Below are 55556 nucleotides of genomic sequence, written 5' to 3' on the forward strand. Positions count from 1 at the left end.
CGACATGCTCTAACTTATTGGTTTTGCATGTTCGAGAAGCTCAAAACCGGTTCCCACTTTTGAGCAACATGCTCTAAGTGCCTACAGCTTGGCGCAAGCTATCCTACGGTAATGCTGGCACTGTCTTCATAGACAGAGCCGTCATCATCCACCCATGTGAACGCAAATTCGCCCGTTTCAGGCACACGCGCTTCAAATTCAATGAACGGATTTGCCGACAGGCTGGGTTCGATTTCCATATCGATCACCGTTTCACCGTTAAAGGTGCAGGTGAACCGGTTGATGATATGGCGCGGGACAGTGGTCCCGTCGGTGTCCACACGGTGGCCGTTTTCCATAGGGTGGTTGATCAATGTGCGCACCAGCACCACCTCATCAACAGATGCGGTGCGCGGCACACGAACGCGGGGGCGGGCATCAAAACCGGACATAGGCTATACTCCTTGTTCTTGGCGACGGTCCGGCATTGCGGACGCTGTCATTCATTTGCGCAGGCGGGCTGGACCAAACGCCCTAGCCGCCGCAGCCGCCAATGGTAACCCGAACATTCGCGGCGGCCTGAACGAAGGTTCCGTCCGACATTTCCGCCAGCGCGATCACATCCATTGTTTCTGCCATACGAATGCGCGTTGTCGCCGAATGGCGACCGGCAAGCGGGCCGAAATGCACTGTGCACACTTCAGGGTTCGGGTTTGCAGGGGCCAGAATACGGATCGATTTCGCATCAGGGCATGTCACTGTGACCGGAACAGCATTGCCATTCTCGGCAATTTCAGGCGCTGATATGCTTAGCGGGCCATCAACGATATCCGCCCCGCCCGTAAACGCCTGGATCAACCCTGCCGCATCGGCCGATACGCGGACTGGAACCACTGTCACGAAAAGCCCGCCAAGGCCCATCGCAAGAGTGTGCCGCCGTGAATATTCCATTTACCTCACTCCCGTTCCTGTTCCTGGATCAGCTTGCGCGCGCCTGCTCCGCACTCGCAATGTGCGCATTCTCAGCGCTGTGGCGTCACCTGCGGTCAAACAGCGGCGGCCTGATCCACTCCTCCTGAATCACCCTAACCTGATAGGACATATTGTCGCAACATAAAATTACATTTTCTGAATGTATTTTTTGTGATGACCTTAACATATTGTTTTTTAAATAAAATAAATAACTATACACAATCCTGCGCCATAGGCCGCAACCAACCAGAAGGTATTCGGCGTGTTTGCATCATGGCGCCACCCGCAAATGCATCTGCCTATCCGGCGGGTCTATCCGGCCCTCTGCGACGCTGCGCGAAACGCCTGCGTCAGGACCGGCGCAACACATATATGTCCATAATCCACCCATGCGTGGCGCGCAGCGCGGCGCGCAGATGCGTGATCTGCGGCGCGACATCCGGCAACGGTCCGGCCAGCAAGGCCTGCTGCGGCATCCCCAGATACGCCCCCCACCAGATATGTAGCCCCGCCGGGTCCAGCACCTCGAATGCGTTGCCGGCATCCAGCATCACCGCCACAGTGTCGGCCCCCGCTGGCCAGCCTGCGTCGCGCAACCGCCTGCCGGTTGTAATGATCACCGGCGCACCCAGCGTGTTCAACGCAATCCCGTGTTCGGCAGTCAGCACCTGCAGGCTGGTTATTCCCGGCACCACCGACACCCGAAGCGGCATGCCTGCGGCCCCCAATCGCGCAGCAATGCGCAGGCTGCTGTCATACAGGGACGGATCGCCCCACACCATCAGGGCAACGCGCCCGCCACGGGGCAAATGCGCCGCAATCTGCGCGGCCCAGACCTGCGCGATCGCCTCATGCCAGTCCAGCACCCCGCCGATATAGGCACCCTGACTGTCACGCACAGGCAGGTCGAACTCCGCCAGCACAACCGGCCCTGTCAGCACATCGGCGCATATCATCCGCCGCAAATCCAGCAGCTCCGCCTTGTCAGCGCCCTTGCGCGGCAGCAAGATCACATCCGCCGCATTCAGCGCGCGGATCGCGGCACGGGTCAGATGGTCGGGATTGCCTGTGCCAATCCCCACAAGGCTTAACTCGATCATATGCCCTCGTCCTCACATATCGGGCCGTAGAGTATAAGCGCCGGCCCGTCGCGCGACGCCTCGGCTTGCAAATCACGCGCAAGCTGCCCCACTGTGGACCGCGTCAAACGCTGGTCGGGATGGCTGACATTCTCGGCCAGCAGCGCGGGCGTGTGCGACGGCAAGCCCGCCCCGATCAGCGCCTCTGCCAATTCCGGAAATGTGCGCTTGGGCATGAACACCACCGTCATCGCCAGCGGATCGGCCAGAGCGGCCATGTGCAGCCCCTCCGGCAAGGCGCCGCGCACATCATGCCCTGTCACGAATTGCACCCGCCGCGCATTCAACCGGCGGGTCAACGGAATGCCCGCCGCCGCCGCCGCCGCACTGGCCGAGGTGACACCCGGAATGACCTCAAACCCTATGTTCGCGGCACGACATGCAGTGATTTCCTCCTCCAACCGGCCAAAGACCCCCGGATCGCCGGATTTCAGCCGCACGACCCGCGCGCCCCCCAAGGCATAATCCACCAGCAACCGGCTCACATGGTCCTGCTTTGGCGACGGGCGGCCCGCACGCTTGCCCACCGCCACCAGTTCAGCGCCCTGTCGCGCATATCCCAGGACCGGACCTGATGACAGGTCGTCAAACAAGACAGCATCGGCCTGCTTCAACCGCGCCACCGCTTTCAGCGTCAGCAGTTCCGGATCCCCCGGACCGGACCCGACAAATGACACAAACCCGCGCATCTCTGCCCCTTCATTCTGGTCTAAATATCCTCGGGGGTGAGGGCCGCAGGCCCGAGGGGGCGCGAGCGCCCCCTTCCCCGAAGACAGGTCAAAAAGATATCCGTCAATGCTGCGGATATCATAGGTTGTCGCGCCGGTCCTCGGCAATCAGATGGAAGAACGTGCCACTGACATGGCCATTGCGCGATCCCGTTTCGGCTACAACATCGCCTTGCGCATCACGCACTTCGGCCAGTGGCGCGTCAGGCTGCGCAACAATCGTGGAATAATGGAACTCATGCCCGCGCAGCGCGGCCCCGGGTGCAAATCCCGGCATGCCCTGCACCAACTCCGCCCGCCGGTATCCCAGATGCATCTTGCGCTGCGCATAGGATGTCACCAGCCCCAGCAGGCCCGCCATCTGGTGGCGCGTGCCCTCCTTGTCGATCAAGGCCGCACCAAGGGCCATATACCCGCCGCATTCGCCATGAACAGGGCGCGTGCGGGCATGCACGCGCAACGCGTCGCGAAACCGCCCCGCTGCCGCAAGCCTGCCTGCATGCAATTCCGGATATCCCCCAGGCAACCACACCAGATCGGCGCTTGGGTCGGGCGGCTCATCTGCCAGCGGCGAGAAGGGCAAGACTTCTGCCCCCGCGCGCCGCCACCCTTCCAGCAAATGCGGATAGGTAAATGAAAACGCCGCATCGCGCGCCAGCGCAATCCGCTGGGCGGGGGGATGCGGCAACACGCCTTGATGCAACGCCCGCCCCGAACCTGCATATTGCGCCAGTGCGTCCACATCCACATGGTCGCGCAGAAAGGCCGCATAACCGGAAATCGCGCGTTCAAGATCGGGGTGTTCGACTGCCTGCACAAGCCCCAGATGCCGCTCCGGCAGAACCAGATCGCCGCGCCGTGGCAACGCGCCCAGCACACGCAATCCCGCCGCCTCCATGCCCAGCCGGACAAGCCGTTCATGGCGCGGGCTTGCCACACGGTTCAGGATAACCCCCGCGAAGGGCAGGTCGGGCCAGTAGCGCGCAAAGCCCAGTGCCACGGCGGCGGCAGATTGCGCCTGCCCCGACACATCCACAACCAGAACCACAGGCCAGCCCATGCGCTGCGCCAGCTCGGCACTGCTGCCATGCCCTGCCGCGCCCGGTTTCGCGACCCCGTCAAACAGGCCCATCGACCCTTCAGCCAGCACCAGATCCGCATCACCTGCATGGGCGGCAATCGCATCCATCAGATCGGGGGTCATGGCCCAGCTGTCCAGATTATACGCCTCGCGCCCGCTGGCGGCGCGGTGAAATGCCGGATCAATGTAATCCGGCCCGCTTTTGAAAGGTTGCACGCGAACGCCTGCGTCGCGCAAGGCACGCAACAGGCCTAGCATCACTGTGGTCTTGCCAGTGCCGGATGCAGGGGCGGAAATCATCAATCCCTGTGTCATTCGATACTGTCCTTATAGACCGAATCCGCGCTTTGGGGCCGGAACCTGCGGTCATACTCGGGCGCGTAAAGCGCACTTTCGGAAAACCCTTCGGCTGCCAGTGCGGGGCCGACCAGAATAAGGGCTGTGCGCTCCATACTGCCCGCAACCGCGTCCACAATCCCGCCCAAGGTCGCACGGATGATGCGCTGGTCCGGCCAGCTTGCACGCCAAACCACTGCGACCGGACAATCCTGTCCGTAATGGGGGGCCAGATCCGCCACCACCTGTGCAAGGTTCTGGATCGACAGGTGAATTGCCAGTGTCGCGCCGGTTTGCGCAAAATTCGTCAATGTCTCGCGCGCGGGCATCGTGCTGGCCCGCCCCGGTGTGCGGGTCAACACCAGTGATTGCGCGACTTCCGGCAGGGTCAGTTCCACCTGCAACGCAGCGGCAGCAGCGGCGAAGGCAGGCACGCCCGGTGTCACTGTATAGGCGATGTTCGCAGCGCGCAGGCGGCGCAGCTGTTCCGCCATGGCCGACCAGACCGACACATCGCCCGAATGCAGCCGCGCCACATCCTGCCCCTTTGCCTCTGCGGCGGTGATCTCGGACATAATTTCATCCAGCGACAGCGGGGCGGTATTGACGATCCGCGCGCCTTTCGGGCAATGCTCCAGCATGGCGGCAGGCACCAGCGATCCCGCATACAGGCATACTGGGCTTCGCGCGATCAGGTCGCGCCCGCGCAAGGTCAGCAAGTCCGCTGCCCCCGGCCCCGCACCGATAAAATGCACCGTCATGTCCCGCCTCCTCGTGCAACGGCCCCTGTCGCCTGTCCGTCCTGTGATATAAGCCGCGCAACGGCAATTACCGCTGCGGCGCGCCTGTCATCTTCCTTGTGCAGGCTGCCCGCGGCCACGACCAGCGCACAGGCTTCCGCCACACTGCCTGTGCCAAATGCCGCCTGAATGCGCGCCGATTGCGTGGGCGTTGCAATGCCCTGAATCTGGGCGGGCTTCAAGGTTATCAGCGGCAGACCCACCTGCCGCGCGAAGGGCACAAGCCAGGCCGCGCGCCCGTCCAGACAGGCAAGCGCATCCGGTTTCGCAACACAAGCCATGCGCACGAAAACATCGTGCAAACTGGCTGTGGCCGCCTGTGACGAACAGCCAAACCCCGCCACGATCATCGCACCACCCGCCATTGCACAATGGGGTAAGCGGCACGCCACCCCCGCTTCGTCCCCAGCGGTGCGGCCTGCGACACCTCCAGCCGCATCAAGTCGCCACCCGCCCGCGCATGCCATTGCATCAGCAGCGCCTCGCTTTCCAGCGTCACGGCATTTGCCACTACACGCACCCCGTGCGGCAGCATCTCCCACAACCGCGCCAGCACCGCGTCCGTGACACCCCCGCCAATAAAGACCGCATCCGGCAGGGGCTGGCCCTGCAACACATCCGGCACGCGCCCCTCAATCACCGCCAGCCGGTCCACGCCAAGGGCATGCGCATTCTCTCTCGCGCGCGCGGCGCGAACAGGGTCCATTTCGAAACCGATGGCCCGCATCCTGGGATGCGCCAGCAACCATTCGATCCCCACCGACCCCGACCCCGCGCCTATATCCCACAACAACTCCCCCGCGCGCGGGGCAAGTGCCGACAGGCTCAGGGTCCGCACAGCACGTTTTGTGATCTGGCCGTCATGGGCGAACATCTCGTCCGGCAGTCCGGACGCAACCGGCACTGCCGCGCCCTGCCCCGCAACCTCCAGTCCGACAATCACCGGATGCATCACATCCTCAAGGGCATATTCCGCGGCAATGACCGCACGCACCCGCGCCCGCGGACCGCCCAGCGCCTCCATGACATGCAAACGCGTCGCACCAAAGCCAAGACCTGCAAGATAGGCCGCAAGATCGCCCGCCGCAGCCCCGTCGCGCAGCAAAACCAGCGCACGCGTCCCCACCGCAAGATGCGGGCGCAAACGCGACAACGGGGCCGCATGTAACCCCAGACAGGCCAGCGTTTCCAGCGGCCATCCCAACTCGGCCGCCGCCAGCGCGAAAGTCGACGGGCCAGGCAGCGCCACCCATTCCCAACGCGCCAGATGACGCGCCACGCTGCTGCCAGCCCCGAACCAGAACGGATTGCCCGACGCCAGCAAAACCACCCGCCGGCCACGTTGCGCCAGAAGCAGCGCAATTCCATCCGCAAACGGTACCGGCCATTCCAGCACCTCGCAGGACAGTTCGGGCAGGATCGCAAGATGACGCGCCGCCCCCATCACCAGCTCGGCCCCCAGAAGTGCATCACGGCTTGCATCCGACAACCCGTTCAGGCCATCTTCCCCAAGACCCACAATCGTCAACCAGGGGGCGTTTTCATCCATGCCGAATATCCTCGTTCTTGGCGGCACGATCGAGGCAACGCGCCTTGTCGCAGCGCTTGCCGCCGCAGGGCTGCCTGCCACGCTCAGCTATGCAGGGCGCGTCGAACGCCCCAAACCCCAGCCGGTGCCGGTGCGCGTAGGGGGTTTTGGCGGCGCGCAGGGGCTTGCAGCCTATCTGCGCGACACCAAGATCACCCATCTTGTCGACGCAACCCACCCCTTCGCCGCAACGATCAGCGCAAATGCCGTTCAGGCGGCGCGGCGCGCACAAACGCCCTTGCTGGCGTTGACGCGGCCGCCATGGACCGCACGGGACGGCGATCAATGGACGCGGGTGCCAGATATTCCCGCCACCGTGGCCGCGCTGGACAGGCCGCGCGAAAACATCATGCTCGCACTGGGACGCATGCATCTGGCTGCCTTTGGCCGCCATCCGCAGCACCGCTACCTTCTGCGCCTCGTCGATCCGCCACAGACCCCGCCCCCCCTGCCCGACCATCACATCATCCTTGACCGCGGCCCGTTTGATGCGGACGCGGACGCAGCCCTGATGCAGGCCCATGACATCAGCCTTGTCGTCGCCAAGAATGCCGGCGGAACAGGGGCCGAGGCGAAACTTGTCGCAGCGCGCCGGTTGCGAATTCCGGTCATCATGATCGACCGCCCCCCAATTCCGGACCGCGCACAGGTTCATGACATTGCGGCCGTGCTCGACTGGGTCACGACCTAGCCCGCGCGGGAACAAAACACCCCGCCTGCCCTGTTCATTCTGGCAAAAATATCCTCTAGGGGGGAATTGGGCCGTCAGGCCCAAGGGGGGGGCGGAAAGCCCCCCCTTCCTTGCCGCAGAACCAGAACCCGCCGCGCCGGTCATGCCGATCTCGGGGTGTATAATACCGGCCCGCGCGGGGTGTCGATCACCCGCGTCAGGCTTGATCCAATAATCACCATCGTGCGCATATCCGCCATTTCGGGCTGTGCGTCCGTCAGGGGGACAATGCGCAACTCCTGCTGCGGGGTGCTGACGGCGCGGGCAAACAGAACGGGGCGTGCATCGGCGCATGCTTCGCGCAACACCTCAAGGGCGCGGGCAAATCCCTCGGGGCGCGACTTTGACCGCGGGTTGTAGAATGCCATTGCGAAATCACCTTCGGCCGCCAGTCGCAGGCGTTTTTCGATCAACGCCCAGGGTTTCAGGTTATCGCTCAGGTTGATGGCGCAGAAATCATGGCCCAATGGCGCGCCAGCCTTTGCGGCGGCCGCCAGCATCGCAGTAATCCCCGGCAAGACGCGGATATCAAGCGCACGCCAGTGCTGCGGTCCGGCCTCCAGCGCCTCGAACACGGCGGATGCCATGGCAAACACGCCCGGATCACCCGACGACACCACCACCACGCGCTGCCCGTCCGCCGCCATCGCCAACGCATGGGCCGCGCGCTCCAACTCCACGCGGTTGTCGCTGGAATGCAAGGTCAGCCCGTCACGCGGGGCCACACGCGCCACATAGGGAATGTAGCCCACCACATCCGTGGCGGCCTCCAGCGCCGCGCGCACTTCCGGCGTGACCAGCGCCTCATCCCCCGGCCCCAGCCCGGCAATAACGACCCAGCCGCTCATGGTCTGCGCCCCTGTCCGTGGATCAGCACGATCGAGAAATAGGGCGTCACTTCGCTGGCATCAACCAGCCGTTGCACATGCTGGCGCGGCATCTGGGCATATTCCACGATCCACGCATCCTGCAGCCGCCCTGCCCGATCAAGCGCGCGTTTCAGCTTGGGCAGGTTGCGCCCGATCTTCATCACCACCAGCGCATCCGTGGCCGCGATCTTTTCGGCCAGCACGTCTTCGGGCAAGGTGGCCATCAGCACGGTCAGCACGTCATCACCCCATGTGATGGGCTGCCCTGTGGCGGTCCATGCCCCTGACATGCCGGTGATGGCGGGCACCACATCTACCGGCACTGCGTCTTTCAGCCGTGTGTAGATGTGCATGAATGAGCCGTAGAAAAACGGGTCCCCCTCGCACAGGACAACCACATCCGCGCCCCCTGCGGCCAGTGCCCGCAAATGGTCGGTACATTCCGTATAGAAGGCCGAAAGCAGCGCGTTATAGCGGGGATCGGCCACGGGTATTTCCGTGGTGACAGGGTATTCCATGGGAAATTCGACCGCATCCGCGTGCAGCATCCCCTCGACAATCGCGCGCGCCTGTCCCTTGCGCCCTGCCTTGCGGAAAAAGGCCACATGCCGCGCATTGCGCACCAGACGGTCCGCGCGTACGCTCATCAGATCCTGCGCGCCGGGGCCAAGGCCCACGCCGTAAATGGTGCCCACACTCATTCCTTGCGGCTCGCGATGGCGTTGATGGCGGCAACCGTGATCGCGCTGCCGCCCAGACGGCCCTTGACGATGCAATTTGGCACGGGCTGCGCGGCCCAAAGCGCGTCCTTGGATTCCATTGCGCCCACAAACCCCACGGGGCAGCCGATAATCGCGGCAGGGCGCGGGCAATCCGGATCTTCCAGCATGTTCAGCAAGTGGAACAACGCCGTTGGCGCATTGCCAATGGCCACAAGCGCCCCGTCCAGATGGGGCCGCCACAATTCCAGCGCGGCGGCAGAGCGTGTATTGCCCATCTCGCGCGCCATTTGCGGCACGCGCGGGTCGCGCAGGGTGCATATGACTTCGTTCTCGGCAGGCAGACGCGGGCGGGTCACCCCTTCGGACACCATATAGGCATCGCACAGGATGGGCGCGCCTGCTTCAAGCGCCGCACGGGCCGCAGTGGCGAAACCGGGCGAGAAGTGAATAAACTCCTCCAGCCCGACCATACCGGCGGCATGGATCATGCGCACGGCAATGGGTTCTTCATCTGCTGTGAAGCGGTCCAGATCAGCCTCGGCCCGGATGGTGGCAAAGGATTGCAGGTAGATTGCGGCACCATCAGTCTCGTAGGTATAGGGCATTATGATCTCTCAAATCGGGTCAGTATCTGGTCTGTCGTCAGCCCTGTTGCATCACTCCGCCCCTGCAAGACCAGATCAAAGCGACCATCACGACCGATCAGGGTGATATCCGCAGCACGCGCCCTTGCGCAACCCTTCGCACAGCCCGACACATGCAAACTGCCGCCGACCAGCGGCGCAAGTTCCAGCGCAAGCGCGCGGGTTTCAACACTGGCCTGCGGACACAGTGGCGCGCCCGCGCAGGCGTCCACGCGCAAGGCGGCATGGTCAGGCGTCGCAATCAGGCTGTCAGGCAGCGCGGGCGCGCCAGTCAGCCCCTCCAGCACAAGGCAGCGCCACGGGGTCACGCGAATGGCGGGCACGTCTGTCGCGACAAGGGCCTGTGCCAGATCCTGCGCCATGATCTGGCCGAAAGCGGCACCGACGACCAATCCCGCAGGCGTCAAACCGGCCCTGAATGGCGCGCGCGCGGGCACAGGCGCGGCGTCCCATATGCCCCAATCCGGCAGCGCGGCATCATGGCGGGCCATTCGGCCCGATTGCGCGCCACCCGTGTCCACAAACCAGCGGCACAGCCGTATCAGGCTGTCAATTTCACGCCCGTGCTGCAACGCCATGCCAAACGCGCGGCCCTCGGCGCGCAGGATCAGCCCGCCCTGCCCGCGTTCTATGCGAAAGTCAGCCGGATCACCCGCCAGCACAGGTGCAGGGCCTGCATCCATGGCAAAGCCCATCTTGGGCGGCAGCTGCGGCAATTCTGCCAACCGTTCGGCCAATTCGGTCCACAGACGCGCACTGTCATCGCCACATGCCCAATCCGGCGCAATCAGGATATTGCGGCGGGATTCCAGATCAGGGTCGCTGTCCAGCAGGTTCAATTCTGCCAAGGCATCTTGCAACGGACCAAGCGCAGCATCGCCGACGCCACGAATTTGCAGATTGGCGCGGTTGGTCAGGTCGATCAGCCCCGCGCCATAGGTCTGCGCCGCGTCGCACAGCCCCGATGCCTGCGCGCGCGTCAACCGTGCCAAACGCGGGCGCACACGCACCACCCAGCCATCGCCCGATTGCATGGGCCGCAATGCGCCGGGGCACCAGCCTTTCACGTCAAATTCAGTCATGCGCCAACCCCGCAAGAATGGAATTCCTGCGTGTCACCCACAGGCCCGCGTCATGCAATGCGGCAAACCGCGCCTGCATCGCTGCAAGGGCGGCGGGGTTCTCGCGTTCCAGAAACGCGCAGACGGCATCATCGCCCAGTGTCGCATCATGATACAGGTCAATCAGTTGCGGCGGAACAGCTGCGGCCAGATGGGCAAAAGCCGCCAGATGGTCCAGCGTGGCGGCAATTTCCGCGCCCCCCCGAAACCCGTGTTTCATCATGCCCGCAATCCATTTCGGGTTTGCGGCACGGGCCCGCACCACACGCGCGATTTCTTCGGTCAGGGTGCGCGCGCGCGGGTCATCGGGGCGCGTTGCGTCTATATGATACAGCGCAGCCTGCCCGCCGGTCAGCGCCTGCGCAGCCGCAAATCCTGCTTCATGGGCGGCGTAATCCTGCGCCAGCAACACATCGGTTTCGGGCAGGTCCTGCAAATGCACGAAGGCATCCGCCTGTGCCACGCGTGCAGCGATCCCGTCGGGATCATGCTGTCCGGTATCAAGCGCATGCGATGACGCCGCCAGCCATGCGCGCCCTGCCTGTTCGCGGGCGGCGGCGCTATACTCATCAAGCGCGGCCCCCATGCCAAGCCCGTAACTGCCCGGTGCGGGGCCATAGACACGCGCGCCCCCCTGCCCCACAAAGGGGTTCCAGTCCGGCGCCTCATCGCGCGCGGCCAGCGCGGCAACGGCCTGCCCGAACAAGGTGGACAGTTGCGGAAACACATCGCGGAACAGGCCCGACACACGCAAGGTCACGTCCAGTCGCGGGCGGTCCAGTTCCGCAATGGGCAGGATTTCCACACCGGACACGCGCGATGATCCTTCGTCCCAGACCGGCCGCGCACCCAGCAGGTGCAACGCCATGGCAAATTCCTCGCCTGCCGTGCGCATGGTGGCGCTGCCCCACAGGTCCACGACCAGCGCGCGCGGCCAGTCGCCGTGGTCCTGCAAATGGCGGCGCACAAGTTCATCGGCCAGCTTCACGCCCTGCGCATGGGCCGCGCGCGAAGGAACCGCGCGCGGGTCGGTGGTGAACATATTGCGCCCTGTGGGCAGCACATCGGACCGCCCGCGATGGGGCGAACCGGATGGGCCCGGGGCCACAAACCGGCCCGAAAGCGCGGCCTGAAGCCCTGCGCGTTCGCCCGCGCCCTGATCGCCGCGCCCGAAAACATGCAGCCCGTCGCCAAACTGGCTTTCCTTCACATCACACACGAAACGGTCAATGCGGGTGATCGCCTCGGCCAGACACTCCGCGCCATCAAGCCCCAATTCAAGGCCCAGCCCCAGCGCCTCGGCCTCCACTCGGATATCGGTTTGCAGCCGGTCGCGGCGCGCAGGGTCCAGCCCGTCGGCGTTTGAAAATTCATCCAGCAGCGCTTCCAACTGCGCCAGACCCGCGCCCGATTGCGCCGCCACCATCGGCGGGGGCACATGGCCCAATGTCACGGCACCGATGCGGCGCTTGGCCTGCGCGGCCTCGCCCGGGTCATTGACGATGAAGGGATAGATCACCGGCAATTCGCGGACCAGCGCTTCGGGCCAGCAGTCATCTGACAGCGCCACGGACTTGCCCGGCAGCCATTCCAGCGTGCCATGTGCGCCGATATGGACCAGCGCATCCGCTTGCGCGCGAAGCCACAGGTAAAACGCCACATAGGCATGGCGCGGCGTGCGCCCGAGGTCGTGATATTCATCATCGCGCAACGCAGGCGTGCCGCGTTCAGGCTGGAGTGCCACAAGCATCCGGTCAAGCTGGATCGCGGCAAAGTCAAAGGCCCCATTCGTGCAGGCGGGGTCATCTTCGGGCGCGCCCCATGCCGCAAACAGATCGTCGCGCAGCGCGTCAGGCAAGGCCGCCAGCGCCGCCAGATAGGACGCAACGGGCCAGTGCACCCGCTGCGTATCCAGCGCATCGGCCAGCGCGCGGGCGTCTTGCGCGGGCGCACCGATGTCGTGCAAGATCGCGCTGGCACTTTCCAGCGCGTCCAGCCCCACCGCATGCGCCATGTTCCAGCCCTTGCCCGGATATGTCGACAGCACAAGGGCCGTGCGGCGTTGTGAAGGCGGCAGGTCTTGCAGGCGGACCCATGCGGTGACGCGGCTGGCAATCGCGTCAATGCGGGCGGGGTCGGCGCGATGCTCGGCGCGGGCGAATTGAAGGTCGGGATCAGGGGAGGTGAATTCCTTGAAACTTGCCACACCGGCAAACAGGCGCCCGTCCACTTCGGGCAGGACCACATGCATGGCCAGATCGGCAGGCGACAGCCCGCGTGCCGCGTCCTGCCAGCGCTGCCGGTCATTGGTGGCAAGCGCCACCTGAAACACCGGCACGCCGGCGGTTTCCAGCACGGCCCCGTCATCGCCCAGCGCGGAGAAGGCGGTGGCGTTCAGCACGGCCTTCGGGGCCAGTTCCCTGACCCAGCCGGTCAGCCATGCGCGCGCCTGCGGTTCCTTCAGGGACGGCACAAACAACGCCAGCGTGTCGAAACCGCGCGCGTCCATCGCCTGCATCAGCGCGCGGACGGGGTCCAGATCCGCCGCCGCAAGATAAGACCGGTAGAATACCACCAGAATGCGCGGGCGTTCAGACGCGAAGCGGAACGCGGCCGGACAGGTGATGCCGTCCTGCGCCCAGCCCCCCACCTGCGCAACCGAACGCACCCCGCGCACCGGCGGCGCATACAGGCCCGACGCCAGCGCAAGCTGCTGCAATGCCGCCCGCGCCGCCCCCTCGCCGCCCGTATCGCACAGGTGCTGCAAACGCCGCAACGTGCTGACCGGCAGGGTTGAATGCGCGTCCAGCGCGGAATCAGGCCGCCCGTCAGCGGGCAGCACGGCCAGCGCGATCCCCTTTTGCCGCGCAAGGGCCTGCACCTGTTGCAGCCCGTAGCCCCAATAGGGCGCGCCGCCGATCAGCCGGATCAGAATGCCCTTCGCGCCCTCCAGCGTGTTTTCGAGGTAGGTATCCACCGATAGCGGGTGTTTCAGCGCCGCCAGATTGGCCAGACGCAGCGTTGGCAAACTGCCCCCCGCCGCGCGCCACCCTGCCGCGAAAGCGCCCAGATCACTGTCGGAAAACGACAGCACCACCAGATCAGCCGGACTTTGGCCCAGATCAGTGGGGGTGTCGGCTTCATCCAGCCCGTGGCTTTCGCGGAAGATGACATGCATTGCAGATCAGGCCCCCAATGCGGCGCGGATTGCGGCTTCGTTCACATGATCATGTTCAGCGATCACGACAAGGCGGGTCAGGCGGGCCTCATCCGGTTGCCATGGCCGGTCAAACTGGTGACGGACACGCGCGCCCACGGCCTGCACCAACAGGCGCATGGGTTTACCGGCCACCGCGGCATAGCCCTTGACGCGCAGGATATTCTGGCTTTCGGCCAAATGCGCGATGCGCGCGGCCAGATCGGCGGGATCAGCGATTTCACCCATCGTCACCATGATCGTGTCAAAATCATCATGTTCATGGTCATGATGCCCGTCGTGATGGCTGGGGCGCGCGTCCAGATCATCCTCGGCCCCCGCTTCCAGCCCCAGAAGCACGGCTGCGTCGATCACACCTTCGGCAACCTCGACCACCGGCAGGGCGCGCGGGGCTTCTGCGGCGATCACTTCGCGGGCTTTCGCCACGCCCGCTGGTCCGGCAAGGTCCGGCTTGGTCAACAGCACCAGATCGGCGCAGGCGATCTGGTCCTCGAACACCTCGGACAGGGGTGTTTCATGGTCGATACTGTCATCAGCCTCTCGTTGTGCATCGACAGCGGCCACATCGGGCGCAAAACGCCCTGCCGCCACCGCCTCGGCATCGGCCAGGGCGATGACACCGTCCACAGTAATGCGCGACCGGATGGCAGGCCAGTCAAACGCTTTCAGCAGCGGCTTGGGCAGGGCCAGCCCCGATGTCTCGATCAGGATATGGTCGGGCTTCGGGTCCAGCTTCAACAGCGCCTCAACTGTCGGAATGAAATCATCGGCGACGGTGCAGCAAATGCAGCCATTCGACAGCTCGACAATATTTTCGGCCGGACAATCAGGGATCGCACAGGATTTCAGCATTTCACCATCGACACCGACTGTGCCGAATTCATTGACCACGACTGCCAGCCGCCGCCCGCCCGCATTGCGGATCAGGTGGCTGATAAGTGTGGTTTTACCCGCGCCCAGAAAGCCGGTGACGATGGTAACAGGGGTTTTTGACAGATCAGACATTCGGGGCCTCCAATGGCGGGATACGGGCGATGCAATTCTTGCGGAAATGTTCGGGGCGTTCGCGCCACGGCACAAGGCCGTTTTCCGCATCACGGTATTTCTGCGCGCCCTCGAGAATGGTTGTCACATGCAGTTCCGGCGTCAGGTTGCCATAAACATAGGTCCATGCTCCGGACTTGCGCAATGCAATCGTGCAGCCGCGCGAACAGTTGGACAGGCAGTCCACTGAAATGATGCGCACCCCTTCGGGCGCGGCATCATGTAAAGCCCGCACAAGCTGCGCACCGGGGCGCGTGTCGGGGTCCGGCATGGCCAGCGGATTGGCGGGGCTGGCGCTGCGGCATGTGGCGCAGACCAGAAGATCGACAGTGTCTTGGGGCATGAAAAGCTCCGGTTCAGGGACGGGCCGGCGCAACCGCCGGCCCCTTGTGGCACATATCAGCCAAGGATCATGTGCTCGACGGTTTCAAACATGAAGGCAAGCCCCACCCCCATACAGACAGCCGCAGCCAGACGGGCCTGAAGCGCGCCCTGCCCCTGTTGCAACATCCGGCCCGCCAGCAGCGCGACCCCCGCAGCAATCGCAAACTGGACGACTCCGAAACCCAGCAGATAGGCAAAGACAGGCATCGGCGTGGACCCGATCACGGCCTCGCCATAGGCCCAGCCATGGAACAACCCCGCAACGGCGAACCCTGCCAGCGCGACCGGCCCCGCAACCTGCCGCCCCATGACCAGCGCTGCGCCCAGCCCGACAACCGATGCGGTGATAACCAGTTCCGCCAGCGGCAGCATGACACCGGCCAGATGCACAGCCGTGCCCGCAAGCGTGGCTGCTATAAAGGCGAAAGGCCCTGCCAGCGACCGGCCCGCAAGGGCGGCGGCCAGGCCAACCAGCACCACAAAAGCCAGATGGTCCAGCCCGATCACAGGATGGGCAAGGCCGGAAATCAGCCCGTGAAACACTGTCTGCGGGGCCTCGCCCCCCAAAGGGTGGTGCGCGACGGCGGGACTGGCGAGAAGCAGGGCGGGTGCGATGAAAAAACGAGTCATGTGCAAGGTTCCTTTGGATATATCATCGTTGACGAAAATCGGCGTGGCAGGCGACGCAGTAATAGCGCAGGTCGTGCAGGCCATTGACCATATCCCCCCCGTCGCGGACGGTCTGCGCGAAGCGTTCGGCCTCGGTGCTGAAGGCGGATGTGTATCGGGCAAAATTATCCGGCTGCGCCCAGATGGCCGCCAGGGCGCCCTTCTCCCCCTCCGGCGCTGGAGAGGCTATGTCGAACAACGTGTCGATCCGACCGCCAAGCGCCGCAAGCGCGTCGGCATGTATCCCGATCATATCCTCGCCCCCCGCATCCGACAGCAAGGTCGCGGAAACCGCGCGGAAATGGCCCGAAAGCGCGCTCATGGCGCGGCGACGCCGTTCTGTCAGGCCATCTGCGGGGGATGCAAAACTTGCGGCTTGCGGATGCCGGTCGCCATGCGCGCCAAACGGCCCTGTCAACTGTTCGGCCTGTTCTGCGCTGACATGGGAATGGCCATGATCATGGCTGTGGCTGTGGCCCTGCCCCTGACCCATGCTGTCCGCGCGCGAGATCTGCACCTCGGCGCCCGGCACTGCAAAGGCAACAATCCCCGCCGCAAGCACATATGTGCCCGCAGCCAAACCCAGACCCGCCATTAACCTGCGAGAGTTCTTCATTCGTCCACTTTCCCGCGCGACCACCCGCCACGCGACACAAAGGGGCGGGGAACACACGGGCAGTGAAGGCGGCCACGGGGCCGGTCCCGACACAAGCCCAACCAGACACCCCGCCGGTTGATATGCCCCGATGGGGCGGCCTAAACGCTGGCAGGTCTCCCGGCTTGCGGATGTCAGGTTTCCCCTATGGGATCACCTGTCGGTCGGCCCGCCTTCCCGTCCGTCAGGGACAGTGGCATCGGGCAACCTCTCCGGTCACGGTCGCGGGGGCGGCTGTGCTTGGGGCTTGATCTTGTGATCCGGCCTTGTCACATTCCCTTTTCACCTGTCATGAACAGGCACCAGCCCCTTCCTCTTGCGCGTCCGCGCGCGGTGAGTCAAGCAAGGAAACGACACGATGACCGACAGGACCGACCCCGCCCGCCACCGCGACAAGATGCAAAAGATCAAGGCCGCCCGCGACCGGATGATGGAAAGCAAGACCGGCGAGAAGGGCCTGATCATCGTCCATACAGGCGCGGGCAAAGGCAAATCCTCATCCGGCTTCGGCATGATCATGCGCTGTATCGCCCATGGCATGCCCTGCGCTGTGGTGCAGTTCATCAAAGGCAACTGGAGCACCGGAGAACGCGATTTCCTGCGCACGCGCTTCGCGGGTGAGTGCACATTCATCGTCTCGGGCGAAGGGTTCACATGGGAAACGCAAGATCGCGACCGAGACATCGCCGCCGCACGCGCTGGCTGGGATCAGGCCAAGGCGCTGATCCGCAACCCCGATATCCGGTTTGTCCTGCTGGATGAAATCAATATCGCGCTGCGCTATGACTACCTGCCCCTGCAAGAGGTGCTTGAATTCCTGCGCACCGAGAAACCGCCAATGACCCATGTTGTGCTGACCGGACGCAATGCCAAACCCGAGCTGATCGAGATGGCCGATCTGGTCACCGAGATGACCTTGATAAAGCACCCTTTCCGCGACGGCATCAAGGCCCAGAAAGGTGTCGAGTTCTGAATGCTGCGCCCCCTGCCCAAACGGCAACGGGGGCCAGCCCCCAACGCGCTGCGCGCGTTTCCCCCGGGATATTTGGACCAGAATGAAATCAGGACATTCAGGTGACGGGCGCCGCGTTTCGGGCTGCAGGAACAGGGGAAACGCGGCGCTTTCACTCTGGGCGGTCATCGGGATCCCTCCCTGTACCGCAGGTTCATCATCGTCGAAACAGGTTAACAAATGGTATATTTCATTCTGGTCCAAATATCCCCGCCGGAGGCGCAGGTCTGCGTCAGGAAACGCGGTTTGAGGAAATTGCGCGCATGACCCTGCGCCGCATCAGGGTGAATGGCCATTTCGGCGAATGGTTGCAAGGCAGGCTTGGTCCGCAGGGTCCCGTCGTGCTGATCACCATGCCATGCCCCTGCACCGGTGTGGATGTATTTCTTGACCCGCAATGCGCGCAGACACACGCGGGCGACGCGCCGGTCGTTGCGCATTATCCGCCACATGCTGTCAAAGCGCTGCTATCGGCATTGCGCCTTCGCACAGCGGGGCAGTTCAGGATTGTGCCGCGGGTTGCGGCAGGCTTGGGCACTGGCGTATCGACTGCCGGATTGATGGGCATTGCCGCCCTTGCGGGCTGGCAGGGCCCGCCGGAGCAACTTGCAAAAGCCTGCATCGCCGCCGAGGGTGCATCGGACCCGCTGATGTTTCCTGACGCAGGCAGCCTGCTGTGGGGATCACGCGACGGGATTATCCATGCGCGCGTCCTCCCCCCGCCGCGCCACGAGATACTTGGCGCGCTCTGGGGCGGGCCACGCCCGACAGATCCCGCCGATGATGACTTCCCCGATATTTCCGATCTGGTGCAGGCGTGGCAGATGGCACGCCGGTTGCCGGACTTTACCGCGCTGGCCAGTGAGAGTGCGCGGCGCTGCCTTGCCCGCAGGGGCCCGCAAACCGACCCGACAGACAGTCTTGCTGCATCCCTTGGCGCATTGGGCTGGAACATGGCCCATACAGGGGCTGCGCGCGGCTTTATTTTCGCGCAGGGCACTGTTCCACCCCATGCGCCCGCGGTTTTGCGTGATGCCGGATATCACGGGATACTGCGCTTCGAAGGGGGGGGGTCATGAATTATGCCGCGATCATGCTGATTGCGATCGCCATGGATATGGCGTTTGGCTGGCCGGACCGCCTGTATCGCCGCATCGGGCATCCGGTGACATGGATCGGGGCCTTGATCCGCTGGCTGGATACGCGCTGGAACCGCCAAGACCACAGTTTCGGGATGCGCAAGGCAAGCGGGGCGCTGGCAGCATTGCTGGTCATTGCCTTGTGCGGCGCTGTTGCCTGGCTGGTGCAGGCGGCGTTGCCCCCGGGCTGGGCGGGGATTATGTTAGGCGGGGTTCTGGTCTGGCCGTTTATCGCATTGCGTTCAATGCATGATCATGTCGCAGCGATCATCCCCCCCTTGCAGGCCGGTGATCTGCCGCGCGCGCGCCGTGAAGTGTCGATGATCGTCGGGCGCGACCCGTCGCAACTGGACTGCGCGGGCGTGGCGCGCGCCGCGACCGAGAGTCTGGCCGAGAATACATCCGATGGTATTGTCGCCCCGATTTTCTGGGGCCTTGTCGGGGGATTGCCCGGAATTGTGGCCTACAAGGCCATCAACACCCTCGATTCGATGATCGGGTATCGCACCCCGCGGCATATGGCCTTTGGCTGGGCTGCGGCGCGGATTGACGATCTGGCCAATCTGGTTCCTGCGCGGCTGACGGGGGTATTGTTCGCGCTGGTATCGGCACGCCCGCGCGCGGCACTGGCCGCGATGTGGCGCGATGCCCGCCTGCACCGTTCGCCCAACGCAGGCTGGCCCGAGGCTGCGATGGCAGGGGCGCTTGGCGTGCGGCTGTCGGGTCCGCGCATCTATGACGGCACGACAACGGATGATCCTTGGGTCAACGGTGCCTGCCCTGACCCAAGGGCCGGGGATTTAGGCAAGGGGCTGGCACTTTACCGGCGCGCGATGGCGGCCTTGACAATTTGTGTGGCCATACTTGCGGCGTTGTGGATCTGACAGATGACAGGCCCGTCACGGGCCTGTCTGCGCGATGACTTGTGCCCCTGATACAATCGGCGTGCAAAACGGGTTTTCCCTGCCCCGAATCCGCGCTAGCCTGCGCGCGTCTGGTGCCCGTCCTGTGCAGCCTTGTGCCCGCAGCAGGGGGAGAATCGGGAATGCGGTGCAAATCCGCAACGTGCCCAACGCTGTAAGGTGGATGGCGCTGCAAGATGCCACTGGCCTGCCGGGTCGGGAAGGCGCAGTTGCCGGTGAAACCAAGTCAGAAGACCGGCCAGACGCAACCGGACCGCCCGCTGGTCAACGGGGGGTCGTGACTGTGACAGGGGATAGTGTCATGCAGCCACCCGAAACGCCCGCGCCAGCGGGTCCATTCTCGCCATACGAACGTGACGCGGTCTATCGCGCCATATTCACCCGCCGCGATGTGCGCAGCCAGTTCACCGACCGGCCCGTCGCGGATGATATGCTGATGCGGCTGCTGGGCGCTGCACATCACGCACCATCAGTGGGGTTCATGCAGCCGTGGAATTTCATCGTGATCCGCAGCGCGTCCGTCAAGGCGCAGGTTCAGTCTGCCTTCGCGCGCGCCAATACTGAGGCCGCCGCCATGTTCCCAAAGGAACGGCGCGCAGAGTATTCGGCACTGAAGCTGGAGGGCATATCCGCAGCGCCGGTGAACCTGTGTATCACATGCGACCGCGCGCGCGGCGGGGATGTTGTTCTGGGGCGGACCCATAACCGCGACATGGACCTGTATTCAACCGTTTGCGCGGTCCAGAACCTGTGGCTGGCCGCACGCGCCGAAGGTCTTGGCGTGGGCTGGGTCAGTATCTTCCAGGAGGCGGATCTGCGCGAAATTCTGCAACTGCCGGAACAGGTGGTCCCTGTGGCCTATCTGTGTATCGGCCATGTCGATCACCTGTATGAAACGCCGGAATTGCAGGTGAAGGGCTGGCAGGCACGCCTGTCGCTGGATGATCTGGTCTTTGCCGAACACTGGGGGCATTCCGCCGCTGCAGCAGACATTCCGCCGCGTGGGGCCTGAACACGACAGGCTGACCGCATTTGCAGTCGCGCGCGCTTTCGCCTTTTATGGCCGCGCGATTTCCACACGAAACGGCCCCCGTTTCCTGCAACCCGCATAAGACAGAAAAAAGGCGTTTGACCCGCAGCGCGCTGTTGCGGCAAATGGGCGGGTGCCGGTCCGGCCTGTCAGACAATACTGGAAACAAGATGCGCGATCATGGTGGAAACTTGGACGCGGCGATTGCGCGCCATGGCGGCAGCGACTGGATTGACCTGTCAACAGGGGTCAACCGCCGCCCCTACCCTGTGCCGCCGCTGCCGCAGGAAACATGGCACGGGTTGCCAACGGCACAGGCGCAAAACGCGCTGGTGCGGGCGGCGGCACTGGCATGGGGGGCCGCGCCCGAAACCGCAGGGCTGGCACTTGGCGGGGCGCAGTCAGCCATCCAGCTTGTGCCCTATCTGCTGCCGCAAAAAGGGCGGGCCTGCGTACTGGCGCCCAGTTACAACGAACATGGCGCGTGTTTGCGGGCTGCCGGATGGCAGGTTCACGACACCCGCTTGCCCGCAGACATGGCGGGCGCGGATCTTGCGGTTCTGGTCAACCCGAACAACCCTGACGGCAGGCACTGGTCCGCGCAAGACATGCTGGACCTTGCACGAAAGGTGGGGGTGCTGGTCGTGGACGAGAGTTTTGCAGATGTCACACCGGAATTGTCCTTGCTGCCGCAGTCCGGCGCGGCGGAAAACGTGATGATTCTGCGGTCGTTTGGAAAATTCTACGGATTGGCGGGCCTGCGATTGGGATTCGCATTCGGATCAAGCGCCATGATCGGGCGGTTGGCCGAACTGGCTGGCCCATGGCCCGTATCGGGCGCGGCAATATCCATCGGGTGTCACGCCCTTGCAGACAAGGGCTGGGCCGATGCCATGCGTGGCCAACTGCGCCTTGATGCAGAACGCGCAGATACAATGATCACGCGCGCGGGGTGGACCTGCCTTGGCGGGACGCATCTGTTCCGGCTGTATGACACGCCCGATGCGCAAGCCGCGCAAGACCATCTGGCCCGTCATCACATATGGTCGCGGATTTTCCCCTACTCCCGCCGCTGGCTTAGACTTGGCCTGCCGGGGCCGGAACACGAATGGCACAGGCTGGAACGGGCACTCGGCAACTTGCACGGCACCTGACACAGGCCCTGCGCGCCAGATCAGCGGTATCTGACGGGAAATGTGGCAGAAAACCACGTCAAACCCTGCAAGAATTCCTGTCACGCCACAAACAATCCACAGGAAAATCCCGCGCGTGATGCGATTTTACTTTACTAAATGCCCGTTTAGGCACACCATATATAGTAATAAAAAGTAAAAAACTGCGGAATTGTAGCGTTATACACCTTGTTTGGTAGCCGCCTTGCGGACACGAACAAGTCATCAGATCGAGGCGGGCATGTCAGCAACGGAATTCTACCTAACGAATGACCCTGTCCATCCGATCGACATTGTCGAAACGCTGGCTGCGGACCATGACTGGGACTTTGACCGCATGGGCGAGGACCAGATTGCCATGGTGGTCGAGGGGCAATGGCGCAGCTATGCGCTGACGCTGGCGCTGTCGCCCGAAGAAGACATGCTGCGCCTGATCTGCACGTTCGAGATGGACCCGCCCGAAGCTGCCCTGCCGTCATTGTATGAAACAGTCAGCCGCGCCAATGACATGGTCTGGTCCGGCGCATTCAGTTTCTGGAGCGAGCAACGCCTGATGGTCTGGCGCTATGGCCTGCTGCTGGGGGCCGACCAGACTGCCGAAGTTGACCAGATTGACCGCATGATCCGCAGTGCGCTGGTCGCTGCAGAGCGGTTCTATCCCGCGTTCCAGCTGGTGTCCTGGGCCGAGCATAGCCCGCAAGCGGCGCTGGATCTGGCATTGGCGGAAGCCGTGGGGCACGCCTGACCGGAACTGCGCCAATACTGGCCGAATAAACTGTCCCCCCCTTGACGCAGGCCCAAGGCGGCGCAACAACTGCGTCAAAACAGCAAGGGGACGCCACCATGACACTCGACCGGATTAATGAACGCGGTATGGTATTGCTGGGCTGCGGCAAGATGGGGTCGGCATTGCTGGCGGGCTGGCTGGCGCAGGGGGTTCAGCCGGATTGCGTGCATGTTGTCGAACCACACCCAAGTGACTGGTTGCGCGGAAGCGGGGTTGCCCTGAACGCCGATATGCCCGATTCGCCCGCTGTGGTCGTTCTGGCGGTCAAACCGCAGATGATGGGCAATGCCCTGCCAGCGCTGCAATCGCTGGGGGGCGGGAAAACGCTGTTCATCTCCATCGCGGCGGGCACGCAGCTGGCGCGGATCAGTGACATGCTGGGCGCGCGCACACCTGTCATTCGCGCCATGCCCAACACCCCTGCCGCAGTCGCACAAGGCATTTCCGCGCTGATTGGCAATGAAACCGTGTCAGAGGAAGACCTGCAACTGGCCGAGAACCTGCTGGCCGCCGTGGGCCAGACCCTGCGACTGGAGAGCGAGACACAGATGGATGCAGTGACCGCCCTTTCAGGGTCGGGGCCGGCCTATGTCTTTCACATGATCGAAGCGATGGCGCGCGCAGGGCAGGCACAGGGACTTTCGCCGGATATGGCGATGCAACTTGCCCGCGCCACAGTGACAGGGGCCGCAGCCCTTGCGCGTGAAACGCCCGACAGCGCCGCGCAACTGCGCATCAATGTTACCAGCCCCGGCGGCACCACCGCAGCCGCCCTTGCTGTCTTGATGGATGAAACACACGGCCTGCCCCCCTTGATGGAACGCGCCATTGCGGCGGCAGCCGCGCGGTCGCAGGAGCTGGCACAATGAGCGATCAGATCAGTTTCGATGACTTTTTGAAGGTCGATATCCGCGCTGGCCGGATAACGCGCGCCGAACCCTTTCCCGAAGCGCGCAAACCGGCGATCAAGCTGTGGATCGATTTCGGGCCGGAGCTGGGCGAGAAGAAATCCTCGGCGCAGATTACGACGCTGTATACCCCCGACGCCTTGATCGGCCGGCAGGTTATGGCCGTGGTCAATTTCCCCCCGCGCCAGATCGGGCCATTCATGTCGGAAGTTCTGGTATTGGGCGCATCCGACGCGGAAGGGCGCATTTCGCTGCTGGCCCCTGACCATGACGTGCCCGCTGGCGCGCGCATGCATTGAAAGGGATAACATGCCGGAACTGTATATCACCCGCCCCCTGCCAGATCGCGTACTGGAACGCGCGGAACAGCATTTCAACGTGACCCTGCGCGCCCAGACAACCCCACTGAAAAAGGGCGAGATGCGCGCGGCACTGGTCTTGTATGATGTGATCATCCCGACCCTTGGGGACATGTTCACCGCTGATGTGTTCGACAGCATGGAAACGGCGCGCTGCCGGCTCCTGGCGAATTTCGGCGTAGGCTATAATCATATTGATGTGGCTGCGGCCAGTCAGGTGGGCATCTCGGTCACGAACACCCCCGGCGCGGTGACTGACGCAACTGCCGATATCGCGCTGATGCTGGTGTTGATGTCTGCGCGCCGCGCTGGCGAGGGCGAGCGGATGGTGCGGGCGGGCAAATGGCAGGGCTGGCACCCCACGCAGATGCTGGGTCTGCATCTGGGCGGCAAGACCTGCGGCATTATCGGAATGGGCCGTATTGGTCAGGCAATCGCGCGGCGGGTGCATTTCGGGCTGGGGATGGATGTGGTCTATCATAACCGGTCCCCGCGCGCGGTTGATCTGCCCGCACGCCAGCTTGACACGATCGCCGAGGTTCTGGCGGCGTCCGATGTTGTTGTGCTGGCGGTGCCCGGCGGTGCGCAGACACATCATCTGATTGGCGCGCAAGAACTGGCCAGCATGCGTGCACATGCGCATCTGGTCAATATCTCGCGCGGGGATGTGGTGGATGAATCCGCCCTGATTGCGGCATTGCAGCAAGGCCGGATCGCGGGTGCGGGGCTGGATGTTTATGAATTTGAACCCGACGTGCCAGAAGCCCTGCGCGGAATGGAAAACGTGACCTTGCTGCCGCATCTGGGCACAGCGGCGCAGGATGTGCGCGAAGAAATGGGGATGATGGCGCTGGACAACGCCATTGCGCATGCATCGGGGCAGGTGTTGCGAAATCCGGTCTGAGGGCTGGGGGTGCAGGTCGGAACCCGTGCGAGATTTTTGGCCCGAAGCTGCCCCTTGCACCTGGATTAAGCACGCGCCATCGGCGGGCCGGGGTTTGCCGATCCGGCGTGATAGAAGTTCACTTTATACTGGCGGCATATTCCGACTTACAAGGCTGGGCCTGCCATCAACGAAATCGGCAGGCCGCACCATCGGCGCGCCGATGGTGCGGCGGCCTGCGGCCTTGTCCCGCACCTTGGGTGGCAGTTTCAGGCCAGAAAACCCGCACGGGTGCGTTCCGGCCTGACCCGCCGACCTTTCGCGCCTATTCCATCGCCTCCAACTCATCAATGAAGCCCGCAATCATCTGCAAGCCCTTGTCCCAGAAGGCAGGGTCGCTGGCATCCAGACCGAACGGGGCCAACAATTCCTTGTGGTGTTTGGACCCGCCTGCGGCCAGCATGTCAAAATACTTCTCCTCAAACCCTTCGGGCGCGTCGCGATAGGCGGCATAAAGCGCGTTCACCAGCCCGTCGCCAAAGGCATAGGCATAGACATAAAACGGTGAATGCACGAAATGCGGGATATAGGCCCAAAAGGTTTCATACCCGTCCATGAACTCGAATACCGGCCCAAGGCTTTCGGCCTGCACACTCATCCACAGCGCATTGATGTCGTCGGGCGTCAGTTCCCCCTCTCGGCGTGCGGCATGCAGCTTGCATTCGAAATCATAGAACGCGATCTGGCGCACCACTGTGTTGATCATATCCTCGACCTTGCCGGCCAGCAGGATCTTGCGCTCGGACTGTGTTTTCGCCTGTGCCAGCATTTTCTGGAAGGTCAGCATCTCGCCGAAAACCGACGCGGTTTCCGCAAGTGTCAGCGGCGTGGAGGACAGCAATTCCCCCTGCCCAGCGGCCAGACGCTGGTGCACACCATGGCCCAGTTCATGGGCCAGCGTCATCACATCGCGCGGCTTGCCCAAGTAATTCAGCATCACGAACGGGTGCGCATCTGTCACTGTGGGGTGGGCAAAGGCCCCCGGTGCCTTGCCGGGCTTCACGGCCGCATCAATCCAGCCTTGTGAAAAGAACGGCTCGGCCAGATCGGCCAGTTTCGGCGAAAAGCCCGCATAGGCATCCAGCACGGTCTGGCGCGCATCATCCCAGTTGAACACGCGCGGCGCCTCCAGCGGCAGGGGGGCGTTGCGGTCCCAGATTTCCAGCTTGTCCAGCCCCATCCAGCGCGCCTTGAGCGCGTAATACCTATGGCTCAGGTCCGGATAGGCCGCGACCACCGCATCGCGCAGCGCCTGCACCACTTCGGGTTCGACATGGTTGGACAGGTGCCGCGCATGCTGCGCGGATGGCATTTTGCGCCAACGGTCTTCGATTTCCTTTTCCTTGGCCAGTGTGTTGTGAACCCGTGCAAACAGCTTCAACTGGCCCGAAAAGACAAAAGCCAGCGCCTGCGCCGCCGCCTGCCTGCGCGCGCGGTCAGGGTCGGTTAGCAGGTTCAGCGTGGCTTCCAGCCCCAGCGGCTCGGCCTCACCCTGCACCTCGAAATGCAGGCCCGCCATGGTTTCGTCAAACAACCGGTTCCATGCCGCAGACCCGACCGTGGACTGGTCGTGCAGGAATTTCTCCAGTTCATCCGACAACTGGTGCGGGCGCATGGCGCGCATGCGGTCAAACACCGGCCGGTAGCGCGCAAGATCCGCATCGGCAGATACAAGCGCGTCAAATGCCGCATCGTCAATGCGGTTCATCTCCAACGAGAAGAAGACCAGCGGCGTGGTCGCATCGGTCATGCGATCCTGCGCATCGGCCATGAACTTGGCGCGTTCAGGGTCAACGGTGTTCTGGTAATAGCGCAACCCCGCATAGGACATCAGCCGCCCCGCGATCATGTCGATCTTCTCATAACGCTGCACACAGGCCAGCATGTCCGCCGCGGATAACTGTGCCAGCCTGCCTTCGTAATCTGACGCAAATGCTGCACATTCCTGACGCAGCCAGTCAAAATCGCGGGTCAGTTCCGGCGCGTCGGGGGCGGCATACAGCGCGCTAAGGTCCCAATCGGGCAGATCGCCGAATTCGGTCTTGGTGGTGCTTTGCTGGTCAAGGGGCATGGAACTCTCCGCTGAATACTTGCCCCACACTTAGGCCTCGCGGACCCGCACTGCAACCGCTTCAGTCCATCTCTTTGAAGGGCCATGGCTTGGCATCGGTGGCAACCGACAGATAGCGCGCGGCCTTGGCGATCCATGCGCCCACCATGCAACCGAAATCTGCCAGCCGTTCATTCGGCTGGCGTTTGTCGATGATGATGACCACAAACTGGATCACGGCGACCAGAAACAGGATGGATTGCGCAACCGACATCATGGCCCCGATAATCAGCATATAGACCAGCCGCAGCAGCAGCGATTCCGCAGGTTTTTCCAGCGGCGGGGACGGGCGGTCTTCGTCAATGTCTCGCATCGGATATATCCTTTATGTCAGTGCGCATCTTGTGAAAGCTATGCGACGGGGGGGGGCAGGCCCGCGTGTCATGGCGTGCTGATCTCTCCGCCCCCGACAGCCGCACCAACGCCGGTTGTGCCGGGGCAGGACGTGGGCAACCCCCGCGCCACACGCACGGCCAGATAGGCAAAGGCCTGCGCTTCCAGCATATCCCCGTCCAGCCCCACCGACTCGACCGGAACCACAGGACAGGCCACGCGCTGCGCGATGCGGCGCATCAGATCCGCATTATGCCGCCCGCCGCCGCATACAAGCAGTTGTGACGGTTCGGCGGGAAAATGCGCGAATCCTTCCGCCACCGCAGCCGCCGCGCATTCCGACAGGGTGGCCAGCGCGTCGGCATCGGACAGATGCGCCACGGACGCCAGCAGCCCCGGAAAATCGCGGTCCAGCGATTTGGGCGGCATGTGGTAGAAATAGCCGTCCTCAAGAAACGCGCGCAGCGCAATCGCGTCCACCTGCCCCGAAGCCGCCAGCGCGCCGCCTTCATCATGGGCGCGACCAAGGCGGGACTGGCACAGATCATCCAGCGGGGCATTCGCAGGGCCGGTGTCGAACGCCAGAAGCGCGCCCTCATCTTCGGGCTTTGCCCTTGACGGGTCCACCCAAGTCACATTCCCCACGCCCCCAAGGTTCAGGAACGCAACCGGCGCGGTCGCTCCGATATGACGCGCAAGGGCAAAATGGTAAAATGGCGCCAGCGGTGCGCCCTGCCCGCCCAGCCGGATGTCGGAACTGCGAAAATCCCACACCACCGGATACCCCGCAACAAGCGCGAGTACGGCCCCCGATCCGGCCTGATGGGTGCCGCGACCGCGCGGGTCATGCGCAAGTGTCTGGCCGTGAAATCCGGCCAGCTCCACCCCCTCAAAACGCGCCATCACTTCGGCATGGGCCGTTTCCACCAGTTCTGCCGCATCCTCGACCCCGTCCTCGCCCGGCCAGCGGCCAAGGGCTGCGCGCAGCACTGCGCGTTCGGCGACAGAATAGGCGCGATAGGCGCTTGGGCCGAAGGCCGCAATCCTTTCGCCATCGGTGCGCAGCACCGCCGCATCCACCCCGTCAAGCGACGTGCCCGACATCATTCCCAGCACAGTAACAAGTTGTGATTCCAACATGGGCTTTTCCTTGGACGCCTGCGCGGCTATAGAACGCGCAATCGGCCATCCGGGACAAGCAAAAATGACCTACAGACCCAAATCAGATTTCCTGAACATCCTTCAGGCACGCGGCTTCTTCGACAATTGCACCGATCTGCAAGGTCTGGACGAGGCGCTGATCAAAGGGGTTGTGCCCGCCTATATCGGCTATGACGCGACAGCGAAATCGCTGCATGTCGGCCATTTGCTGAATATCATGGTGCTGCGCTGGTTCCAGAAATGCGGTCATAAACCCATCACCCTGATGGGCGGCGGCACAACCAAAGTGGGCGACCCCAGCTTCCGGTCGGATGAACGCCCGCTGCTGGATGACGCGGCCATTGCGTCCAATATCGACGGGATGAAGCAGGTTTTCGCGAAATACCTGTCCTATGATGACAGCGCAGGCGGCGCGATCATGCTTAACAATGCCGAATGGCTGGACGGGCTGAACTACCTTGATTTCCTGCGCGATGTGGGGCGGCATTTCAGCGTGAACCGCATGCTGAGCTTTGAATCAGTGAAATCACGGCTGGACCGCGAACAATCGCTGTCCTTCCTTGAATTCAACTACATGATCCTGCAAGCCTATGATTTTGTGGAGATCCACCGCCGTTACGGCTGCTTGTTGCAGATGGGCGGGTCGGACCAGTGGGGCAATATCGTCAATGGCATCGACCTTGCACGCCGTATTGCCGATGCCGAGATTTTTGGCCTGACCACCCCCCTTCTGGCCACCTCGGACGGGCGCAAGATGGGCAAAAGTCAGGGCGGCGCGATCTGGCTGAATGCCGATATGCTGAGCCCGTATGAATTCTGGCAATTCTGGCGCAACACCACCGATGCTGATGTCGGGCGTTTCCTGAAGCTGTATACCGAAATGCCGGTAGAGGACTGCAACCGTCTGGGCGCGCTGGAAGGGTCCGAGATCAACGCGGCCAAGGTCATTCTGGCCAATGAGGTGACGACCCTGTGCCACGGGGCAGAGGCCGCCGCCGCCGCCGAGGCGACCGCGCGGGACGTGTTTGAAAAGGGCGGTATCGGCGACGAATTGCCCACCCTGACCGTAAGCGCGGCAGAACTGGCCGACGGGTTGTCGATGGCGCAGCTTTTCGTACGCTCTGGGCTGGCGAAATCGGGCAAGGACGCAAAACGCCTGATCCTTGAGGGCGGCGCGCGTGCAAATGATGCGCCCGTCAGCGATGCAGGCCAGATGGTCAGTGCGGCCGATCTGGCGCAGCCGATGAAACTGACCGCAGGCAAAAAACGTCACGCGCAAGTGGTGCTGGACGGGGCTGTAGACTGATAAAGGCGGGCAATCCGGCACGGGTTGCCCGGCCCGCCAAAGCATGCGCGCCGGATGCTGGCGGTGTATTGGATATTTTTGCCAGAATGAAACTGGCACAGAGAAATTGGCACCGGGCGTGACTGCTGCTTCGCCCACGCCCCAAGGCGAGCCTGACAACCGGTCAGGCGGGGGGTGTCATATCTCGCCGCGCAGAAGATGGTCCATGGTCAGCGAGGGTTGCGCGCAGCCCGCCTCGCCCACCACACGGGCAGGCACGCCTGCCACTGTGCTGCGGGGGGGAACTTCCTCCAGGACGACAGAGCCTGCGGCGATGCGCGCGCAATCGCCCACGCGGATATTGCCCAGCACCTTGGCCCCTGCCCCGATCAGCACACCATTGCCGATTTTCGGATGGCGGTCGCCATCCTGTTTGCCCGTGCCGCCCAGCGTGACCGAATGCAGCATGGACACATTGTCACCGACCACAGCGGTTTCGCCGATGACTATGGAATGCGCGTGGTCGATCATGATGCCCTGCCCGATGCGCGCGCCGGGGTGAATGTCCACGCCGAACACTTCGGACACGCGCATCTGGATCAGGCTTGCGAAATCACTGCGCCCCTGCAAGCACAGCCAATGCGCGATGCGATACGCCTGCACGGCCTGAAAGCCCTTGAAATACAAAAGCGGCTTCATGAACCTGTTGCAGGCGGGATCGCGTTCGAATGTCGCAACGATGTCGGCGCGCGCGGCCTTGCCCAACCCCGGATCGCTGGCATGGGCTTCATCCATGATTTCGCGCAATATCTGTTCGGACATTTCTGCCGAGGCCAGTTTTTGCGACAGGCGGAATGCAAGGGCCTGTTCCAACGTCCGGTGATGCAGGATCGAGGAATGGAACACCCCGCCCATCAGCGGCTCTTCGGTCACGGCAGCGGCGGCTTCCTGACGGATTCGCGTCCAGACCGGATCAACTTCGGGAAGGGGTCGGGGCGTTTTGCCAAGTTCGGGCATGGGTCGAATCCTTGTCGCAGATATCATCGCATCGGTCACAGGCGCATGCGTCATCCTGTCAAAATAAGCAAGTCGAACCGGAAAACAACGTCTGCCACATCAGACAGGACACAAAGCGCGCAGCGCGCGCGACCTTGCCGGTGGAATTGCCGCCGTGTCGACCGCCGTGAACACATGCACTGTGTCCATCTGAGGATCGCTGACCACATGGTCCGACACCCACCCCCCCATGCCAAGATACATGCGCAGCAGCGCCGGAACGGCCTGACGCGCTGCGTGTGGATCAGGGGTGCCGTCCGGCAACGCGCTGGCGCGTGGGTGGATGCGCGCCGGACGCAGCGCAACAGGGCCAAGATGCCTTGCCTTCAGCCATGAAAGCGCCTTGGCATGGCGCCGGGTGTTCTGGCCGCGAAACGATGTGCACCCGAACAGAAGGTCCGCGCGCGTTTGCACCGAAACCAAGGTCACCGCTGCCAGCAATGCGCGCAGGGCGTCCGGCATTATCTCTGCATCGGCGACCTGACACAGCCGCCCGATTTCCAACGCGCGCGGATATGCCTGCATCACCGCCGACAACCCGTAATACTGGCCGGTATAGGTTGCCGACAAATCTGTTTCATTCGTCACCAGACGCAGCCGTGCTGTTGCCAGCAAGCGCGCGCGATCCGGTGCAAAAACCATAAGATGTGCCGAAAGCGAATCAAAGCAGTCCGACTCTGTTTGTCCCGCGGCACTGGTGCTGAACCGGTCGCCGCGCAAGAAACCCACCTGTTCGAGATCTGGCGGGTCTTGCGCGAAGCGCACAGGAAACCCGCCGATATCTATGCCTGTTCCTGTAAGGGCGTCTGGAAAACCCGTAAGGCTTTCCAGACATTCGCGCGGCGTTTCCATTCAATCCGCCTTCAAGTGAGTTCACTCAGACAAGGGCGACTGACTTACTGCCGCCCTATCTGCTTAGCATCTGGGTCGGGTTGAACCGTCCGAAGTTGGACATCAGCTGGCGCAACACACTCATGCCAGACGGGCCGGTATCTGTCACGCGGCGTGACAGGGGAACGATTTCACCATCCTCCAGCCCGAAGCGTTCGATATTGGACACGCGATCTGACGAATCAAAGGTGATGGCGACGATTTGGCGGTCCACCTCGACCGGGGGGCGCCAGCCTTCGTCGATCCAGTCACTCTGGACATAGAACCAGCCCGACCCTTCCATGACGCCAGAGACCCCCGGACGACCGATCTTCTGCTCCACGGTTTCGCGCGTGTCACGCCCGACTTCAATCTCGGAGAGTTGCACGTCATCGGGGGCGTAGCCATGGAAGCGGGCGACGGGGCTGCACGCCACAAGCGCCAGCAACAGAACGGGTGACAAAATCCACAATCCGAGTATCCTCATGCGCCGTATCACCCCTTGAACATGTCTTCTATTCCAGTCAACCAGCACTTGAAATCAGCACGTCGCTGAATTGTCCGTCGCCGCCTTTGGGGAAATGGATACAGAAGGACGCGCCGCTATTCAAGAAAGGAACGAAAGACTATATACGTCCAGACGACTTTTCCGCCCCATATATCCGAGGAATGCGTGACCCAATCCCCTGCCCAGCCCGAGAAATTGTCCCAACCGATCCGCGTGGCGCAACTGAATGCGCGCAAACCGGTCCGGTTTGATTTGCAGCCTGACGCCGCGCTGCGTGCAAAACTGGCGCAGGAACTGGGCATAACCGCCCTGCGGAAATTTCGGTTTCACGGCGAATTGCGCCCCCTTGGCCGCAGGGATTGGGAAATCGATGCCATGCTTGGCGCCACAATCGTGCAGCCCTGTGCGGTGACGCTGGAACCGCTGAGCACGCGAATCGACGAACATGTTCTGCGCCGCTATCTGGCTGACATGCCCGAACCGCAAGGGCAGGAGGTCGAGATGCCGGAAGATGACACGCAAGAACCGCTGGGCACAATGATCGACCCCGGCGCGGTCGCACTGGAGGCGCTGTCGCTTGCCCTGCCCGCCTTTCCGCGCAGCGAGGGGGCTGCGATCGCCGGTGACGGGGAACTACGCGCGGCACCTGACGGTGCGGACCCCATCCCCGAGGAACGGCCCAAACCCTTCGCTGCGCTGGCGGGCCTGCGCGAAAAACTTTTGCGCGATCAGGATAAATCCTGACGGCTTTTGGTGTTTGTGCAAATAGCCGCTTGAAAATCGTATGAAAGCGAGTATTTTGCGCAACTCATGCAAAGAGGGCTTGGAAAGGCGGCTTAAGCCGTGTATGCCGCGCCTCAAATCGCAACCCCTAGATTTTGCGCATGTCGGGGGCCCATACTGGGCTTTCCTTCAGGCGCCTGCAACCCGAGGTTTGATATGGCCGTCCAACAGAACCGCGTAACCCGCTCTCGTCGTAACATGCGCAGGTCGCATGACGCATTGGTCGCGGGCAACCCGAATGAATGCTCGAACTGTGGCGAATTGAAACGCCCCCATCACGTTTGCCCTTCTTGCGGCCATTACAATGACCGCGAAGTCATTGCCGCCGCACAGGCTGTGGATCTGGACGACGACGCCGCATAAGAACGGTGGTCATGCCAATCCGGTTCACCCATGTCTGACGCGCCCAATGGTAGCGCCCCTTTTGGTGCAAGTATGACCACCATATCGGTGGATGCCATGGGCGGGGATCATGGACCGGAAGCAGTCGTTGGCGGCTGTGCCATTTCGGCACGCCGCAACCCCGAGATCGCCTTTCTGCTGCATGGTGATGAAACCGTGCTGAATGCGCTTGTCGCAAAGGAACAGGTGTTGTCGGGCCGCACGCATGTCGTGCACAGCCCCGGTGTTGTCAGCATGGACGACAAGCCCGCGCAGATCATGCGGCGGGGGCGTGATACGTCCATGTGGTCCACCATTTCCGCATTGCGTGACGGACAGGCGCAGGCTGCGGTGTCCTGTGGAAACACAGGCGCATTGATGGCTGTTTCAATGCTGCGCCTGCGCAAATTGCCGGGTGTCCACCGGCCTGCGATTGCATGTCTGTGGCCGTCGCGCGGTCCGCATGGATACAACACCATGCTGGATGTTGGCGCGGATGTGCGCGCGGACGAAGAATCGCTTCTGCATTATGCACTTATGGGTGCGGCATATTTCAGGAACGCCTTTGGCGAGGCCTGCCCCCGTGTCGGCCTGCTGAATGTCGGGACCGAAGACCATAAGGGCCGCGCTGAAATAAAAGAAGCCGCCCGCCTTATTGCCGACGCGGCAGAAGTCGGGCGTTACAAATTTGTAGGCTTTGTTGAAGGCAACGATATTCCATCAGCGCATGTCGATGTCATTGTCACCGACGGGTTTACCGGCAATGTGGCGCTGAAAACCGGCGAAGGCACTGCCAAGCTGATGGGCGATGTGCTGCGCAGCGAACTTGAACACAGCGTATTGTCCAAACTGGGCGCGCTGTTTGCGCTGCGGCCACTGCGCCGCATGAAGAAGCGCCTTGACCCGCGGCTTGCAAATGGCGGTGTATTTCTGGGTTTGAACGGAACTGTGGTAAAATCCCACGGTTCTGCGGATGCGACAGGCGTTTCCTCGGCGATCAAGCTGGCGTTCACATTGGCGCAATCCGGCTTTGAGGATCGCATGGCAGAACGTATATCTGCCGTATCCGATGCGCTTCAGGAAAAGCTGCTGAAGTCGGAAAGCGATGTTGATGTCGCTTCGGGTGCAGCACCGGACAGACCTACAGACGGGACAGAACAAGCATGAACGTAACCAGAGCGGTGATTCGAAGCACAGGTCATTATTTGCCGGCGCGCGTGGTTCCGAATGCCGAATTCGCGCAGACTCTGGACACCAGCGATGACTGGATTGTTTCACGCTCGGGTATTGAACGGCGCCACTTCGCGGCGGAAGATGAATTCACCTCTGATCTGGCCATCAAGGCGGCGCGCGCGGCGCTGGACAATGCCGGTCTGGACGCGGACCAGATCGACGCGGTGATCGTTGCCACCTCAACGCCGGATTTCACTTTTCCCGCTGTTGCCACACAGGTTCAGGCGGGGCTGGGAATGCGCAAGGGTTTCGCCTTCGACATTCAGGCCGTTTGCGCAGGGTTTGTTTTTGCACTTGCCAATGCCACCGGCCTTATCATGGCCGGTCAGGCCAAACGGGTGCTGGTGATCGGCGCGGAAACCTTCTCGCGGATCATGGATTGGACGGATCGGGGCACATGTGTCCTGTTTGGCGATGGTGCGGGCGCAGTCATACTGGAGGCGCAGACCGGAACCGGCGCAAATACGGATCGTGGCGTTCTGGCATCCGACCTGAATTCGGACGGGCAATACCGCGACCTGCTGTATGTGGATGGCGGCGTGTCACGCACCGGCACATCAGGCGTCTTGCGCATGCAAGGGCGAGAGGTGTTCCGCCACGCTGTTGAAAAACTGGCCGCCACCGCGAACACAGCGCTGGACAGCGCCGGTTTGCAGGCAAGTGACGTGGACTGGGTGGTGCCCCATCAGGCCAATCTGCGCATCATCCGGGGCACGGCCCAGAAACTGGGGCTGCCCATGGACAAGGTGGTGGTGACAGTGCAGGATCACGGCAACACCTCGGCGGCGTCCATTCCCCTTGCCCTGTCGGTTGCCAATGCCGAAGGGCGCTTCAGGCAAGGCGATCTTATCGTCACCGAAGCCATCGGCGGCGGCCTGAGCTGGGGGTCCGTCGTCCTGCGCTGGTAGGCGGAATCGCCTGCGGATTAATGCCTGCGCGCAACCCACTGATATTGACTCGGAAAACTCTTTCCCGCATCTTGCGACTTCATAGCGGGGAAATGGCATGTCACATAAAACTCTTACTCGAATGGACCTGACAGAGGCCGTATTTCGTGAAGTTGGCCTGTCACGCAATGAATCCTCGGCGCTGGTGGATTCGGTTCTGCAACATATTTCCGATGCGTTGGTGAACGGGCAGCAGGTCAAGATTTCGTCCTTTGGAACGTTTTCGCTGCGCGACAAGAATGCGCGTCTGGGCCGCAACCCCAAAACCGGAGAGGAGGTTCCAATCTCTCCAAGGCGGGTGCTGACATTCCGCCCTTCGCATATCATGAAAGAGCGAGTCATCGACGGCAACCGCGGATAAGGTGTCCCCCATGCGCAAGGCCCCGGAAGCGTTTCGCACCATAAGCGAAACAGCAGAGGCGCTGGATACACCGGCGCATGTGCTGCGATTCTGGGAAAGTAAATTCACGCAGGTCAAACCTGTCAAACGGGCGGGTGGCAGGCGGTACTACCGGCGCGCGGATATCGACCTTCTGTCGGGAATCAAGGAATTGCTGCATGAACAGGGCATGACCATTCGCGGTGTGCAGAAGCTGTTGCAGGAAAAAGGCGTGCGCCATGTCGCAGCGCTGGCCCCGGTGAAGGACATGACACTTGGCGACGACCCGGGCGTCCCTGCGGGATCCGCCCCCACCCCGCCTGTGCACCTTAAGGTGGTAACGCCCCAGCAGACGCAGGATACCGCAGCCCCTGACAGCACGGACATGCCCGCCCGCGCGGGATCGCCCGTCAAACAGCCGCAGGAACCGACACCCGCCGGCAGGGCGGACGCAGCCAAACCCGATGCCGCCACACCACAGGCGGTAAAACCGGCACCAGTGGCAGACGCGCCGCCCGCCAAGGCGGCAGAGCCGGTCAACACGGTTGCCGCAGCCCCCGTGCCAAACTTCGCACGCGCATCACAGACCCAGCCGACCGGTCCCGCGCAGGGCATTCCCCGCGCCGTGCCCCGCACATCAATCAGGCTGGCGCATGATCTGCGCCGCCATGCGCCGCATACGACACCGCCGGACCCTGCACGCATTGCCCCGCTTGTTGCAAGGTTGGAACAGTTGCTGGCGCGCATGACCGCACAGGCAGAACAGGGTGATCACCCGCACCACCCGTCGTGATCATTTCAAAAGGAAAGCCGCAGATTTCACGAATTGGCGCTTGCCCTCGGCGGTGAATCGGTTAGAAAGCGCGCATTGATGTCGGGCTATAGCGCAGTCTGGTAGCGCGTCCGTCTGGGGGACGGAAGGTCGCAGGTTCAAGTCCTGCTAGCCCGACCATTTACCACCGACATTTTCGGGCATTCGCCCTCGCCTTCGCACGATAAACCGCGCTGGCTGCTAGGGTGGACAAAGCATTACGTCCCAGAATAGAAGCATAAAACACTTTCGGGGGACAGGCATGACCAAACGCGGCGTTTTGCCATCGCAGGATTTGCGCGACATGATCGCGCGCGGCGAAATCACGGCCCGGACTGCAATCGAGGATGCCCAGATCCAACCCGCCAGCCTTGACCTGCGGTTGGGGGTGCGGGCATGGCGGGTGCGGGCATCCTTTCTGGCAGGCAAGGGAAACCGCGTCGCGGACCGGCTGAAACTGTTTGAAATGCACCAGATGGACCTGACGCACGGCGCAGTCCTTGAAAAAGGCTGCGTCTATGTCGTGCCCTTGATGGAAGCGCTTGCACTGCCCATCGGCATTCAGGCCGTTGCGAATGCCAAAAGTTCCACCGGCAGGCTGGATTTGCTGACGCGTGTCATCACCGATGACGGGACAGAATTCGACCGCGTGGCCGAAGGGTATAGCGGGCCGCTATATGCCGAGATTTGCCCGCGTTCGTTTTCCGTGCTGGTGCGCCCGGGAATGCGCCTGAACCAGATCCGTTTTCGGGCGGGGCATGCGGTGTTGGATGATGTCGAGTTGGCCGCCCTGCACCAGACGCAAACACTGGTGCCCGGAACGCCGGTTATTTCACAAGGTCTGGGTTTTTCAGTGGATCTGCGCCCGCAGCGCGGCACATTGGTCGGCTACCGCGCCAAACCCCATACCGGCGTTATCGATCTGGACCGGATCGGCGCCTATGACGCGCGTGATTTCTGGGAAGAACTGCACACCGATACGGGCCGCATCATTCTGGACCCGGGCGCATTCTATATTCTGGTCAGCCGCGAGGCCGTGCATATTCCACCCGATTATGCGGCGGAAATGGCCCCGTTTCTGGCGATGGTGGGCGAATTCCGCGTGCATTATGCGGGCTTTTTCGACCCCGGTTTCGGCCATGATGCGGCAGGCGGCACCGGATCGCGCGGGGTGCTGGAAGTGCGCTGTCATGAAGCCCCTTTCGTGCTGGAACACGGCCAGATCGTGGGGCGTCTGGTCTATGAACATATGTGCACGCGGCCCGTGCGCCTGTATGGGGCGGATATGGCGTCAAACTATCAGGGTCAGGGGCTGAAGCTGGCCAAACATTTCAAGACGGCCAGCTGATGGTTGATATTGCTTTTCTGATCACGGCCTTTGTCACGCTGTTTGTGGTCATCGACCCGATCGGAACCGCGCCGCTGTTTTTGGCCCTGACCCAAGGGATGAGTGCGGCACGCAGGCGGGTAATCGCCTTGCGCGCATGCCTTATCGCGCTGATATTGCTGGCATTGTTCGGTTTGGCAGGCGAGGATTTCTTGCGCGCCATCGGCATTTCCATGCCTGCCTTCCAGATTGCAGGCGGTATCCTGTTGTTCCTGACCGCGCTGGACATGCTGTTTGACCGCCGTGCACGCCGGCGCGCAGACCATGCAGATGAAGGCGATGGGGAACATGCGGACGACCCGTCGGTATTTCCATTGGCTATGCCGCTGATCGCAGGGCCAGGGGCCATGGCCACCATGGTCTTGCTGATAAACGACGCTGGCCGCGGCGTCGAAGGCATTGCCCTAATCACCGGCGTCATGCTGGTGGTTATTTTGCTGGTGTTGCTGGCGTTTCTGGCTGCGGGGCCGATTGAACGGCTGTTGCGCCGCACGGGAACCATGGTCATGACGCGGCTTTTTGGCCTGCTTCTGGCAGCGCTGTCAGTTCAGTTTGTGATGAACGGGGCAGCCGCCATAGGCTTGTTGCCGGTTGTCCAGTCAGGGCTATAGCGGCACAGACCCCTTGCAGGGGCGCACTGGCAGCTATCGGAAAATAGAAAAAGGGCGGAAGGTTTGCGACCCTCCGCCCCATATAGCATGTTGCTCAAAAGTGGGGACCGGTTTTGAGCTTCTCGAACATGCAAAGCCAATAAGTTAGAGCATGTCGCGTGAATACGAATGAACGCGACAGGCTCTAGGGGTGCGAAACTGGCCTTACTCGGCCGCGTTGGGCTTCATCTCGGGCAATTCGGGTTGCGCGGTGTCAGATGATTGCTTTGCCGCCGGTTTGCGCGGTTTGCGTGTGTTGCGGCGCGGTTTCGGCGCATCCTCAGCGCTGCTGGCATCTGCCGCAGCTTCGTCGGTTTGTGCCGCGGGTTTGGGCGTGCGTTTGCGACGCGCCGGCTTTTTCGGGGTATCGCTGTCTGTTACTGGCGCAGCAGCATCAGCGGGCGCGGCTGTTGCCCCTTCGGCATATGCCGCACCTTGGGTATCGGACCGCGCGGGGGCCGCGCTATGCTTGGCCTCGGGGGTTTCGACCAGGGTGCTGTTGTCAACATCATCTTGATCGCGCACAGAAAACGCATCTGATCGGGGGGCGGAAACGGTTCCGCCATGATCCGCAGTATTTGCCAGCGCGTGCTGGGCCTGCGCGTGCTGGGGTTGTGCAGTCTCGCCCTGCTCTGGCCGGTCATCGGCGTTGCGGCGTTGATGACGGTTGCGGTCGTCTTGTTGCTGGCGGTTGCGATCTTCCTGTTGCTGGCGCCGCGCATCGGCTTCTGCCTGCATTTCGCGCTGTGCCTGCGCCAGCATGCGGGTGTAATGTTCGGCGTGCTGTTGAAAGTTTTCTGCCGCAACGCGGTCATTGGACAATTGCGCATCACGCGCAAGAACCTGATACTTTTCGATTATCTGCTGCGGTGTTCCGCGAACCTTACCCTCCGGGCCAGAACTGTCAAAAACACGATTGACAATATTGCCCAAGGATTTCGGGCGGTTCGACTTCGAACGCGAGCGTTGTTTGCTTGATCTCATACTGTAAAAATTCCGGCCCTATGTGGCATGGCGTGCAAACCGGTAGCGGATGAATTCGGCGAGCGAGTTTTTCCGGTAGGCTGCAAGGGAAAACAAGCACGGTGCGTAAAGCTGCACCACGTCCTGTGGGGTTTGTGTGCCATGGCTGAACCTGCATGACAAGGGTTTTATACGTCAAATCCGCAGAATCTGCGCAAACTTGCCGAAAACACACAGAATTGCGCGCCATATTGCTAGGAAGGCGCTGCGCGTCCACGCACGACACGGTCATGCCCTGACATATCGCACAGGACCGAAACATCGCTGAATCCGGCAGCATGGAACAGGGCCAGCACGGCAGCCCCCTGCCCCGCACCGATTTCAACCATCAGCCAGCCATTGGGCTGCAAATAGTCGCGGGCCTGTGCGCAAATGATCCGGTAGGCCGCAAGTCCCGTGCCATCATCCGCATCCGGCACCAAGGCCATACGCGGTTCCCAATGCCGCAATTCCGGTGACAGCGTTTCCAGTTCCTGCGCCCCGATATAGGGCGGGTTTGACACGATCAGGTCAAAGCGGCCTGTCACATTGGCAAACCAGTCCGATTGCTGAAACTGCGCGCGCGCCTGCACGCCCAGCAAGCGCGCATTTTCCGCCGCCACCCGCAACGCAGCAGGCGACATATCCACGCCCACCCCCTGCGCCCCACCCCGTTCGGCCAGCAAACTTGACAATATTGCGCCAGATCCGGTGCCCAGATCCAGCACTGTCGAAAAGTCCTGCTCCAACGCGGCCTGAATCAGGGTTTCGGTTTCCGGGCGCGGGTCAAGCACGTCAGGGGTAACCTGAAAGGAACGCCCCCAAAACATGCGTTTGCCAATGATCTGCGCAACAGGCTGGCGGCGGGCACGCGCTGAAATCAGGTTCCGGAACACCTTCGCCTGTGCATCGGTTGCAGGATCAGGCAAGACCAGCGTCAGGCGCGTGGCATCAACCCCCAAGGCATGCGCCAGCAACCAGCGCGCATCGCGCGCGGCGCCGTCTACGCCCGCAGCGCGCAGCTGCTCCACCCCTTCGGCCAGCAGCTGTGCGGCGGTGGTCATGATTCCATCTTGGCCAGACGGGCGGCCTGATCGGCGGTGATCAATGCGTCGATCACCTCGTCCAGATCGCCCTGCATGATCTGGTCCAGCTTGTACAAGGTCAGGTTTATGCGGTGGTCGGTCATGCGCCCTTGCGGGAAATTATAGGTCCGGATGCGTTCCGAGCGGTCGCCGGACCCGACCTGCGCCTTGCGCGCGCTGGCACGATCATCAGCCGCGCGCTGGCGTTCCATGTCAAACAGCTTCGCGCGCAGAACCTGCATGGCAATCGCACGGTTCTGATGCTGCGATTTTTCTGAACTTACAACCACGATACCTGTGGGAATATGCGTGATACGCACTGCCGAATCGGTGGTGTTCACATGCTGCCCGCCTGCCCCTGACGCGCGCATGGTATCGATGCGGATATCCTGGGCGGGAATGTCTATATCGACCTCCTCGGCCTCGGGCAGGACGGCAACGGTTGCCGCAGATGTATGGATGCGCCCGCCCGATTCCGTCACGGGCACGCGTTGCACGCGGTGCACGCCGGATTCGAACTTCATCCGCGCAAACACGCCTTCGCCATTGATGCGCATCACGGCTTCTTTCAACCCGCCCAATTCGGTTTCGCTGTAGCTGACCATCTGGACCTGCCAGCCGCGTCCTTCGGCATAGCGTTGATACATGCGCAACAGGTCGGCTGCGAAAAGGCTGGCTTCCTCGCCGCCTGTTCCGGGGCGGAATTCAATCAATGCAGGGCGGGCATCGGCGGCATCCTTGGGCAAAAGCGCCATACGTAGGGCATGTTCCAGCGCGGGCAGTTCCGCATCCAGCCGTTCCAGTTCTTCCTGCGCAAGGGCACGCATTTCAGGGTCGTCCTGCATGGAAAGCGCATCGGCGCGGTCGGCAAGGGCCTGCTGATAGGCCGATATCTGGTCAACCACGGGTTTCAGGTCCGCATACTCCCGCGACAGCGCCGCCATGTCCTGTGCCGCAACACCTTCCATAAGGCGTGCTTCCAGAAAGCCGAAGCGGCGGGTGATCTGATCAAGGGTGTCTGACTGAAACATGGATCAAGCATGTGGCGCGATGCGGCAGAATGGTCAAGCCCCAGCCGCGCTTGGACTGGACCTGCGAAGGCCAAGGCGATAAGCTATCGCCATCAAAACCGAGGGTTTTTCCACATGGGCGATTTCGCCAGCCAGCTTGACACTGCATTCTGGATCAGTGTCGGCGCAGTTCTTTTACTTCTTGTTATTTCCGGGCTTTTTTCCGGATCAGAGACCGCACTGACCGCGTCCAGCCGTGGCAAACTGAAGGCGCAGGCCGACAAAGGGTCCAGCGGGGCGAAGCGCGCGCTGGAACTGACCGAGGATAGCGAGCGACTGATCGGCGCTGTTCTGCTGGGCAACAATCTGGTCAACATTCTGGCCGCATCACTGGCCACGGCGCTGTTCACGCGCCTGTTTGGCGATAGCGGCGTCGCACTTGCCACGTTGGTCATGACGCTGCTTGTGCTGGTATTTGCCGAAGTGTTGCCCAAGACCTATGCGATTTCCAGCCCTGAAACAGCGGCAACGCGTGTCGCGCCTGCATTGACGTGGGTGGTGGCGGTATTTTCGCCTGTCGTTGCGGTCGTGCGTTTCGTTGTGCGGCGCATTCTGGGCCTGTTTGGTGTCGCCATCGACCCTGACAGCAATATCCTGTCGGTGCACGAGGAAATCGCGGGCACGCTCGCGCTGGGGCATTCCAGCGGTTCCGTCGAGAAGGAACACCGCGACAGGCTGCTGGGCGCGCTGGATCTGTCCGAACGCACGGTCGAGGAAATCATGCGCCACCGCAGCCAGATTGAAACCGTGAATGCCGACGACCCCATCGCAGAGTTGATCGCGACATCCATCAACTCCGCGCATTCGCGTTTGCCGATGTACCGCGATGATCCCGAAAATATCGTGGGCATTCTGTATGCACGCGATCTGGTGCGCGATATGCACCGGCAAGTCACGGAAGCTGGCGGCGATTACGGCGCGATTGCGCGGCTGGATATTTCCGGCCTGATCCGCCCGCCCTATTTCGTGCCGGAAACAACACCGCTGGATGAACAGATGCAGGAATTCCTGCGACTGCGCAGACATTTCGCGCTGGTTGTCGATGAATATGGCGCGCTGCGCGGCCTGATCACGCTGGAAGACATCCTGGAAGAAATCGTGGGCGAGATCGAGGATGAATACGACACCACGCACGCCCCCGAAATCGAGCATGGTCCGGGGGGCGAGGTGCTGGTCGATGGCGCGATGACCATTCGTGACCTGAACCGCGCGACGGACTGGACACTGCCGGATGAAGAAGCCGTCACCATTGCGGGCCTTGTCATCCATGAAGCACAGACAATTCCCGAAGCCGGCCAGACCTTTTTCTTTCACGGCTGCCGCTTCAAGGTGCTTGAACGCGAAGGCAACCGGATCGTGCGGCTGAGCATTCGCAATATGGAAAGTGCGCGGGCGGATGCATGACATGCGACTGATCTGCGCCAGCAACAATCCGGCGATTCTGGCCGCGAATCTGGCGCGCTCGCCTTTGCTGGCGACGCTGCCGCTCAGCGTGATCGAAGCCCCGTCCGCAGCGCTGGCCTATGCGCAAGGCATGGCCGAAAGCACGGAAGACATCCTGATTTTCGTGCATCACGACGTCTATCTGCCCCCCGGCTGGGACACGCTGCTGCGCGCGCGCATCGCAGACGTGGCTGCGCGCGATCCGGATTGGGCGCTGATCGGCGCGTATGGCGTTGATGATCATGCGCGCGGCTGGGGACCGGTCTGGTCATCATCACTGGGGCAGATCGTGGGGCATGTGGCCCTTGACCCGCAGCCGGTGCAAAGCTTCGATGAATTGCTGATCATCCTGCGCCGCAGCGCTGGCGTGACATGGGACACTGGCCTGCCGGGCTGGCATCTCTACGGCACCGATATCGCGACCGAAGCCCGCGCCAGGGGGCTGGGGGCCTATGCCTGCGCGTTGCCTGCCATTCATAATGACGGCTACAAGGACAATCTCGATCAGGGGTTTGGCGACGCCTATCACTATCTGCAAAAGAAATGGGCCACCCGCCTGCCGCTGCGCAGCCCGATCATCAAGATTTCGCGTATGGGCCACCAGCTTTGGCGCGCGCGGCTGCATAACTGGCGCACACAGAAGGTGCGGCAGGCGATAACAGTGGATACAGGGCTTGATCCGGTGGCCCTTGCCGCGGCCTGCGGCTGGGCCAGCATCGCGCCCTGAACACTACGCCGCCTGCCCCGAGGTCAGCGACAGGAACACATCCTCCAGATCGGGTTCTTCGCTGGTGACATCCGTGACCACGCCCCCTGATTGTGCAACGGCTGCCAGCAACTGCCCTGCACTGACCTGCGACCGGCGATAGGTCAGCGCGATCTGCCCGTCGCTGCGCATCTCTTGCGTGACATTGGCGGGCAAACCCAGCGCCACCTGCGGGTTTTCAAGCCGCAGCACCAGCGTCTTGGCATCCAGCCGCCCCAGCAATGCCGATGTGTGGTCACGCACCACAACCGCGCCGTGATTGATGATCGCAATCTCGTCACACATGGATTCGGCTTCTTCCAGATAATGGGTGGTCAGAATGATGGTCATGCCCAGCTCGTTCAGCTTGCGCACATTATTCCACAACATCTGGCGCAGTTCGATATCCACGCCCGCTGTCGGTTCATCCAGCACCAAAACCTGCGGATGATGCACCAGTGCCTTGCCCAGCAACAACCGCCTGCGCATGCCGCCTGACAATGTGCGCGCATAGGCTTCGGCCTTGTCTGTCAGGCCGATAAGGTCCAGTATTTCATCTGTGCGGCGGGCGGATTTGGGCACGCCATACAGGCCCGCCTGCACCTCCAGCGCGCCGCGCGGGGTGAAAAACGGGTCAACATTCAGTTCCTGTGGCATAACCCCGATAGAGGCACGCGACTGGCGCGGGTTCACATCTTGATCAAAGCCCCATATCCGCACCTGCCCCGCCGTCTTGTTCACCAGCCCCGCCAGAATATTGATAAGCGTGGATTTACCCGCGCCATTCGGGCCAAGCAGTCCGAAAATACTGCCTGCCGGAATCGTCAGGTCCACCCCGTTCAGGGCAGTCTTTCCATCCGCATAGGTCTTGCGCAGGTTCGAGATTTCTATCGCATTCTTGGTCATCGGTCTTCCTGTCCGGAAATCATCTTTGCACGGAACATAAGCACATCGGCAGGAATTGAAAGCGGGTGCGTTTTCTTGACGCCTGCGCCCCCCGCCCATAGGCTGCCCGCAGGCCCACATCACAGAAGGAAAAACCATGCAAGACCTGCTTACATCATTTGAAGGACGGATCGGACGCGGAAAATGGTGGCTGGGGGCGTTGGTGCTGATTGTGCTCGCCATTGTCTATGCGATCATTGTGGGAATTCTGTTCGGCGACACCATGATTACGGGCATTCTGACATTGCTGCTGTCCTTTGCCCTGCTCTATCCCGCTGCGGCGCTGGCCACCAAACGGCTGGCGGATCGCGGCAAACCGGCCATGCCACGGCTGGTCATCTTCTTCGGCCCCAGCCTTCTGTTCAGCATTATCGACACATTCCGCATCGGCTATCGTCCCTTGCCGGAAATGGGCGGACTGGAAACAAACGGGGCCATGATGCCGGGCACATTTGGCATGACGCTGGGGTTTGTCTCGCTTATCGTCAGTATCTGGGCACTGGTTGAACTGGGCATCCTGAAGGGCGATTCCGGTGAAAACCGCTTCGGCCCGCCGCCCGCGTGACGCGAAGGCCCCTTGCCTGTGCGGCAAGATCAAGTATGTTCCCGCACAGGTAGCAAGAAGGTCACCAAGATGAAGTCCACCCTGTCCCATGATGCCCTCGAAACCGAAATCGTAAACGCCATGCGCGTATGCTGCGATGGCGGCGAAGGTGCGCTGGGGCACCCGCGCGTGTGGCTGTCGCTGTCACTCGACACCGGACTGGTCGAATGCCCTTATTGCGACAAGCGTTTCATCCACCGCGATTTTGCGGATAATCAGACGTCCTGAATATCTTGAACCGACCAGAAACGGAGGGCCAGCCATGAGCGATTGCGAAACGGGCTTTGGCAAGGGCTGCCATCTGCATCTGATCGACGGATCGGCCTATATTTTCCGCGCCTATCACGCGCTGCCACCGCTGACACGCAAATCCGACGGCTTGCCCGTGGGGGCCGTGGCGGGGTTTTGCAACATGCTGTGGCGCTATCTGGGCGAGAATGGCGACAGTCCGGACGCACCCACCCATGCGGCAGTGATCTTTGATTATTCTTCCAAGACGTTCCGCAATGACATCTATGACCTCTACAAGGCCAACCGCCCCGAACCGCCCGAGGATCTGCGCCCGCAATTCCCGCTGACGCGCGATGCCACCCGCGCCTTCAACCTGTCCTGCATCGAAGTGCAGGATTATGAGGCCGATGACATTATCGCCACACTGGCGCGTCAGGCCCGAGAGGCGGGCGGGCGCGTGACCATCATCTCATCCGACAAGGACCTGATGCAACTCGTGGGCAATGGCGTCGAAATGCTGGATGCGATGAAGAACAAGCGCATCGACGTCGACGGCGTGATCGAGAAATTCGGCGTGGCCCCCGACCGCGTGGTCGACGTGCAGGCGCTGGCCGGGGATTCGGTGGACAATATTCCCGGTGCGCCCGGTATCGGGGTCAAGACTGCGGCCCTGCTGATCAATGAATATGGCGATCTGGACAGTTTGCTGGAACGCGCAGGCGAAATAAAGCAACCCAAACGCCGCCAGACCCTGATCGAGCATGCCGACCAGATCCGCATGTCGCGCAAACTGGTCCTTCTGGACGACAACACCCCACTTGATTTCTCTCTCTCCGATCTGGAAGTGCGTGATCCGGACCCCACAGCGCTTGTGGACTTCCTCAACCAGATGGAATTTCGCACCCTGACACGCCGCGTCGCCGACAAGTTCGGGACCGAACCGCCTGCCCTGCCGGACCCCACCCCCGAAACGGCCCCGCAGACCGACGCGCCCGACATGCCGGAATTCAGCGCCGCGCAATATGACTGCATCCGCGATCTGGACACACTGGACACATGGATCGCGCGTATCCGCGAACGCGGCTATGTGGCGGTTGACACCGAAACGACATCACTTGACGAAATGCGCGCGGAACTCGTGGGCATCTCGCTTTGTGTGGAGGCAGGCCATGCCGCCTATATCCCGCTGGCACATCGCGCAGGCGGGGATGACCTGTTCGGGGCCAGCGCATTGCTGGATGGCCAGATCCCGCTGGAACACGCGCTCAACGCCCTCAAACCTGTGCTGGAAGATCCTGCCATCCTGAAAATCGGGCAAAACATGAAATATGACGCCAAGATTTTTGCAAATCTGGGCATAGATGTGGCCCCCATTGATGACACGATGCTGCTGTCCTACGCATTGCATGGCGGGCTGCACGGGCATGGCATGGACACGCTGTCGGACCGCCACCTGAACCACCAGCCCATACCCATCAAGTCCCTTCTGGGCGCGGGCAAATCGGCCATCACCTTCGACAAGGTCGGTATTGACGACGCCACCCGCTACGCCGCCGAGGATGCGGACATAACCCTGCGCCTGTGGCAAATCTTCAAACCCCGCCTGCATGCCGCACAGGTCACGCGCGTCTATGAAACGCTGGACCGCCCGCTGGTGCCGGTTCTGGCACAGATGGAACGCCACGGCATCAAGGTGGACCGCGATGTGCTCTCGCGCATGTCCAACGCATTCGCCCAGAAAATGGCGGCGCTGGAATCGGAAATCCATGAACTGGCGGGCGAGAGCTTCAATGTCGGCTCGCCCAAACAACTGGGCGAAATCCTGTTTGACAAAATGTCGCTGCAAGGCGGCAAAAAGGGAAAAACCGGCGCCTATGCCACCGGCGCGGATGTGCTCGAAGATCTGGCCGCTGAAGGGCATGACCTGCCCGCCCGCGTGCTGGACTGGCGTCAACTGGCGAAATTGAAATCCACCTACACGGACGCGCTTCAGGACCATATCCACCCCGATACCGGCCGCGTGCACACCTCCTATGTCATCACGGGCGCGGTGACGGGGCGGCTGTCATCAACCGACCCGAACCTGCAAAACATCCCCATCCGCTCGGAAGACGGGCGGCGTATCCGCACGGCCTTCGTGGCCGATCAGGGCAATAAGCTGGTCGCACTGGATTACAGCCAGATCGAACTGCGCATCCTTGCCCATATCGCCGGAATCGACAGCCTGAAAGCTGCCTTCCGCGATGGTCATGACATCCACGCCATGACCGCATCAGAAATGTTCGGCGTGCCACTGGACCAGATGACCCCTGATGTGCGCCGTCAGGCCAAGGCCATCAATTTCGGCGTGATCTATGGCATTTCCGGCTTCGGGCTGGCCCGCAATCTGCGCATTCCCCGCGCGCAGGCGCAGGCGTTCATCGACACCTATTTCGAACGCTTCCCGGGCATCCGCGCCTATATGGATGACACTGTGGAATTCGCCAAAAAACACGGGCGCGTGGAAACCCTGTTCGGGCGGCGGATCCACACCCCCGAAATCAACACCAAAGGCCCCGGCGCGGGCTTTGCCAAACGTGCCGCCATCAATGCCCCCATTCAGGGCACTGCCGCCGATATCATCCGCCGTGCCATGGTGCGCCTGCCCGCCGCCCTTGACGGGCTGCCTGCCCGCATGCTGCTGCAAGTGCATGACGAACTGGTCTTCGAAGTGCCCGAAAGCGCGGTTGATGACACCATCGCCCGTGTCCGCACAGTCATGGAAGCGGCCGCAGACCCCGTGGTCAAACTCGACGTGCCGCTGGTCGTGGATGCCGGTGTGGGCGACAACTGGGCTCAGGCACATTGACACGCGCCCCTGCTTTCATTCTGGTGCAAATATCCACAGGGGTTTCTTAAGGGGGGGCGTGCCACCCCTTAAGGCAGGGGGTTTGGGGGGCGGCAGCCCTCCAAGCGCCCCCTTGGGAACAGATCACGCCACGTTTTCCATTTCCGCAATGATCCCGTTCACGACCTCCGCCAGCAGGCCCTCATCCTCGCATTCCGCCATAACGCGCACCAGCGGCTCGGTGCCGGATTTGCGGATCAGCAGGCGCCCGCACCCGTCCAGGCGCGCTTTGGCTGCGTCAATCGCGGCTTTTACATGATCGGATGACAGGATATCCACACCCGGCGCCGTGCGCAGATTGCGCAGCATTTGCGGCACCGGCTCGAAACTGCGCGCCAGCAGGGATGCAGGTTTTTGCGTTTCCATCATCATTGCCAGAAAATGCAGCGCGGCAATCAGCCCGTCACCTGTGGTGGCGAAATCCGTCATCACAATGTGACCCGACTGCTCGCCGCCCAGATTCCAGCCGCCCTGACGCATGCGCTCCACGACATGCCGGTCGCCCACGGCTGTGCGTTCCAGCCGCAGCCCATGGCCCTGCAAGAACCGCTCCAGCCCCAGATTGGACATGACCGTTGCCACCAGAACCCCGCCTTGCAGCCGGTCCGCCTGTGCCCAGCGTTGGGCAAACAACGCCATGATCTGGTCCCCATCGGCAATCTGCCCGCGTTCATCAATAATGATCACGCGGTCTGCATCACCATCCAGTGTGATGCCCAGATCAGCGCCTGTTTCCAGCACCTTGGCCGCGCAATGGCGCGGATAGGTGGACCCGCAATCAAGGTTGATATTGGTGCCATTCGGGGCCACACCGACGGGTATCACCTCGGCGCCCAATTCCCACAGCACCTGCGGGGCCACCTTATAGGCCGCGCCATTGGCGCAATCCAGCACCACTTTCATTCCCGAAAGCAGCGTGCCGCGCGGCAAGGTGGTCTTGGCATATTCGACATAGCGCCCGCCCGCATCCTCAATGCGTTTGGCCCGCCCGATATTGGCCGGTTGCGCGGGCGTGATCGGCCCGCCGACAATGCGCTCGATCTCGGCTTCATCGTCATCGGACAGCTTGAACCCGTCCGGCCCGAAAAACTTGATACCATTGTCCTGATGGGCATTATGGCTTGCCGAAATCATGATCCCCAGATCGGCACGCATGGACCGCGTCAGAAACCCGACCGCCGGTGTCGGCACCGGTCCCAGCAAAAGCACATTCATTCCCGTCGAGGTCAGCCCCGCTGTCAGCGCGGTTTCGATCATGTAGCCCGACAGGCGCGTGTCCTTGCCAATGACCACGCGGTGCCCATTGGACCCATCACGCCGGAAATGCCTGCCCGCCGCAGCACCCAGTTTCAGCGCCATGTCGGCGGTCATGGGATAGCTGTTTGCGGTCCCGCGCACACCATCTGTTCCAAATAGCTTCGCACTCATTCCTGTTCCCTGTAATCTACTGTGTTCAATGCTTCCCAGATAGACAGCGCCTGTCGTGTCTGCGCCACGTCATGCACGCGCAATATCTGCGCACCACTGCCTGCTGCGGACAATGCCACGGCAAGTGATCCTGAAACACGTTCTGCTGCATCCTGAACCCCGCTGATCTGGCCGATGAAGCGCTTGCGCGATGCCCCCAGAAGAATAGCACACCCTGTCATGTGCAGCAGGGCAAGATCGCGCAACAAGGCAAGATTATGCCCAGTCGTCTTGCCAAAACCGATGCCGGGGTCCACGATTAGCTGTGACATTGCGATGCCAGCGTCACCTGCGCGGTCAATTGCCCGCATCAGCCAGTCATACACATCCAGCCGCACATCATCATATTCCGGGTTGTTTTGCATGGTCTGCGGCGTGCCCTGTGCGTGCATCAGGCACACCGGAACCTGCGCCTGCGCGACCACATGCGCCAGATCACGGTCCCATGTCAGGGCTGACACATCATTCACAATATCGGCGCCCGCCTCTAGTGCCGCAGCCGCGACAGCGGCCTTGCGCGTGTCAATCGAGATGGGCTGCGTGATGCCTTCTGCGCGCAGCGCGCGGATCAATGGCACGGTGCGGGCAATTTCTTCGTCAACGGGGACTTCCTGCGAACCGGGGCGGGTCGATTCGCCGCCTATGTCCAGAATATCGGCCCCGTCCGCCACCAGTCTGCGCGCCTGTTCCAGCGCCGCAGCGGTGCTGTTGAACCGCCCGCCATCGGAAAAACTGTCCGGCGTCACATTGACGATACCCATGATCCTTGGGCGGTCCAGCGACAAACCGCACAGCGGTTCCGGCGCTTGTATCAGAACCGCATCGCCCACCGCATCAAAGCTGCGGCTGGCGCGCAAGCCCGTATCACGCGCAAGTATATCGACAGCCCCGATACGCAGCGCATGCTGGCCGCGCAATGCTGGCATGGTGTCGGGCGCCTGACTGGCCGGACGCAGAACCGGAATGGTGTAATATGTCATCCTGCCTCTTTGCCCGTTTCACGGGTCCGACACAAGACGACGCAAACGCCCTTCAGGACGGCAAACGCCCCTGCGGCACATGGCTGCCGGGGGGGATGGTCAGCCCTTCGGGCGCCAGAAAGCGTTCGGCAGCCACATGTTCCGCCAGCCACAGCGCCAGCGCCACGCCATCGCGCGGGCTGCAATCAGGGCTGTCTGTCGAATCCAGAATCAGCTTGGACGGGGCCCAGACAATCATTTGGCCCTGCTTCATGGCCCAGTCAATTTCCGTGCGGCTGGCCACGACAACGCAGCGGCGGTCCAGCGCCGCCAGACGCCATGCATTCTGTTCCAGCGCCAGCAGGTCAATGCGGCGCTGCACGGCCTTCGGGGCGACGTCGGGCGGGGTTTCAGGCGGCATGCCAACACATAAAATGACCGGCACACCACCGGCCTGCAACGCGTCCAGCCGCGCCGCAAGATCGGGTGCCGCGATCATGTCATTGTCCAGATACACCACCACCGGATGCACCGCTTCTTCCTGACCCGAGGCATCCAGCGCACGCAGCGGCTGGGACGCGCGGTTGCGCACGATTTCCACCCCCAACGCCCCCGACCCGCGATCCAGTTTTTCGACACGCACAAAGGCGCGCATGGCTTGCGGTTCAAGCAGGATACGTTCCGCGATACGTTCGGACAAGGTTTCCAGCAGGTTCAGACGTTCTGCCGCAAGTTCCGCCGCAATCGCCTCGGTAATCCGGTCATAGGACAGGATGCGGTCCACATCATCATCCAGCGGTTCAGGGTTGGGGCGCACTTCGACCACGATATTGAAGCGCACACGCTGGCGCTGGCCGCGCTCGGCCTGAAAGGCGCCGATCTCTACCTCGACGATATGATCGCGCAGGCTGATGCGGTCGCGCGGGTCCGCAGGCGCAGACGCTTCTGCGCGCGCTTCGGGATGGGCAAACGCCAGTCGTATGTCAGAACTCATGTGGCATCCTTCTTCACCTGCGCCTGTCATACCGACAATAAGGCTGGGTTCAACGCAGATTCACGCCACCAAGGCACGCAGATGCGACATCTTGCCTGTGCGGCCACCGGCTGCGCACAACCCTAACCACGATAGAAAAGATGCGCGCCGATCTGTGTCGTTTGGGTAAAGCGGTTGGACCAGGCCGGATTTACCGCTGTGGTGTGGAAATATTGCGCGCCCCCTGTCAGCCCGCGATGTGCACCGCGCGCCATGACATAGGCAATCCGGTTTGCCAGATCCGCAGCGCGCCGGTTGGGCATACCTTCGGACCGCCCGTCACAGGCAAAACTGAACTGGCACCCGCCAATTCGCCCTGCGACAACCCCCTGATAGACCACCCCGCAAATACTGTTGGGGAAATCGCGCGACTGGGCACGGTTCAGGATCACTTCGGCAACGGCGAACTGGCCTTTCAGAGTCTCGCCGCGCGCTTCATGGTAAATCGCGGTCGCCAGACATTGCGCCTGCTCGTCCAGATCGCCGATCGGGATCCTGCGCAGCCATGACACGGAATATTGCACCACGCGCCGTTCCAATGCGGCAGGCCGTGCCACCGGACGCAGGGACGCCTCGGGGGCGAAACTTGACCCAAGCGCCACGGGGGCCGCCACTGCGCCGCTTGTGGACACCCGCACGTCCATCGCAGGGTCATCAGCAGCGCGCAGGCCGGTTGCCGCCGTCTGGCCCTGCGCGTCCACGTCATGCGACGGTGTATCAAGCGACTGCTGAAACAGCGCCGAAAGCGCGGCAAGGTCCACATTGCGCTTGTGCGCGAAATGCGGGTCCAACCCGTAATTCGCGCTGGTCAACGCATCGCGGAACGCAGTGTCCATTTGCGGCCGGTCGATATTCAACGAGATGTTGTTCCGAACCGCCGGATTGCTGCCTTGCAACGCGGCCATGACCAGTTTCGCACGCATATCCGCATTCAGCGTGGCGTTTTCCACACGCGACCCCATACTGGGCAACGCAACCAGCAGCGACAGGCCCCAGATTGCAGAAACCGCAAATGCACGCCGCGCACGCCCTTGAAGCAAGCGCCATGGCGCACCCGCACGGCGCGACGCGCCATCTGTTGCGCGCGCCGCCTGCGGGGCAGGATGGCACGCTTGCCCCCCCGCCGAATTTTGAACAAGTCTTTTCATATCCACATCGCACCGAGCTATCGATGCATCACACCTGACTGACACAATCTTACATTTCCGTGATGGCCATATTCCAAAAATGCTTAAAAATCCACCCACAGCGTCAAAATGCATTCATCACTTGGCATATATCTGCCAAGTGGACAGCGAAGTTCCCTTATTTATCAGCTCAGCGCAGGTCTTCCTCGATCACCAGCTGGGCTGCTGCAAGACGCGCAACAGGCACCCTGAACGGCGAGCAGGACACATAATCGAACCCCAGATCCCGACAATACCGAATCGATTCGGGGTTGCCGCCATGTTCGCCGCAAATCGAAAGTGTCAGATCATCGCGCGCCGCGCGTCCCCGCTCGGCCCCAAGGCGCAGCAACTCGCCCACGCCATCCAGATCCAGCGTATGAAACGGATCTTCCGGAAACACACCTTGGTGCACATAATCCGACATGAAGCGTCCCGCATCGTCACGCGACAGGCCATAGGTCATCTGCGTCAGGTCATTGGTGCCAAAGGACAGAAAACTGGCATGCAGGGCAATGTCACCCGCACGCAAAGCCGCGCGCGGCGTTTCCACCATGACGCCCAGCTTATAGTCGAACATGCCACCCGAACGGGACCGCACAGCGGCGGCGGCGGCATCGATACGGGTTTTCACCAATTCAACCTCGCGCATGGCCGACACCAGCGGGATCATGATTTCGGGCACGATATGCGCGTTGCGGCGGCTGATCTCGATCGTGGCCTCGAATATGGCGCGGACCTGCATTTCATAAATCTCTGGTATCGTCACCCCCAGCCGCACGCCGCGCATGCCCAACATCGGGTTGAATTCCGACAGCGCCTCGGCGCGGCGGGTAATTTCCGACAGCGGCTTGCCAAGCGCATCCGCAAGCGTGCGCAACCCTTCCTTGGAATGCGGCAGGAATTCATGCAAGGGCGGGTCAAACAGCCGGATACACACTGGCTGGCCCTGCATGATCTCGAACAGATCAATGAAATCCGCGCGCTGCATGGGCAACAAGCGTTCCAGCGCATCCGACCGGTCCTCGGGCGTGTCGGCAAAGATCATCTCGCGCATCAAGGTCAGGCGGTCATCTTCAAAAAACATGTGTTCGGTGCGGCACAACCCGATTCCCTGCGCCATGAAATCGCGGGCAATCCGTGCATCGGCAGGCGTGTCGGCATTGGCGCGAATACCGATATCGCGCCGCGCATCCGCCCATGACAACAGGGTCTGGAACCTGTCATCCAGCGCCGGTTCCAGAAGCGGCACCTCGCCCAGAAAAATCTGGCCACTGGTTCCGTCCACCGTCAAAACATCGCCTTCGGACAGGGTGCGCCCCCCTGCTGTCAGGGTCTTGCGCCGCGCGTCGATCTGGATACGCGACACCCCCACCACACAGGGCACGCCCAGCCCGCGCCCGATAACGGCCGCATGGCTGGTCATACCGCCGCGTTCGGTCAGCACGGCACTGGCCGCATGCATGCCGCGAATATCCTCGGGCGTGGTTTCGCGCCGCACCAGAATACACGCCTCGTCGCGGGCCGCACTGGCCTGTGCCGCGCCCGAACTGAACACCACACGCCCGATGGCCGCGCCGGGGCTGGCGGCAATGCCACGCGCGAACACTTCGGGGCGGCTGCGCGGGTCAACCTGCCGGTGCAGCAATTCGCTTAGCGCCTTGGGCGGGATGCGCATCAATGCCTCATCGCGCGGAATGATATCGTCATTGGCCAGATCGACGACCACCCGCACTGCCGCACGCGACGACCGCTGCACCGTGATCGCATCCAGCACCCACAGCTTGCCATCATCCAGCGTGAATTCGATCTCCATTTCCTCGCGCAGGCGTTTGCGGGCGTTCCGCCCGTGTTCCAGCAACTGCGCGAAGGCGTCGGGGCAGTATTCTTCCAGTGACGGGCCGCGTGCATCGCGCGTCATATACAACACATTCGCCCCGTTTTTCAGCGCGTCCGCGCCGTGCTGCCCGTCCGACTTGAACCGCCCCATGACTTGCGGCACGCCGGTTTCCGTGTCGATAAACCGGATCAACCCCGCCCCGCTTAACCCGATACCGACCCCGCCGGCCATGGC

Annotated in this window: 56 protein-coding genes, 1 tRNA gene, 1 pseudogene and 2 riboswitches (1 of these 60 running past the window's edge); of the genes and pseudogenes, 25 read left to right on the forward strand and 33 right to left on the reverse strand. The window is 62.3% G+C overall.

The features are described 5' to 3' along the window. Positions 1-98: 98 nt before the first annotated feature. The 8 genes from soxZ to cbiE all read right to left on the reverse strand — a co-directional run bounded on the left by soxZ (position 99) and on the right by cbiE (position 6584). Positions 99-431, reverse strand: coding sequence for a thiosulfate oxidation carrier complex protein SoxZ (gene soxZ, locus ACTIE1_RS10935; RefSeq protein WP_439560876.1), 333 nt, complete (start codon positions 429-431; stop codon positions 99-101). A gap of 82 nt (positions 432-513) precedes the next feature. Continuing rightward, positions 514-930 carry a thiosulfate oxidation carrier protein SoxY gene (gene soxY / locus ACTIE1_RS10940; protein WP_439560877.1) on the reverse strand — a complete coding sequence of 139 codons (417 nt, stop codon included), beginning with the start codon at positions 928-930 and terminating at the stop codon, positions 514-516. 371 nt (positions 931-1301) lie between these two features. Then, positions 1302-2051 carry a precorrin-6A synthase (deacetylating) gene (gene cobF / locus ACTIE1_RS10945; protein WP_439560878.1) on the reverse strand — a complete coding sequence of 250 codons (750 nt, stop codon included), beginning with the start codon at positions 2049-2051 and terminating at the stop codon, positions 1302-1304. Then, entirely contained in the window at positions 2048-2779 is a 732-nt protein-coding gene (cobA, locus tag ACTIE1_RS10950) for a uroporphyrinogen-III C-methyltransferase (protein ID WP_439560879.1), read from the reverse strand. The genes cobF and cobA overlap by 4 nt, the downstream gene beginning before the upstream one ends. A gap of 118 nt (positions 2780-2897) precedes the next feature. After that, positions 2898-4214: a cobyrinate a,c-diamide synthase gene (locus ACTIE1_RS10955; protein WP_439560880.1), complete on the reverse strand. Its 1317-nt coding sequence runs from the start codon at positions 4212-4214 to the stop codon at positions 2898-2900. Next, the gene (gene cobM, locus ACTIE1_RS10960; RefSeq protein WP_439560881.1) at positions 4211-4996 is read right to left on the reverse strand and encodes a precorrin-4 C(11)-methyltransferase; all 786 of its coding nucleotides are present in this window, start codon (positions 4994-4996) and stop codon (positions 4211-4213) included. Before cobM ends, ACTIE1_RS10955 begins: the two co-directional genes overlap by 4 nt. Further along, positions 4993-5385, reverse strand: a complete 393-nt coding sequence (locus ACTIE1_RS10965) for a cobalamin biosynthesis protein (protein ID WP_439560882.1) — start codon at positions 5383-5385, stop codon at positions 4993-4995. Before ACTIE1_RS10965 ends, cobM begins: the two co-directional genes overlap by 4 nt. Beyond that, positions 5382-6584, reverse strand: a complete 1203-nt coding sequence (gene cbiE / locus ACTIE1_RS10970) for a precorrin-6y C5,15-methyltransferase (decarboxylating) subunit CbiE (RefSeq protein WP_439560883.1) — start codon at positions 6582-6584, stop codon at positions 5382-5384. The genes ACTIE1_RS10965 and cbiE overlap by 4 nt, the downstream gene beginning before the upstream one ends. Between cbiE and ACTIE1_RS10975 the strand changes: the two genes are divergently transcribed. Further along, positions 6583-7314, forward strand: a complete 732-nt coding sequence (locus ACTIE1_RS10975; protein WP_439560884.1) for a cobalt-precorrin-6A reductase — start codon at positions 6583-6585, stop codon at positions 7312-7314. The genes cbiE and ACTIE1_RS10975 overlap by 2 nt on opposite strands. A 140-nt stretch (positions 7315-7454) precedes the next feature. Here the strand turns inward: ACTIE1_RS10975 and cobJ are convergent, their stop codons facing one another. Genes cobJ through ACTIE1_RS11020 form a run of 9 tightly spaced genes read right to left on the reverse strand, consistent with a single transcriptional unit; the run spans position 7455 to position 16639 of the window. Beyond that, positions 7455-8201, reverse strand: coding sequence for a precorrin-3B C(17)-methyltransferase (gene cobJ / locus ACTIE1_RS10980; protein WP_439560885.1), 747 nt, complete (start codon positions 8199-8201; stop codon positions 7455-7457). Beyond that, the gene (gene cobI / locus ACTIE1_RS10985; RefSeq protein ID WP_439560886.1) at positions 8198-8923 is read right to left on the reverse strand and encodes a precorrin-2 C(20)-methyltransferase; all 726 of its coding nucleotides are present in this window, start codon (positions 8921-8923) and stop codon (positions 8198-8200) included. Before cobI ends, cobJ begins: the two co-directional genes overlap by 4 nt. Then, positions 8920-9549, reverse strand: coding sequence for a precorrin-8X methylmutase (locus tag ACTIE1_RS10990; RefSeq protein WP_439560887.1), 630 nt, complete (start codon positions 9547-9549; stop codon positions 8920-8922). Before ACTIE1_RS10990 ends, cobI begins: the two co-directional genes overlap by 4 nt. Next, positions 9549-10670, reverse strand: a complete 1122-nt coding sequence (locus tag ACTIE1_RS10995) for a cobalamin biosynthesis protein CobG (RefSeq protein WP_439560888.1) — start codon at positions 10668-10670, stop codon at positions 9549-9551. Before ACTIE1_RS10995 ends, ACTIE1_RS10990 begins: the two co-directional genes overlap by 1 nt. Further along, the gene (gene cobN, locus ACTIE1_RS11000; RefSeq protein ID WP_439560889.1) at positions 10663-13887 is read right to left on the reverse strand and encodes a cobaltochelatase subunit CobN; all 3225 of its coding nucleotides are present in this window, start codon (positions 13885-13887) and stop codon (positions 10663-10665) included. The genes ACTIE1_RS10995 and cobN overlap by 8 nt, the downstream gene beginning before the upstream one ends. Before the next feature lie 6 nt (positions 13888-13893). Beyond that, positions 13894-14931 carry a cobalamin biosynthesis protein CobW gene (gene cobW, locus ACTIE1_RS11005; RefSeq protein WP_439560890.1) on the reverse strand — a complete coding sequence of 346 codons (1038 nt, stop codon included), beginning with the start codon at positions 14929-14931 and terminating at the stop codon, positions 13894-13896. Further along, positions 14924-15313, reverse strand: a complete 390-nt coding sequence (locus tag ACTIE1_RS11010) for a DUF1636 family protein (RefSeq protein WP_439560891.1) — start codon at positions 15311-15313, stop codon at positions 14924-14926. Before ACTIE1_RS11010 ends, cobW begins: the two co-directional genes overlap by 8 nt. A gap of 56 nt (positions 15314-15369) precedes the next feature. Next, the gene (locus ACTIE1_RS11015; protein ID WP_439560892.1) at positions 15370-15984 is read right to left on the reverse strand and encodes a HupE/UreJ family protein; all 615 of its coding nucleotides are present in this window, start codon (positions 15982-15984) and stop codon (positions 15370-15372) included. 22 nt (positions 15985-16006) lie between these two features. Then, a complete protein-coding gene (locus tag ACTIE1_RS11020) occupies positions 16007-16639 on the reverse strand; it encodes a cytochrome c (RefSeq protein WP_439560893.1) in 633 nt (210 codons plus the stop codon). Positions 16640-16771: 132 nt separating this feature from the next. Beyond that, a riboswitch (cobalamin riboswitch) is annotated at positions 16772-17000 on the reverse strand. Positions 17001-17036: 36 nt separating this feature from the next. On the opposite strand from ACTIE1_RS11020, the gene cobO reads away from it, so the two are divergent. The 9 genes from cobO (at position 17037) to ACTIE1_RS11065 (ending at position 24912) form a co-directional block, all read left to right on the forward strand. Next, positions 17037-17651, forward strand: coding sequence for a cob(I)yrinic acid a,c-diamide adenosyltransferase (gene cobO / locus ACTIE1_RS11025; RefSeq protein WP_439560894.1), 615 nt, complete (start codon positions 17037-17039; stop codon positions 17649-17651). Between the two features lie 302 nt (positions 17652-17953). Beyond that, positions 17954-18769 (forward strand): propanediol utilization protein, encoded by an 816-nt coding sequence (locus ACTIE1_RS11030; protein WP_439560895.1) that lies wholly within the window; start codon positions 17954-17956, stop codon positions 18767-18769. Beyond that, positions 18766-19713: an adenosylcobinamide-phosphate synthase CbiB gene (cbiB, locus tag ACTIE1_RS11035; RefSeq protein ID WP_439560896.1), complete on the forward strand. Its 948-nt coding sequence runs from the start codon at positions 18766-18768 to the stop codon at positions 19711-19713. The genes ACTIE1_RS11030 and cbiB overlap by 4 nt, the downstream gene beginning before the upstream one ends. Before the next feature lie 94 nt (positions 19714-19807). Continuing rightward, positions 19808-20009, forward strand: a riboswitch (cobalamin riboswitch). Positions 20010-20053: 44 nt separating this feature from the next. Then, positions 20054-20764, forward strand: a complete 711-nt coding sequence (gene bluB / locus ACTIE1_RS11040; RefSeq protein WP_439560897.1) for a 5,6-dimethylbenzimidazole synthase — start codon at positions 20054-20056, stop codon at positions 20762-20764. Positions 20765-20952: 188 nt separating this feature from the next. After that, positions 20953-21936: a threonine-phosphate decarboxylase CobD gene (gene cobD / locus ACTIE1_RS11045; RefSeq protein WP_439561183.1), complete on the forward strand. Its 984-nt coding sequence runs from the start codon at positions 20953-20955 to the stop codon at positions 21934-21936. Between the two features lie 259 nt (positions 21937-22195). After that, positions 22196-22699, forward strand: a complete 504-nt coding sequence (locus ACTIE1_RS11050) for a YbjN domain-containing protein (RefSeq protein ID WP_439560898.1) — start codon at positions 22196-22198, stop codon at positions 22697-22699. A gap of 98 nt (positions 22700-22797) precedes the next feature. Then, complete coding sequence (gene proC, locus ACTIE1_RS11055; RefSeq protein ID WP_439560899.1) at positions 22798-23610, forward strand: pyrroline-5-carboxylate reductase; 813 nt, start codon at positions 22798-22800, stop codon at positions 23608-23610. Next, positions 23607-23948, forward strand: coding sequence for a tRNA-binding protein (locus ACTIE1_RS11060; RefSeq protein WP_439560900.1), 342 nt, complete (start codon positions 23607-23609; stop codon positions 23946-23948). Before proC ends, ACTIE1_RS11060 begins: the two co-directional genes overlap by 4 nt. Positions 23949-23958: 10 nt before the next feature. Continuing rightward, a complete protein-coding gene (locus tag ACTIE1_RS11065) occupies positions 23959-24912 on the forward strand; it encodes a 2-hydroxyacid dehydrogenase (protein ID WP_439563377.1) in 954 nt (317 codons plus the stop codon). Between the two features lie 304 nt (positions 24913-25216). Here the strand turns inward: ACTIE1_RS11065 and ACTIE1_RS11070 are convergent, their stop codons facing one another. The 3 genes from ACTIE1_RS11070 to ACTIE1_RS11080 form a co-directional block, all read right to left on the reverse strand. Then, a complete protein-coding gene (locus tag ACTIE1_RS11070; protein ID WP_439560902.1) occupies positions 25217-27022 on the reverse strand; it encodes a M3 family oligoendopeptidase in 1806 nt (601 codons plus the stop codon). Positions 27023-27083: 61 nt separating this feature from the next. Further along, positions 27084-27374: a DUF4389 domain-containing protein gene (locus tag ACTIE1_RS11075; protein WP_439560903.1), complete on the reverse strand. Its 291-nt coding sequence runs from the start codon at positions 27372-27374 to the stop codon at positions 27084-27086. A gap of 68 nt (positions 27375-27442) precedes the next feature. After that, positions 27443-28534 (reverse strand): anhydro-N-acetylmuramic acid kinase, encoded by a 1092-nt coding sequence (locus ACTIE1_RS11080; protein ID WP_439560904.1) that lies wholly within the window; start codon positions 28532-28534, stop codon positions 27443-27445. Between the two features lie 64 nt (positions 28535-28598). Here ACTIE1_RS11080 and tyrS point away from each other — a divergent pair, with 64 nt between their 5' ends. Next, a complete protein-coding gene (gene tyrS, locus ACTIE1_RS11085) occupies positions 28599-29861 on the forward strand; it encodes a tyrosine--tRNA ligase (RefSeq protein ID WP_439560905.1) in 1263 nt (420 codons plus the stop codon). 177 nt (positions 29862-30038) lie between these two features. On the opposite strand, the gene cysE is transcribed toward tyrS, so the two are convergent. The 3 genes from cysE to ACTIE1_RS11100 all read right to left on the reverse strand — a co-directional run bounded on the left by cysE (position 30039) and on the right by ACTIE1_RS11100 (position 32253). Further along, entirely contained in the window at positions 30039-30857 is an 819-nt protein-coding gene (gene cysE / locus ACTIE1_RS11090) for a serine O-acetyltransferase (RefSeq protein ID WP_439560906.1), read from the reverse strand. Positions 30858-30956: 99 nt separating this feature from the next. Further along, positions 30957-31748, reverse strand: coding sequence for a GNAT family N-acyltransferase (locus ACTIE1_RS11095; protein WP_439560907.1), 792 nt, complete (start codon positions 31746-31748; stop codon positions 30957-30959). Between the two features lie 55 nt (positions 31749-31803). Then, positions 31804-32253 (reverse strand): outer membrane protein assembly factor BamE, encoded by a 450-nt coding sequence (locus ACTIE1_RS11100; RefSeq protein WP_439560908.1) that lies wholly within the window; start codon positions 32251-32253, stop codon positions 31804-31806. Between the two features lie 186 nt (positions 32254-32439). On the opposite strand from ACTIE1_RS11100, the gene ACTIE1_RS11105 reads away from it, so the two are divergent. From ACTIE1_RS11105 to ACTIE1_RS11145, 9 genes are all read left to right on the forward strand, one after another. Then, positions 32440-33018 (forward strand): YceD family protein, encoded by a 579-nt coding sequence (locus tag ACTIE1_RS11105; RefSeq protein WP_439560909.1) that lies wholly within the window; start codon positions 32440-32442, stop codon positions 33016-33018. A gap of 195 nt (positions 33019-33213) precedes the next feature. After that, a complete protein-coding gene (rpmF, locus tag ACTIE1_RS11110) occupies positions 33214-33420 on the forward strand; it encodes a 50S ribosomal protein L32 (RefSeq protein WP_277804189.1) in 207 nt (68 codons plus the stop codon). A gap of 30 nt (positions 33421-33450) precedes the next feature. Further along, complete coding sequence (gene plsX, locus ACTIE1_RS11115; RefSeq protein ID WP_439560910.1) at positions 33451-34605, forward strand: phosphate acyltransferase PlsX; 1155 nt, start codon at positions 33451-33453, stop codon at positions 34603-34605. Next, a complete protein-coding gene (locus ACTIE1_RS11120; RefSeq protein ID WP_439560911.1) occupies positions 34602-35579 on the forward strand; it encodes a beta-ketoacyl-ACP synthase III in 978 nt (325 codons plus the stop codon). The genes plsX and ACTIE1_RS11120 overlap by 4 nt, the downstream gene beginning before the upstream one ends. Before the next feature lie 97 nt (positions 35580-35676). Further along, a complete protein-coding gene (gene ihfA / locus ACTIE1_RS11125; protein WP_439560912.1) occupies positions 35677-35979 on the forward strand; it encodes an integration host factor subunit alpha in 303 nt (100 codons plus the stop codon). 10 nt (positions 35980-35989) lie between these two features. After that, positions 35990-36790, forward strand: coding sequence for a MerR family transcriptional regulator (locus ACTIE1_RS11130; RefSeq protein WP_439560913.1), 801 nt, complete (start codon positions 35990-35992; stop codon positions 36788-36790). 82 nt (positions 36791-36872) lie between these two features. After that, a tRNA-Pro gene (locus tag ACTIE1_RS11135) sits at positions 36873-36949 on the forward strand. 121 nt (positions 36950-37070) lie between these two features. Beyond that, complete coding sequence (locus ACTIE1_RS11140) at positions 37071-38156, forward strand: 2'-deoxycytidine 5'-triphosphate deaminase (protein WP_439560914.1); 1086 nt, start codon at positions 37071-37073, stop codon at positions 38154-38156. Beyond that, positions 38156-38806, forward strand: a complete 651-nt coding sequence (locus tag ACTIE1_RS11145; RefSeq protein ID WP_439560915.1) for a MarC family protein — start codon at positions 38156-38158, stop codon at positions 38804-38806. The genes ACTIE1_RS11140 and ACTIE1_RS11145 overlap by 1 nt, the downstream gene beginning before the upstream one ends. A 204-nt stretch (positions 38807-39010) precedes the next feature. Here ACTIE1_RS11145 and ACTIE1_RS11150 read toward each other — a convergent pair whose 3' ends face one another. The 4 genes and pseudogenes from ACTIE1_RS11150 to prfA all read right to left on the reverse strand — a co-directional run bounded on the left by ACTIE1_RS11150 (position 39011) and on the right by prfA (position 41963). Then, complete coding sequence (locus ACTIE1_RS11150) at positions 39011-39370, reverse strand: hypothetical protein (protein WP_439561195.1); 360 nt, start codon at positions 39368-39370, stop codon at positions 39011-39013. 276 nt (positions 39371-39646) lie between these two features. Then, positions 39647-39829, reverse strand: a pseudogene (locus tag ACTIE1_RS11155) (DUF4167 domain-containing protein); the annotation flags it as partial. 233 nt (positions 39830-40062) lie between these two features. Continuing rightward, a complete protein-coding gene (prmC, locus tag ACTIE1_RS11160) occupies positions 40063-40911 on the reverse strand; it encodes a peptide chain release factor N(5)-glutamine methyltransferase (protein WP_439560916.1) in 849 nt (282 codons plus the stop codon). Next, the gene (prfA, locus tag ACTIE1_RS11165; protein ID WP_439560917.1) at positions 40908-41963 is read right to left on the reverse strand and encodes a peptide chain release factor 1; all 1056 of its coding nucleotides are present in this window, start codon (positions 41961-41963) and stop codon (positions 40908-40910) included. The genes prmC and prfA overlap by 4 nt, the downstream gene beginning before the upstream one ends. Positions 41964-42077: 114 nt before the next feature. Here prfA and ACTIE1_RS11170 point away from each other — a divergent pair, with 114 nt between their 5' ends. Both ACTIE1_RS11170 and ACTIE1_RS11175 read left to right on the forward strand, forming a co-directional pair. Next, positions 42078-43406 carry an HlyC/CorC family transporter gene (locus ACTIE1_RS11170; RefSeq protein ID WP_439560918.1) on the forward strand — a complete coding sequence of 443 codons (1329 nt, stop codon included), beginning with the start codon at positions 42078-42080 and terminating at the stop codon, positions 43404-43406. Position 43407: 1 nt separating this feature from the next. Beyond that, complete coding sequence (locus tag ACTIE1_RS11175) at positions 43408-44172, forward strand: hypothetical protein (protein ID WP_439560919.1); 765 nt, start codon at positions 43408-43410, stop codon at positions 44170-44172. A gap of 3 nt (positions 44173-44175) precedes the next feature. Here the strand turns inward: ACTIE1_RS11175 and ACTIE1_RS11180 are convergent, their stop codons facing one another. Further along, positions 44176-45096 carry an ABC transporter ATP-binding protein gene (locus ACTIE1_RS11180; protein WP_439560920.1) on the reverse strand — a complete coding sequence of 307 codons (921 nt, stop codon included), beginning with the start codon at positions 45094-45096 and terminating at the stop codon, positions 44176-44178. A 136-nt stretch (positions 45097-45232) separates the two neighbouring features. Between ACTIE1_RS11180 and ACTIE1_RS11185 the strand changes: the two genes are divergently transcribed. The 3 genes from ACTIE1_RS11185 (at position 45233) to polA (ending at position 48818) form a co-directional block, all read left to right on the forward strand. Continuing rightward, positions 45233-45700, forward strand: coding sequence for a DUF805 domain-containing protein (locus ACTIE1_RS11185; protein WP_439560921.1), 468 nt, complete (start codon positions 45233-45235; stop codon positions 45698-45700). An 81-nt stretch (positions 45701-45781) separates the two neighbouring features. Further along, positions 45782-45967 carry a zinc-finger domain-containing protein gene (locus ACTIE1_RS11190; RefSeq protein WP_439561184.1) on the forward strand — a complete coding sequence of 62 codons (186 nt, stop codon included), beginning with the start codon at positions 45782-45784 and terminating at the stop codon, positions 45965-45967. Positions 45968-46001: 34 nt separating this feature from the next. Continuing rightward, on the forward strand, positions 46002-48818 hold the full coding sequence (polA, locus tag ACTIE1_RS11195) for a DNA polymerase I (RefSeq protein ID WP_439560922.1): 2817 nt from the start codon (positions 46002-46004) through the stop codon (positions 48816-48818). 123 nt (positions 48819-48941) lie between these two features. On the opposite strand, the gene glmM is transcribed toward polA, so the two are convergent. The 5 genes from glmM to ACTIE1_RS11220 all read right to left on the reverse strand — a co-directional run. Beyond that, a complete protein-coding gene (glmM, locus tag ACTIE1_RS11200; RefSeq protein ID WP_439560923.1) occupies positions 48942-50285 on the reverse strand; it encodes a phosphoglucosamine mutase in 1344 nt (447 codons plus the stop codon). Next, complete coding sequence (gene folP, locus ACTIE1_RS11205; protein ID WP_439560924.1) at positions 50282-51304, reverse strand: dihydropteroate synthase; 1023 nt, start codon at positions 51302-51304, stop codon at positions 50282-50284. Before folP ends, glmM begins: the two co-directional genes overlap by 4 nt. Positions 51305-51356: 52 nt before the next feature. Next, a complete protein-coding gene (locus tag ACTIE1_RS11210) occupies positions 51357-52277 on the reverse strand; it encodes a dihydroneopterin aldolase (RefSeq protein WP_439560925.1) in 921 nt (306 codons plus the stop codon). A 122-nt stretch (positions 52278-52399) separates the two neighbouring features. After that, complete coding sequence (locus ACTIE1_RS11215) at positions 52400-53464, reverse strand: cell wall hydrolase (protein WP_439560926.1); 1065 nt, start codon at positions 53462-53464, stop codon at positions 52400-52402. Positions 53465-53633: 169 nt separating this feature from the next. Further along, positions 53634-55556, reverse strand: partial view of a putative PEP-binding protein gene (locus tag ACTIE1_RS11220; RefSeq protein WP_439560927.1) — the 3' portion only. The gene runs 621 nt beyond the window's last position; only the last 1923 of its 2544 coding nucleotides appear in the window; its start codon lies off the right edge, out of view — the gene reads right to left on this strand; it ends in the stop codon at positions 53634-53636.

The organism is Roseinatronobacter sp., assembly GCF_051859525.1.
Lineage (GTDB): Bacteria > Pseudomonadota > Alphaproteobacteria > Rhodobacterales > Rhodobacteraceae > Roseinatronobacter.

What these genes read in the sequence shown, in the direction of transcription:
- ACTIE1_RS11060 (WP_439560900.1), top strand. Translation starts at nt 23,607, where the DNA reads ATGAGCGATCAGATCAGTTTCGATGACTTTTTGAAGGTCGATATCCGC.
- ACTIE1_RS10995 (WP_439560888.1), bottom strand. Translation starts at nt 10,670, where the DNA reads ATGACTGAATTTGACGTGAAAGGCTGGTGCCCCGGCGCATTGCGGCCC.
- ihfA (WP_439560912.1), top strand. Translation starts at nt 35,677, where the DNA reads ATGTCACATAAAACTCTTACTCGAATGGACCTGACAGAGGCCGTATTT.
- glmM (WP_439560923.1), bottom strand. Translation starts at nt 50,285, where the DNA reads ATGAGTGCGAAGCTATTTGGAACAGATGGTGTGCGCGGGACCGCAAAC.
- soxZ (WP_439560876.1), bottom strand. Translation starts at nt 431, where the DNA reads ATGTCCGGTTTTGATGCCCGCCCCCGCGTTCGTGTGCCGCGCACCGCA.
- ACTIE1_RS11180 (WP_439560920.1), bottom strand. Translation starts at nt 45,096, where the DNA reads ATGACCAAGAATGCGATAGAAATCTCGAACCTGCGCAAGACCTATGCG.
- cobO (WP_439560894.1), top strand. Translation starts at nt 17,037, where the DNA reads ATGACCGACAGGACCGACCCCGCCCGCCACCGCGACAAGATGCAAAAG.
- cobI (WP_439560886.1), bottom strand. Translation starts at nt 8,923, where the DNA reads ATGAGTGTGGGCACCATTTACGGCGTGGGCCTTGGCCCCGGCGCGCAG.
- polA (WP_439560922.1), top strand. Translation starts at nt 46,002, where the DNA reads ATGAGCGATTGCGAAACGGGCTTTGGCAAGGGCTGCCATCTGCATCTG.
- ACTIE1_RS10975 (WP_439560884.1), top strand. Translation starts at nt 6,583, where the DNA reads ATGCCGAATATCCTCGTTCTTGGCGGCACGATCGAGGCAACGCGCCTT.
- ACTIE1_RS11145 (WP_439560915.1), top strand. Translation starts at nt 38,156, where the DNA reads ATGGTTGATATTGCTTTTCTGATCACGGCCTTTGTCACGCTGTTTGTG.
- ACTIE1_RS11100 (WP_439560908.1), bottom strand. Translation starts at nt 32,253, where the DNA reads ATGAGGATACTCGGATTGTGGATTTTGTCACCCGTTCTGTTGCTGGCG.
- ACTIE1_RS11185 (WP_439560921.1), top strand. Translation starts at nt 45,233, where the DNA reads ATGCAAGACCTGCTTACATCATTTGAAGGACGGATCGGACGCGGAAAA.
- ACTIE1_RS11070 (WP_439560902.1), bottom strand. Translation starts at nt 27,022, where the DNA reads ATGCCCCTTGACCAGCAAAGCACCACCAAGACCGAATTCGGCGATCTG.
- cobA (WP_439560879.1), bottom strand. Translation starts at nt 2,779, where the DNA reads ATGCGCGGGTTTGTGTCATTTGTCGGGTCCGGTCCGGGGGATCCGGAA.
- prmC (WP_439560916.1), bottom strand. Translation starts at nt 40,911, where the DNA reads ATGACCACCGCCGCACAGCTGCTGGCCGAAGGGGTGGAGCAGCTGCGC.
- cobD (WP_439561183.1), top strand. Translation starts at nt 20,953, where the DNA reads ATGCGCGATCATGGTGGAAACTTGGACGCGGCGATTGCGCGCCATGGC.
- ACTIE1_RS11020 (WP_439560893.1), bottom strand. Translation starts at nt 16,639, where the DNA reads ATGAAGAACTCTCGCAGGTTAATGGCGGGTCTGGGTTTGGCTGCGGGC.
- ACTIE1_RS10955 (WP_439560880.1), bottom strand. Translation starts at nt 4,214, where the DNA reads ATGACACAGGGATTGATGATTTCCGCCCCTGCATCCGGCACTGGCAAG.
- cbiE (WP_439560883.1), bottom strand. Translation starts at nt 6,584, where the DNA reads ATGGATGAAAACGCCCCCTGGTTGACGATTGTGGGTCTTGGGGAAGAT.
- cbiB (WP_439560896.1), top strand. Translation starts at nt 18,766, where the DNA reads ATGAATTATGCCGCGATCATGCTGATTGCGATCGCCATGGATATGGCG.
- proC (WP_439560899.1), top strand. Translation starts at nt 22,798, where the DNA reads ATGACACTCGACCGGATTAATGAACGCGGTATGGTATTGCTGGGCTGC.
- cobM (WP_439560881.1), bottom strand. Translation starts at nt 4,996, where the DNA reads ATGACGGTGCATTTTATCGGTGCGGGGCCGGGGGCAGCGGACTTGCTG.
- ACTIE1_RS10990 (WP_439560887.1), bottom strand. Translation starts at nt 9,549, where the DNA reads ATGCCCTATACCTACGAGACTGATGGTGCCGCAATCTACCTGCAATCC.
- soxY (WP_439560877.1), bottom strand. Translation starts at nt 930, where the DNA reads ATGGAATATTCACGGCGGCACACTCTTGCGATGGGCCTTGGCGGGCTT.
- folP (WP_439560924.1), bottom strand. Translation starts at nt 51,304, where the DNA reads ATGACATATTACACCATTCCGGTTCTGCGTCCGGCCAGTCAGGCGCCC.
- ACTIE1_RS11175 (WP_439560919.1), top strand. Translation starts at nt 43,408, where the DNA reads ATGCGACTGATCTGCGCCAGCAACAATCCGGCGATTCTGGCCGCGAAT.
- ACTIE1_RS11120 (WP_439560911.1), top strand. Translation starts at nt 34,602, where the DNA reads ATGAACGTAACCAGAGCGGTGATTCGAAGCACAGGTCATTATTTGCCG.
- ACTIE1_RS11065 (WP_439563377.1), top strand. Translation starts at nt 23,959, where the DNA reads ATGCCGGAACTGTATATCACCCGCCCCCTGCCAGATCGCGTACTGGAA.
- plsX (WP_439560910.1), top strand. Translation starts at nt 33,451, where the DNA reads ATGTCTGACGCGCCCAATGGTAGCGCCCCTTTTGGTGCAAGTATGACC.
- tyrS (WP_439560905.1), top strand. Translation starts at nt 28,599, where the DNA reads ATGACCTACAGACCCAAATCAGATTTCCTGAACATCCTTCAGGCACGC.
- ACTIE1_RS11030 (WP_439560895.1), top strand. Translation starts at nt 17,954, where the DNA reads ATGACCCTGCGCCGCATCAGGGTGAATGGCCATTTCGGCGAATGGTTG.
- ACTIE1_RS11015 (WP_439560892.1), bottom strand. Translation starts at nt 15,984, where the DNA reads ATGACTCGTTTTTTCATCGCACCCGCCCTGCTTCTCGCCAGTCCCGCC.
- cysE (WP_439560906.1), bottom strand. Translation starts at nt 30,857, where the DNA reads ATGCCCGAACTTGGCAAAACGCCCCGACCCCTTCCCGAAGTTGATCCG.
- ACTIE1_RS11095 (WP_439560907.1), bottom strand. Translation starts at nt 31,748, where the DNA reads ATGGAAACGCCGCGCGAATGTCTGGAAAGCCTTACGGGTTTTCCAGAC.
- ACTIE1_RS11170 (WP_439560918.1), top strand. Translation starts at nt 42,078, where the DNA reads ATGGGCGATTTCGCCAGCCAGCTTGACACTGCATTCTGGATCAGTGTC.
- prfA (WP_439560917.1), bottom strand. Translation starts at nt 41,963, where the DNA reads ATGTTTCAGTCAGACACCCTTGATCAGATCACCCGCCGCTTCGGCTTT.
- cobW (WP_439560890.1), bottom strand. Translation starts at nt 14,931, where the DNA reads ATGTCTGATCTGTCAAAAACCCCTGTTACCATCGTCACCGGCTTTCTG.
- rpmF (WP_277804189.1), top strand. Translation starts at nt 33,214, where the DNA reads ATGGCCGTCCAACAGAACCGCGTAACCCGCTCTCGTCGTAACATGCGC.
- cobN (WP_439560889.1), bottom strand. Translation starts at nt 13,887, where the DNA reads ATGCATGTCATCTTCCGCGAAAGCCACGGGCTGGATGAAGCCGACACC.
- ACTIE1_RS11010 (WP_439560891.1), bottom strand. Translation starts at nt 15,313, where the DNA reads ATGCCCCAAGACACTGTCGATCTTCTGGTCTGCGCCACATGCCGCAGC.
- cobF (WP_439560878.1), bottom strand. Translation starts at nt 2,051, where the DNA reads ATGATCGAGTTAAGCCTTGTGGGGATTGGCACAGGCAATCCCGACCAT.
- ACTIE1_RS10965 (WP_439560882.1), bottom strand. Translation starts at nt 5,385, where the DNA reads ATGATCGTGGCGGGGTTTGGCTGTTCGTCACAGGCGGCCACAGCCAGT.
- ACTIE1_RS11130 (WP_439560913.1), top strand. Translation starts at nt 35,990, where the DNA reads ATGCGCAAGGCCCCGGAAGCGTTTCGCACCATAAGCGAAACAGCAGAG.
- ACTIE1_RS11080 (WP_439560904.1), bottom strand. Translation starts at nt 28,534, where the DNA reads ATGTTGGAATCACAACTTGTTACTGTGCTGGGAATGATGTCGGGCACG.
- ACTIE1_RS11215 (WP_439560926.1), bottom strand. Translation starts at nt 53,464, where the DNA reads ATGAAAAGACTTGTTCAAAATTCGGCGGGGGGGCAAGCGTGCCATCCT.
- bluB (WP_439560897.1), top strand. Translation starts at nt 20,054, where the DNA reads ATGCAGCCACCCGAAACGCCCGCGCCAGCGGGTCCATTCTCGCCATAC.
- ACTIE1_RS11075 (WP_439560903.1), bottom strand. Translation starts at nt 27,374, where the DNA reads ATGCGAGACATTGACGAAGACCGCCCGTCCCCGCCGCTGGAAAAACCT.
- ACTIE1_RS11140 (WP_439560914.1), top strand. Translation starts at nt 37,071, where the DNA reads ATGACCAAACGCGGCGTTTTGCCATCGCAGGATTTGCGCGACATGATC.
- ACTIE1_RS11050 (WP_439560898.1), top strand. Translation starts at nt 22,196, where the DNA reads ATGTCAGCAACGGAATTCTACCTAACGAATGACCCTGTCCATCCGATC.
- ACTIE1_RS11210 (WP_439560925.1), bottom strand. Translation starts at nt 52,277, where the DNA reads ATGAGTTCTGACATACGACTGGCGTTTGCCCATCCCGAAGCGCGCGCA.
- cobJ (WP_439560885.1), bottom strand. Translation starts at nt 8,201, where the DNA reads ATGAGCGGCTGGGTCGTTATTGCCGGGCTGGGGCCGGGGGATGAGGCG.